Genomic DNA, 48,510 nt, shown 5'->3' with positions numbered 1-48,510 from the left:
TGTTTATCTCAGTTAGCGATTTATTTTGAAGGGCGTTTAGATAGCGTGCTTGATATTTAACTTTTTAAGCTGACACAGAATTTTGAACGCCCTCGCATTAGAAAAAAGCGTCCATAACACGGATATTACATTCTTTTTATGGTGAACCCCTTGGTCTTTAAGAGCGTGATTAAGCCATGTTCTAGCGGCAAATGTAATGCCCCAACAGCAATAAAATGTGGCTCTTTGGTCATTGCAGGAGCAAGGCTTTCAACCCACGCATGATTGCGCTCAATTAACAAGATTTGCTCTGCAAGTTGGGCGTACTTTGTATCATCAAAACTCAAGTGATAATAACTATTTAAACGTGCTTCATCGCCTGTTTTCCATGCCGTGATCATGTCATGGATAAAGGTGTTTGCATCTTCCATTTGCGATAAAGTCTGTTCCATCATTTCATCACTCATTTTGGCGGTTTCGTTAAACATAGTTAGCTGTTGTTCGAATGTTTCAAGTGGCTTGATTACTTTATTGAGTCGTTGTGCATGGGCAATAACCTGTTTATCAATACCAAACTGCTCGCTGTAACCTGCTTTTTGATACTCAAGCTGAATAATCGTGAGCATAACCATCCAAACAGGCTGACCTCGAAACAATTCAATGTTGATCCCTCGCTTAGCAAAGTAACTTTTAAGCTGCTTGTATACTGGTTGGGAAAGCGCTTCTTGGAACGGTTTGACCTCTGTGCTAGCAACAAAGCTGGCAAGTTTACGTTGTATGTCTAACGGGGATAAGGTGCTCATATCCAGTTCAACGACTGTGTATTTTGAACGATTAATCGCACTTTTCACGTTTTTTGGTAGGCCATTCATACTTGCATCACCTACATGCACCGTGCCGAATAAGTAAGAGGTCACACCATTTTTTTCTGCGCTCCACAGAGCTGGTGCGGCTTGGCTTAATGTACTGAGAAAGAGTGCAATGAAGAGAAATAAACTATGCACTGTGACTATTTTTAGTTTCACACTAGGTTCCTTATTGAGTTCTGAATGAACATCATAATCACAGGAGGATGTAAATCACAAAAATTTAATAATCAAAAATGCCATGCATAAAGTTGTTTTTTATTCAGGAGCGAAGTGACCTAAGGACATACTTTTTAAATAAAATTGAAAATATATTTCTTAAAGGTTGTGTTTTTAGGTTTTTTGTTTCCTTTAGGTGGGTTCGTTGATTTGATAAAGCATAAATTTTATAGTTGACTTGGTGGCATACGCGGGTTACTAATAGAATAAAGAACGGGCACACAGGCTTTATGCCCAAAAATTGTTTAGCAGTACAAACCAAGAACTTAGGTTAAGAATTTATGTTACATACAGCAACTCTACTAGTCGTGATTATCAACGTGGTGATTATTATTACCGCGGGGGCTGATTAGTGCTGTAAGAAAATAACAGCTAAGAGCCCCCCGCACTGAAAAGTTCGGGGGGCTCTTTCGTTTTAGGGCTAAAAAACAGAGCAAAGGGTAATGAGCAAAACAATGACAGGCGCACAAATGGTAATAGACATTCTTGTAAAGCAAGGTGTTACAGACGTATTCGGATATCCCGGTGGTGCGATTATGCCGATTTACGATGCGTTGTACGGTGCGCCTCTAAAGCACTATCTGACACGCCATGAGCAAGGTGCTGGATTTGCTGCTGTCGGCTATGCACGCAGCACTGGTAAGTTGGGCGTGTGTTTTGCAACCTCTGGGCCCGGAGCTACAAATTTAGTTACTTCACTGGCCGATGCCATGATGGACTCAGTTCCCCTGTTAGCTATAACTGGACAAGTCCCTACGGCCGCTATCGGTTCTGATGCATTCCAAGAAGTGGATGTATTGGGTATGTCTCTCTCCTGTACCAAACACAGCTTTATGGTAGAGCGTGTGGAGGATTTAGCTGAGGTATTACAACAAGCGATGCATTTAGCGACATCTGGCAGACCAGGCCCAGTTCTTGTTGATATCCCCAAAGATATCCAGCAGGGGCAAGTGCCGTATACACCTTGGCTTGCAGATGCGCAAGAATGTGATTCCACCTCAATGCAAGAGTTGAAAGCTGCAAATACCCTTTTAAAAAACGCCAAAAGACCTATTGCATACGTTGGAGGGGGTGTTCAAAGTGCCGATGCGCAAGATGAGCTGATGGCATTCCTCGCTCGGACTCAAATGCCGGCGGTGTCAACGCTCAAAGCGCTTGGCAGCGTGTTACCTGAGTATGAATATGAGTTGGGTATGTTGGGAATGCATGGTACTAAGGCTGCCAATTTAGCTGTGCAAGAATGTGACTTATTGGTTTGCATCGGTGCTAGGTTTGACGACAGGGTGACGGGCAATTTAGCGAAGTTTGCCGCCAAAGCACAGGTGCTTCACCTAGATATAGATGCTGCGGAAGTAGGTAAGCGCAAACCCGCTGCGGCATCGCTTATCGCAGATCTAAAAATGTCTTTACCACAACTTGAAGGGAGCTTAACCACAGAGGAGTGGCGTGAACATGTGAGTCAAATGAAGCGCGATTATGCGTGGCGTTATGACTACCCAGGAGAAAAGGTATTTGCGCCTTACTTATTAAACAAATTAAGCCGCGATATGCCCAAGCAAACCGTTGTATGTTGTGATGTGGGCCAGCATCAGATGTGGGTCGCACAGCATATGAAGTTTGACCATCCAAGTAACCACCTAAGTAGTGGTGGTGCAGGCACTATGGGTTTTGGTTTGCCGGCAGCTATTGGTGCTCAAATTGCACGACCGCAAGATACGGTGATCACGGTCTCAGGTGATGGTTCTATCATGATGAATATCCAAGAACTGGCGACAATTCGCCGAAATAATTTACCGGTCAAAATTGTCATTTTAGACAATCAAAGATTAGGCATGGTAAGGCAGTGGCAAGAGCTCTTTTTTGCAGGGCGATATAGCGAAACAAATTTATCTGACAACCCAGACTTTGTGCAACTTGCAGCAGTTTTTGGGATTCCAGGTCAGACGATTACACACGCCTCAGAAGTCGATGAGGCAATTGATAATTTAGTATCCAGTGAAGGACCTTACATTTTACATGCCTGTATTGATGATAAAGAAAATGTTTGGCCTCTAGTCCCGCCAGGTGCGGCAAATGATGAAATGATAACGGAGAACACACAATGAAACATCAATTAACTGTGGCTGTAAAAAATCAGAGTGTCGCTGTAGAGCGTTTTCTGCGTGTGGCACGCCATAGAGGGTTTCGTCTTATGCAATTGCAACTGGAAGGGCAAGATGAATTGTTTCACGTCAAAATGACGGTGGACAGTGACAAGCCGATCTATCTATTAACATCACAATTAAATAAGCTGGTCGATGTGCACTCAGTTGATTTGCACACATTACAGCAGCAGGCAATATAACAATATTAAGGTTTTAAAATAATGACACAAACTTCAGAATTTATTTGGCACAACGGTGAAATGATCCCTTACCAACAGGCTACGACACACGTATTAAGTCATGCTTTACACTATGGTAGCTCAGTCTTTGAAGGGATCCGTGCTTATGATACGCCAAATGGACCGGCTATTTTTAGATTGGATGACCATATTCAACGACTATTCGATTCAGCCAAAATTTACCGTATGGAAATTCCTTACAGCAAAGAGGAGATTATGGCTGCGTGTAAGCAGGCCGTAAAGGAAAATGGTTTCACAAACGCTTATCTTCGTCCATTTGCATTTTTAGGTCATGTTGGACTTGGCTTAAATCCGAAATCACACCTTGCCGATGTCACTGTAGCAGCAATGGAATGGGGCGCGTATTTGGGAGATGAAAGTCTTGCACAAGGTGTTGACGTATGTGTCTCTTCTTGGAGTCGGTTAGCGCCTAACACGATGCCAACTGCTGCGAAAGCGGGTGGGAATTACTTATCTTCGCAGCTTATTTCTGGTGAAGCCAAACGCAATGGTTATGTTGAAGGGATTGCGCTTGACGTCAACGGTTACCTCAGTGAAGGGGCTGGAGAAAACTTGTTTGTTGTCAGAAAAGGTGTGTTATACACGCCACCAACAACAGCGTGTATTTTACCTGGCTTAACGCGTGACACAATTATTCATCTAGCCAAAGAGCGTGGCTATGAAGTGCGTGAAGAGCCAATCGCGCGAGAAGCACTGTACCTAGCTGATGAGTTCTTTATGGTAGGTACGGCTGCTGAAGTTGTGCCAGTACGCAGTGTTGACCAAATCCAAGTTGGTGAAGGTCAGCGAGGGCCAATTACAGCAGAGCTTCAGCAAGCTTATTTTGATTTAGTTAAGGGTCAAGCTGATGATCCTAATGGCTGGTTAGCTTTCGTCAACGAATAATCAGCACACAAAGTATCGATATTTTTGGGAATGAGGTAATGCCGGTTAGCGGCTAAAAACAGGTTAAGGGGTCAACATGGCTAAGTTACGCAGTAAAACTACAACAGAAGGTCGTCAACGTGCTGGAGCGCGTGCATTATGGCGTGCAACAGGGATGACAGATGAAGACTTTCATAAGCCGATTATTGCGGTCGTGAATTCATACACACAGTTTGTACCTGGTCATGTCCACCTTAACCAACTAAGCGAGCTGATGGCAGAGGCTATCAGTGAAGCCGGCGGTGTGCCACGAGAGTTTAACACGATTGCTATCGATGATGGGATAGCAATGGGTCATGGCGGCATGCTGTACTCTTTGCCTTCTCGCGATCTGATTGCTGACTCTGTGGAGTACATGGTTAATGCACACTGTGCAGATGCTATGGTATGTATTTCGAATTGTGACAAGATCACGCCGGGCATGTTGTTAGCTGCGCTGCGACTTAATATACCGGTTATTTTTGTTTCGGGTGGCCCCATGGAAGCGGGTAAAACTCGCCTTGCGGACATTGAGCTTAAATTAGACTTGGTTGACGCTATGGTAAAAGGCGCGGATCCTTCTGTGAGTGATGAGGACTCTGATCAAGTGGAGCGTTCGGCGTGTCCAACATGTGGCTCTTGTTCAGGTATGTTTACTGCGAATTCAATGAACTGCTTGTTAGAGTCACTTGGTTTGGCACTGCCTGGAAATGGCACAACTTTGGCGACGCACAAAGACCGTCGTCAGCTTTATGATGGTGCAGCTAAACGTATCATGGCATTGTGCGATGATTACTATCGCCAAGACAACGACGCGGTATTGCCGCGCAATATAGCTAATAAAGCCGCGTTTACTAACGCTATGACGCTAGATATTGCGATGGGTGGTTCATCTAATACGGTGCTACATATTCTTGCAGCGGCCCAAGAGGCGGGTGTTGATTTTGATATGGATGATATCGACCAGCTGTCTCGTCAAACGCCTTTCTTATGCAAGGTGGCCCCCGCTACCCAACAGTACCATATAGAAGATGTACACCGTGCAGGTGGCATCATGGCGATTCTTAATGAACTGGGCAAGGCCGATAAACTAGATTTGAGTGTAGGTCATGTCGCTGGTGGCACATTGGGTGAGGTGATCAATAGATGGGATGCGTCTGATAGCAATAACCAGCGCGCACAGACTTTTTATCGTGCAGGTCCTGCCGGTATTCGAACAACCCAAGCAATGAGCCAAGAATGCCGCTGGGATGAATTAGATTTGGACCGTGAAGGAGGGTGTATTCGCAGTGTAAAACACGCCTTCCGTCAGGACGGTGGATTGGCAGTACTAACAGGTAATTTGGCACCAGATGGTTGTATCGTAAAGAGTGCTGGGGTGGTAGATGACATGCTGCAATTCACTGGTCCTGCGGTGGTTTATGAATCACAGGATGATGCCGTGGAAGGCGTCTTAGGCGGCGAAGTCAAAAAAGGAGATGTTGTTATCATCCGCTATGAGGGGCCTAAAGGCGGGCCCGGTATGCAAGAGATGCTCTATCCGACCAGCTACCTAAAATCTATGGGGCTAGACAAAGATTGTGCATTATTGACTGATGGGCGTTTTTCGGGTGGTACGTCAGGCTTGTCAATCGGTCATGCTTCTCCAGAGGCTGCAAGTGGCGGCACTTTAGCATTGATTGAAAATGGTGATTTGGTTGCGATAGATATTCATGCGCGTTCAATTGATGTGCTGTTAGATGAAACAGAATTAAATCTGCGTAAAGAAAAGCAATTGGCAAGAGGAAAAGACGCGTTTAAGCCACGTGATCGTGAGCGTGTCGTTTCTTCTGCTTTGAAAGCCTACGCACTTCTTGCAACGAGTGCAGACAAAGGTGCTGTTCGCGATCTCGCAAAATTAGAGGAGCTCAGTTAGCTATGGTGGCACAGGAGCTAGACTATTTTAGAGCCATAATCCAAGCGAATATGGCACCTTTGGTAAGACATACGGAAGTAAGTAGTTTAACTGGACTGTCTAAAAAATTAGCAAATCAGATTTGGCTTAAGCGAGAAGATCAGCAACCGGTTTACTCGTTTAAACTGCGTGGCGCATTCAACAAACTGAGCAAATTGCCAGAGCACTCTCATGTTGTGACTGCCTCAGCAGGTAACCATGCACAAGGTGTTGCGCTGAGTGCCGCGCATCTTGGCCACAAAGCCACGATCGTGATGCCGGTGACTACGCCAGAAATTAAAGTGAATGCAGTGCGTAATTTGGGTGGGCATGTTGTTTTACATGGCCATCACTTTGATGCCGCAAATAGTCATGCAAAAGAATTGTGTGAGCGTGAAAATGGGGTATTTGTTCCGCCTTTTGATGACAAAGATGTAATTGTGGGGCAGGGGACTGTGGCACGGGAAATGATGCAGCAGCTCGATAAGCTTGATGCCGTATTCATTCCTGTTGGCGGCGGCGGCTTATTGGCTGGAATGGCAGTTTACATCAAATCACTGCGTCCAGATATCCGAATCATAGGGGTAGAAGCGACAGAAAGCGCCTGCTTACATGCTGCGATGGAAAAAGGGAGACCAGTAGAGTTGGAGCAGGTTGGTAGCTTTGCAGATGGTATTGCAGTAAAAAAAATAGGTGAAGAGACCTTTCGCTTAGCGCAAACATACTGTGATGAGGTTGTGGTGGTCTCTACCGATGAGATCTGCGCAGCAGTGCAAGACATCTTTGTAGAGACACGCGCAATAGCCGAACCATCTGGTGCGGTTGCCTTGGCAGGCCTGAAGCGATGGTGTGATACTAATACTGTTCAAGGTTTGTCATTGGCAGCGATTTTGTCTGGTGCAAACCTAAACTTTGATAGGTTGCGCTATATTGCTGAGCGAACTGCACTGGGGGCAAAAAGTGAAGCGCTATTTGGGGTGACGATTGATGAGCAAAAAGGCAGTTTTAAACAGTTTTGCCAAACTTTAGGTGGCCGCTCCATTACGGAATTTAATTATCGCTATGCGGGTGGTAGAGAAGCACAAATATTTGTTGGAGTCGGGTTGCGCGATGGAGAAGAAGAATTGCGCGAATTACAGAACAACCTTTCTGAAAATGGCTATATGTTTACCGATTTATCCGATAATGAACTCGCCAAGCTTCATATACGCTATATGGTTGGAGGTAAGCCACCAGTTGCGATTGAAGAGCGCTTGTTGCGCTTTGAATTTCCAGAGTATCCTGGTGCCTTATTGAGGTTCCTTGAAACCTTAGGCTGCGAGTGGAATATTACTTTGTTCCATTATCGCAATCATGGGGCGGCAAAAGGTCAGGTTTTGGCGGGGTTTGAGCTTGGACCACAAGAATCCCCTAAATTTGAGGAGCACCTCGAGCGGTTAGGGTATTATTACCAAGATGAGACAAGCAATCCCTGTTTCTCTCAGTATTTACAGTCTAATGAGGAATATACTCGTAAAGTAGGATAAGCCTGCTTTTCAATCGGTGTTTCGACTTCTATAGTGTGGTTATATATTCAAGGGACTGCCTATGAAACACCGTTTCCTTCCATTTGTTGTTTTCATTTTTCTAAGTGCGAATGTCCATGCGCTTGAACCTGTTACCTTACAATTAAAGTGGGTACACCAGTTTCAATTCGTGGGGTATTACCTTGCAAAACATAAAGGCTTTTATCAAGAAGCTGGGTTAGATGTTAATATTGTACCAGCACAAAAGTATAATCCTGATGAGCAGTTTAAAGTGCTCTCAGGGCAAGCACAATTTGGTGTTACTCATTCAGGTCTTTTAGAACAGCGCCTACTGGGTAAGCCTTTAGTGGCCTTGGCGGCCATATTTCAATCTTCTCCCTATTGTTGGATGGTGCATGCTGACAGTGACATTTATCTGCCAAAAGACTTCCAAAACAAACGAATTAGCCACCTTGGACGTAGCGAGGGGGCCGAATTGGTACTGATGCTAGAGCGCGCGGGCATTGATATTGAAAAGCTGCCTATTTACTCGGGGCTTGAACCCTTGGCTGATTTTAAGGCAGGTAAATTTGATGCTTTGCAGGTGTATGTTTCTAACGAACCTTACAAAATGTCTCAACAAGGGGTGGCAACAAGGCTGATCTGTCCAAAGCATTATGGCATCAATGTTTATGCGGACATTTTATTTACGTCAGAGGATGTCTATAAATATCGCCCAGAGATGGTGGCAAAGTTTCGCAGTGCCAGTTTAAGGGGGTGGCGCTATGCGTTGGCTAACCTAGATGAAGCGCTACAAGTAACCAAATACTACGCAACAGAAAAAAGCTTTGAAGAGTTGGCCAATGAAGCTGACAAACTGTTGCCCTTTATTAAGGCGCCAGGTATTCCTCTAGGTAATATGTCTGTGGCGCGGTGGCAGTGGATTGCTCAGCTATATCACCTAGATGTGATGGGCTTTCATGAGCATAAAAACGTCTTCCTATACTCTGATGATAGTGAGGGAGAGTTGAGCTGGTCTTGGATGCTTTCTTTGGCTGTTGCACTCAGCCTGCTGTGTATTCCAATGTATATTCACCTTGTCTTGTTCAAGAAAAAGCGCTTTATGATCAACTAGAGTAGAGGCAATAGTGGTAAAGGCAAGAGTGAAGTTTTCCAAGACCAAATGAATGGATTACAATGTGTGTCTAACTGTAGTAACGCTTCTGACTTATGACTTCTAATTTTGTTTCTCACTTTAAGGCCTTAGACCAATTACTTTATGAAACTCGCCAATATTGGCAGCTGTTAGCCTTTGATCATCTCAGTACACCGTGGCCAGAATTAGACCATTACTTATCCCAGTTGAGCGACTTAAATTTAAGTGCGTTAGATATGGATCAAAGTGCACTTCAGCGAACACTCGCAAACTACATTCCACAGCTGAGTGAAATAGCGAAATTGGTCGAAGTGGATGAATTAAAGTCTCAAAGGCCAGTATTACCTTTTTGGTTAAGTAATGGTATTAAAGGTCGAAAGGTAAACCAGCTGCAAGATTTTGTTGGCGCACTAGACGAACGCCACTTACCGGTATTGGAGTGGTGTGCTGGTAAGGGGCATTTAGGGCGTATTATGGCATTTACAGGAGTACCTCATGTCGATAGCGTAGAGTTACAAGCGCATCTATGTACGCAGGGGGTTAAGAGTGCCCAGCAACAAGATTTGGCAATGACCTTTCACTGCGCGGATGTATTACAAGATCCCGTTGCCCATTATTTTAAGCCACAGCAACATGCTGTTGCTCTGCATGCATGTGGCAAGTTGCATCAAAATTTCATGAATGAAGCGTCAAAAGCTGGGTGTGAAAAAATTAGTTTGTCCCCTTGTTGCTATCATTTGTTCACGCCTGCACAGTATGAGCCGATGAGTGATGTAGCGAAACAAAGCTTAATAACTCTCACTCATAACGATATGAAATTAGCGCTACAAGAAACAGTAACGGCACCTTCACGTGTCGCAAAGGTGCGTAAGAAAGAAGTACTATGGCGTTTAGCATTTGATGCTTTGCGTCGCGATATTACCCACAGTAATGAATATATTAGTGTTCCTTCAGTCAACAAGGCGATATTTTCTGGAGAGTTTGAAGAGTTTTGCCAATGGGCCGCACAGCAAAAAGGGATTACCTTAGCGGAGCGCATTGACTATGCGGCATACTTAGATTCAGCGGGGAAAAGACAACAAATCACAGAACGCATTGAGCTTGTGCGCCATGCATTTAGACGTGCAATTGAAATGTGGTTAGTGTTAGACAGGGTTTTATATTTGCAGGCTGCTGGTTATGATGTGACTCTTAAGCAGTTCTGTGAAAAATCTCTAACACCAAGGAACTTATTGATCCAGGCAGTAAAGCGCTAACACATTATGGGAGAGAGAAATGTGCCAACAGGAAAAAAGTCACTTAGAACACCTGCTCAATAATAATCGACAATGGGCACAACGCACGCAAGCTCGTGATCCTGAGTTTTTTAAAACCTTATCTATGCAACAAAATCCAGATTATTTATGGATTGGTTGCTCTGACTCCCGAGTGCCAGCCAATGAGATCGTAGACTTGCTTCCCGGTGAGCTATTTGTGCATCGAAATGTTGCTAATGTGGTAGTTCACACCGATCACAACTGTTTGTCAGTGATGCAATATGCGGTTGAGGTACTCAAGGTCAAGCATATTATGGTTGTGGGCCATTACGGGTGTGGCGGCGTTAAGGCTGCGCTGGATGGTGCAAAGTTTGGTTTAATCGACAACTGGCTGAGGCATGTGGTTGATATTAAAGAAAAACACCAAGCGGTTCTACGTGAAGTCATGGAATCACAGCGCAATGATGTATTGTGTGAGTTAAATGTAATTGAACAAGTTCGTAATGTTTGTAGAACTGCAATCGTCCAAGATGCTTGGGACAGAGGGCAAACGCTGCAAGTACATGGATGGGTGTATGGATTGGCGGATGGCTTACTACATGAATTGATTCAAGCTGTTGGTTCTGAAGACGGGTTATCTTCAAAGTATGAACAAGCTATGCTGTCTTTACTAACGCGTAGTGAACAACGTATTGGGCAAGAGCCATAAAATAGTGAGCAAGCTGAGCGACTAGGATTTAGCTTGCTCGTTGTAATGAGATTAGTCTCGTCAGGAAACGTTACTCGCCAGAATCGCTTTGCTTTGCTAACTTTGCTTCCAACTCAGCGACTTTTGCTTCAAGCTCCGTCATTTTTTCGCGTGTTCTGATCAATACTTTACTTTGGATATCAAACTCTTCACGACTTACAAAATCCATTTCCGTCAGCTTTGCTTGAATAGCTTGCTTGGTTCTTGTTTCGAACGTTTCTGCTAAATTGCGCACGCCTTGTGGCATATTGCTTGAGATTTGTTTCGCAATCTCTTCTATTTTTGCAGGGTTTATCATGAGTGGGCCTCGTAGCTAGTTGATAGTTTGTATCTTACCGCAAAGTCTTTAACCATTAAACGCCTTTTCATAGAACTATAGGTCGCAATTTTGCAATGTTACAACGATAATAAAAGGCCCCTTCGTCGCAATTGGTATTACGGACTTTATACGATAAACTAAGTGGCTCAGTTAGTCAGAGTGCACACCTTTTTATGAAACTTAATCCCAAGCAAGATGAAGCGGTTAAATATATTAGCGGCCCTTGCCTCGTATTGGCAGGCGCAGGCTCAGGTAAAACGCGTGTAATCACAAACAAGATAGCTTATCTTGTCCAGCACTGTGAATACAAGGCACGTAATATCGCGGCCGTGACCTTCACCAACAAAGCAGCAAAAGAAATGCGCGAACGTGTTTCACAGACCCTTAGTAAACAAGATGCGAAGGGGTTATGGATCTCAACATTCCACACGCTGGGTTTAAACATCATAAAAAAAGAGGTGAAAACATTAGGCTACAAACCTGGATTTTCGCTGTTTGATGATCAAGACACTGGTCAGTTGTTGGCTGAACTGACAGAAAAAGAGCTAGAACGAGACAAAGATTTACTCAACCTGTTAAAAATGCAGATCGGCAATTGGAAAAATGAACTGATCTTGCCAGAGCGTGCGATCAGAGAAGCTAGAGAGCCTCAAAAAGCACTTTTTGCGCAGCTATACGCGCGTTATCAAACCCAGCTCAGAGCATACAATGCATTGGACTTTGACGACTTAATAATGATCCCAACTCTATTGTTGGGTAGCTCAGCAGATGTACGAGAGCGTTGGCAGAATCAGTTTAGATATTTACTGGTGGATGAGTATCAAGATACCAATACCAGCCAATATCAGCTCGTGAAGTTATTAGTGGGAGAGCGAGCACGCTTTACAGTCGTAGGTGACGATGATCAGTCTATCTATTCTTGGCGTGGTGCAAAACCTCAAAACCTTGTGCTGTTGAGTAAGGACTTTCCGGGTCTTAGGTTAATCAAACTAGAGCAGAATTACCGAAGTGCGGGTCGAATTCTAAAATCGGCCAATATATTGATTGCGAATAACCCTCATGAATTTGATAAGAAGTTATTCAGTGAACTGGGTTATGGTGACCCGCTGAGAGTCATTGTAACCCGAGACGAAGAACATGAGTCGGAACGCGTGGTTGCGGAGATCATCTCTCATAAGTTTATGAAACGCACTAGCTATAAAGATTATGCGATCCTATATCGCGGTAATCACCAAGCGCGCGTGTTTGAAAAAGCGCTGATGGCGAACCGTATTCCCTATAAAATTAGCGGTGGCATGTCGTTTTTTGCTCGAAGCGAAATTAAGGACATCATGGCTTATTTGAGGTTGTTGGTTAACCAAGATGATGATAATGCGTTTATTCGTATTGTGAATACACCGAGACGAGAAATTGGTCCGGTAACACTTGAAAAGTTGGGCAGTCTCGCGAATGACAAGCATATTAGTTTATTTGAAGCTTGTTTTGACCCTGATTTAACACAGCGATTAACTGGCAAAGGGTTTAATGCACTGGCCGGTTTTGGCCGTTGGGTGGTAGAACTGAGTGATAGAACGACACGCGGTGACACATTAGAAGCGGTGAAGGATATGATTAGGGAGATCAATTACGAGACCTATCTTTACGAGTCATCTACCAGTGCCAAAGCTGCGGAAATGAGGATGAAGAATGTCTCAGAACTATATCGCTGGATCAGCGATATGTTGACTGGTGATGCGGATAATCCACCGATGACTTTGGCAGAGGTAGTCACCAAATTAACACTCAGGGACATGATGGAGCGCAACGAAGAAGAAGATGAAAGCGATGCAGTGCAGCTAATGACACTACATGCTTCAAAAGGCTTGGAGTACCCTCATGTGTTTATGGTGGGCATGGAAGAGGGGTTATTGCCTCACCAAACTAGTATTGATGAAGACAATGTAGAAGAGGAGCGACGCCTTGCTTATGTAGGGATCACTCGCGCTCAACAGACGCTGACTTTGACCTATGCGAAAAGTCGCCGTCAATTTGGTGAGCAAATTACACCAGAGCTAAGTCGCTTTGTGCAAGAACTTCCCCAAGACGACCTAGAATTTGAAGGTAAAAAAGCTGTTGTTTCACAATCTGAACGAATGGAAAAAGGTCAGGCAAGAGTAGCCAACCTTCGCGCAATGCTAAAACGTTAATGTTTCTTGAGTAGTGTCAGCCTTGCTGTCACTTTTTAGTGTGCCTTTCAAGTTTTGCTGCTTACCAAAAAACAGCTGTAGCCCATGTTTCTCAAGCAAGCTTCTGAAGTTCAGAATAGCGGGACCTTTGGCGATCACTTGAATGGACTTTAATTGAGTGATAGCCAAGATGCCTTGTAGCTGAATGTCGTAACTATTTTGCTGCAAAACACGTTTACTGAATACCGAGCTTAACAACACGTATTTGAAGTCGATACTACTTAAAAAAGCCAAATCACAACGATCTTTTGCAAAGTCATTTAGACCTATATTCACGCCTAGCTGCGCCAGCTCTTTTAGGTTTTCAATTTGAACGCTGGATGCGTAGCGCACCTCATTTTCGTCAAAGACCAAACATAGCTTCGAATTGCGTTGGCTAAGGCGTTGTTTGAGCATATTAAATGCGGAGGACTCGAGTATGATAGTCGAACAGGCGAAAAGTACATCTTGCTGATAATTTGCGGCAATTTCTTGTGCTTTGCTTAATAGATCAAGCTCAATGTCTAAGTGCTCGTCCTGTGCGGCAGCAAACTTCTTCAAAATATCAAAGCTGGTGCTGCCTAATACTGGGTGTTCACCAAAAGCTTCAAGAGTGACTATTTGTTGACAGTGATTACTAAAATTGACAATTTCTGTACTTCTAAAATGTGTTGGCAAAGCGGTTAAATGATGACGTTCGGCCTGTTTACTTGCACTGCTTGTTGATGCTGTGAGTAATGGGTGGTAAAACTCATAGCGTCCACGGCCTGCATTTTTGGCGTAATACATTGCGGCATCTGCATCGCGAATAATTTCATCGGTGTTTTTATAATTTTTATTGCTGTAGGTGATACCAATACTGGCACCGCTTTGCATGCACACGCCTTTCATACAAAAAGGTTGTTGCATGACTCTAATAAGTCGCTTAGCGACATCTTCAGCTTGCTGTTTATCTGTTAAATGATCTAACAAGATCACAAATTCATCACCTGCCAAACGCGCAAGTAAATCATGTTCGCGAATACACTCAGAAAATGCTTTGCTCACCCAAATTAAAAATTGGTCTCCAGCTTGGTGCCCTAATTCGTCATTGATGACTTTAAACTTATCTAAATCGATAAATAATACGGCAAAGTTATGCTCTGGATAGCGTTGGTACTTTTGCAGTGTTTTTTCGAGCTGAGTCAGAAACAAACTGCGGTTCGGCAAGCTGGTTAAAGGATCATGGTGTGCATCGTGATAAAGCTGTTGCTCAATTTTTTTCCGCTCTTCAATCTGCATTTGTAAATGCAAATTGGTTTGTCTCAGCGCTTTGGTTTTTTCGGCAACACGATGCTCTAATTCTTGGTTACTGGCTTTTAACGCTTGGTTTGCGAGGTGAGTCTGTAATACAGATGCGATTTGATTCGAGACAAATGAAATTAATTCCACGTCTTCATGGTTATATTCATACTCATGATTGTATGCTTGGCAAGCAATTAAACCAATCACACCTTGAGCAGTTTTTAATGGGGCACCAAGCCAGCTGGTGGCCGTTTCTAAATAATCATAGTCTGGCGGTCGTTTAACGACGCCACCTTCTATTAACACGCCTGCTCTTTTTGTATCTATGAGCTGACTGCGCTCAGTAGTAATAACAAGCTCACTATATCCCTTAGCAAAAGGCCTTGGCCGGTATTCTGTCACTTCATCAACACAATAAGGAAAACTTAGCCAGTTTGAGCTTTTGTCATGGAGTGCAATATAAAGGTTGTTGGAAAAAGTGATCGAGCGAATAATTTTGTGTACTTGCTTATACACGTCATCAATGTCACTAAATTGCGTTGCCAACTCGGAGATTTTGAAGAGGATTTGCTGCCTCTCGAGCGCGCGTTTGCGCTGCTCAATCTCTTTATTTAATGCATCATTACTTTGCATTAGCGCGCGCGTACGGATCTTTACTTCTGACTCGAGTAATTCACGTTTTTTCACGCGTTCAATTGCTGTTGCCAAATAGAGCGACATCACCTCAAGTAGCTCTATTTGATGTTCGCTGTATGCTTGCTCTGCTTGATAGCTTTGTGACACCATGACGCCAATGATGTTATCATCTCTGAAGATTGGTACGCCGACCCAGTGCTCAGCGGGACTTCCCAGCGCTTTAAATTTTTCTTCATTAATCATTTGTTGCATTTGTTTTTTTGTTAAATACAACACTTTTTTATTTTCAAAAACGTAGCCAGTAACCCCTTGATCAAAATGGTGAGATTCGTGCAAAGGAACTGATATACCATCTTTCTCATCGACAAAATAAGAAAGCTCTAGAGTTTGTGTAAATTGATTTTGCAGTACCACATAAAAGCTTTTACTGGGTAAATGTTGTTCTAAAATGCTGTGAATTGCTGGGTATAGGAGGGTTAGCTCGGCAACAGTACTCGCCTGTTCAGAGAGCTGGATCAGCGCATGTTGCAAGTGATAGTTTTGTTTGTATTTTTTCAACAAGGACTCTAAGCGGCGATTCTTTCGAGTCAACTTGCGAATTGCAACGTTGTTTTGATCTTCCAATGATTAAACCAAAGGCTATTATTGTTTATTTATTAAACTTTATATTTTCATTTTTGACATTAAGGGTCAAGTGTAAAATATTAATAAAGTTTCGAGTCCAATATTTTGCCTGATCTAAAAGAAATAAGCGAGCACCTGTCTCGCTTATCTATACAAAACTTATTTGATCATAAACTCAATTGCGGCAGCAATTTCTTCATCACTACAGTCCATGCAGGTGCCTTTTGGTGGCATCGCATTAAAGCCATTGATTGCGTGATCAAGTAATACATCAGAACCTTTTGTCAGTCGTGCAGCCCAATCATCAGCTGTTTTTGGTGCACCCAGCGCCCCGGTATCATGACATGCAAAACAAGAAGCTTGATATACTTGCTCACCAGAACGTGGTCCCGTAGGTGCGACAGCTGCTGTATCTTCCGCGCCAGCTAAATACACAGAACCAATTGGTTCCAAACGCTTTTTAATGGCTTCTTCGGTTAGAGAATTAGCATACGGCTGTGCGACGGCGGCCGTGGATAGCATTAAGAGTGCTGCTGACAGTTTCTTCATTTACCTTGCTCACTTCAAATTTAATGTCTTCGATCACGAAGCACGACGGATGACGGTTCCAAATTGAGTATAACGTCACCAACTAATTTATCAAAAATGTAACCTTGATCTTAAGCGTATAAAAAACAACTTTTATTGCGTTAGGGCAAAGATTTGGCATTTTGTGCTTAAAACCAAGTAATTTTTAATCGAAGTTAGTTTATAAATTTGGCCAAGCGTGCAATTGCTTTTTCGATGCCAGCTGATGCTTCGCTGATATTTTCCGCGAGCATGTATGCCGGTGTGCTAATCACTTGTTGTTGTTCATCCACGACAATGTCAGTCACTTCACAATTCACATGTTCAGCACCAATCGCAGTTATAGCAGCAGCCGTATCTGGATCTGTCCCAATCGTTGCCAATGTACCTTGTTGATGGATATGGCCTATCAGCGCCGGTGCAATACATAGATATGCGATTGGTTTTTGTTGCTGATTAAATTGCTGGCAAGTATTTTTAAGGGCTTCCATTACCTGTGAGTCAGCACCTTTGAAAGCAAAGTCGGATAGGTTTTTAGCGACGCCAAACCCACCAGGAATGACTAAAGCTGAGAAGTCTTCAGGGTTTAACTGCGTTAAATCTTTGATATCACCGCGAGCAATTCTTGCAGCTTCAGTAAGCACATTGCGGGTTTCATTTTGTTCTTCACCAGTAAGGTGATTGATAACGTGATGTTGCTCTATATTTGGCGCAAAACACTTATACGTGATGCCATGGCGTTCTAAATGCAACATCGTCAGCACAGATTCGTGAATTTCAGCGCCATCAAAAACGCCACAACCACTAAAAATGATCGCAACTTGTTTCATGTTTTATCTCCTGAGGCTTGTTATGCCTGCTATATTCAACGTAATAATGTTGAGTGTGAAAAAAAATATAAAGGATCTGCTTTGATCTCTGATCGTTTGTGTTAGTATACGCCTCCGCCTGAAAAAATCAGGTTGTTTTCTCGCCACTGTAATTGTGAGAAAAATACATTAGGAACGACATTTCCACAAATGTCTAATTAAAAATAAAAAATATTTATCTTTAGTTTTTTATTATTTATCAATAGGTTGCTGTAAATTCTTAGGGGCTTTCCATATTTGGCTCACGGTACCCTTATGTTTATCTACAGAGTTATCCACAGTTTTTCCTCGATAAGTAACATTGCGCTCCTCTCGTTTTATGCTAAGCCTTGTGGCATTCTTAGCGAGTTTTTAAATATTTATAATTAGGATCCCAAATATTATGCCTCAGATCCCAGAAAACCCCTTAATTTTGGTGGACGGTTCTTCCTATTTGTTTCGTGCATACCATGCGCCACCGCATTTAACTAATTCCCAAGGTGAGGCGACTGGCGCGATATATGGCGTCATTAACATGCTGAAAAGCTTGTTAAAGCAATTTGATCCTAGCCACATGGTTGTTGTCTTTGACGCGAAAGGGCCGACATTCAGAAATGATATGTACTCTGAGTATAAGGCGAACAGACCACCAATGCCTGATGATTTAAGGACTCAAATTGAGCCTATACATAATATTATCAAGGCGATGGGACTGCCTTTGGTGAGTATTAGTGGTGTTGAAGCGGATGATGTCATCGGTACTTTTTCACGTATTGCGGCCCAGCAACAACGACATGTTTTGATCAGCACTGGTGATAAAGATATGGCACAGTTGGTCAATGAGCATGTCACACTGATTAATACTATGACAGACACCGTGCTGGATCCCGCTGGTGTAGTTGAAAAATTTGGGGTTGTGCCAGAGCTGATCATTGACTTCTTAGCTCTGATGGGTGACAAGGTGGACAATATCCCCGGTGTGCCTGGCGTTGGAGAAAAAACAGCACTAGCAATGCTGCAAGGTCTAGGCTCGATAGAATCACTATATGAAAACTTAGATCAAATTGCGCCGCTTGGGTTTAGAGGCTCAAAGGGTATGGCGAAAAAGCTTGAAGAGCATAAAGAACAGTTAACGCTTTCATATGAGCTAGCGACGATCAAGCTTGATTGTGAAGTAGAGCAAGATCTTGAAACCTTTAAGATCCAACCAGTGGACAAAGATCGCCTAGTTGAACTTTATGGCCAGTGTGAGTTTAAGCGTTGGTTAGCTGAGCTATTAGGTGGCAAGGCTTCGAGCACTGAAAAACAAAGTGCAATAGAAACGAGTGTACCGGCTGCCGTGGAAGGTAACTATGAAACGATTCTAACAGAAGCACAATTAATAGCTTGGGTAGAAAAACTGAAAACGGCAAATGTCATTGCGTTTGACACTGAAACTACGAGCCTTGATTATATGCAGGCTGATTTAGTGGGTATGAGCTTCGCTGTTGAGGCGGGAGAAGCGGCATATGTGCCACTGACTCATGACTATGTTGGTGTGCCCGAGCAGCTAAGTAAAGCGCTAGTCTTCTCATATATGAAGCCCATCCTTGAGGATGAAACCGTTAAGAAGGTAGGCCAAAACCTTAAGTATGACAAAAGCGTGCTAGCACGTGCTGGTATCACGCTAAACGGTATTGCTTTTGACACCATGCTGGAGTCCTACGTATTTAACAGCGTGGGCACTCGCCATGATATGGATTCATTGGCACTGAAATACCTTGGACATAAAGCGATTAGCTTTGAAGAAATCGCTGGTAAAGGTAAAAAGCAGCTTACTTTTAACCAAATTGAGTTGGATAAGGCTGCGCCTTATGCTGCCGAAGATGCAGATATTACCTTACGTCTTCACCAGCACTTATGGCCACTACTTGAAAAAGAGCCTTCATTGCTGAATGTGTTTAATGAAATTGAGTTGCCATTGGTCAATGTGTTATCAGCCGTTGAGCGAACAGGTGTCAAAATAGATGGCGGGATGCTCGCAGAGCAGAGCCTTGAAATTGAAAAGCGCTTGGCCGAACTTGAGCAAGAAGCTTTTGACTTAGCGGGAGAAGAATTTAACCTGAGTTCTACTAAGCAACTCCAAGCTATCTTGTTTGAAAAACTGGAATTGCCGATATTGAAAAAAACGCCAAAAGGAGCACCGTCCACAGCGGAAGAGGTGCTGCAAGAGCTTGCGCATGATTATCCGTTACCTAAGCTGATCATTGAACACCGAGGTTTAGCAAAGCTAAAATCAACCTATACGGATAAATTACCTAAATTGGTAAACGAAGATACACAGCGTGTTCATACTTCCTATCATCAAGCAGTCACGGCAACTGGGCGCTTGAGCTCGAGCGATCCTAATTTACAGAATATTCCAATTCGTAATGAAGCGGGGCGTCGCATTCGTCAAGCTTTTGTGGCAGATACAGATCATGTGATCTTAGCCGCGGATTACAGTCAAATCGAATTGCGTATTATGGCACACCTTTCTCAAGACAGAGGGTTGCTGAGTGCCTTTGCCGAAGGTAAAGACGTACACAGTGCCACTGCATCAGAAGTATTTTCTGTGCCACTGGATGAAGTGACCTCAGATATGCGCCGTAAAGCAAAAGCGGTCAACTTTGGGTTAATTTATGGTATGAGTGCATTTGGTCTGTCACGTCAGTTAGACATCCCTAGAAACGAAGCCCAGCACTATATGGATAAATACTTTGAGCGTTTTCCAGGTGTTTTAGAGTATATGGAAAACACACGAGAGAAGGCTGCTGAGCAAGGGTATGTAGAAACTCTATTCGGACGTCGTTTATATCTACCTGATATTAAAGCGCGTAACGGTGCTCGTCGTAAAGCTGCTGAGCGTGCTGCGATCAATGCGCCGATGCAAGGGACCGCTGCTGATATAATCAAAAAAGCGATGCTCAAAGTGCATCAATGGCTAATACAGCAAAGCACGGATGATGTGAAATTGCTCATGCAAGTACACGATGAATTGGTGTTTGAAGTGAAAGCTGATAAAGCACAGGCCTTCAGTGAGCATATTTGCACGCTGATGAGTGAAGCGGCAGAGCTTGATGTGCCGTTACTTGTCGAAGCTGATTACGGCGAAAATTGGGAACAAGCGCACTAAAAGTGTATTGCCACAACCTGAAAAGCGAGTTGCGGAAGCTTTTCAGGTTTCCCCATGGGCCTAGCTTGTTGGCCCAATTCACCGCGCACTCTGTAAATCTATGGTAAAAACATCAATCTTTTTGTGTATAAAATATCAAATTGGCGCATTATTTGCTTTGCGCTGTTTATTTCTAGATGGCTATTTGGTACAGTGCGCGCCGTCCTCATCCTGTAGGACATCCTGTTGATGATGTATCTCTCGTAAGAGGATACTGTGTATTGATAGCTTCTCCCCAGATTGCTATAACGGCTCGTAAAAGGTTTATACGAGCCGATTTTTCTCTCCCAACATATCTCGTGTTTCTTTGATTACTCTGTCATTGCGGTTTGATTATAACGCTTTCATGAACTCATGTTTATACCTAGCTCATAGGCTGACTTTAGCGCCGCTTTTTTGTTAAGATGACAGAAATATTTAAAAAGGAATACGTCATGCTTAAGCCCCTACTATTAGGTACTTTATGTTTCACGTCTCAGTTTGTTTCAGCTTGGCAGCTAGATAATGATTTGAGTGATTTAAGCTTCACTTCAGTCAAGCTAAATAGCATCGCAGAGAATCATCATTTTGAAAAACTTTCTGGTGAGATCTCAAAATCTGGCCAGTTACTTCTGGAGCTAGATTTAACGAGCATTGAGTCACTTATTCCAATCCGTAATGAGCGCATGAAGAAGATGTTGTTCAATGTTGAAAAATACGGTACTGCCACTGTAACCGCAGATTTGAAACCATGGCTAGGTCAGCTAAGCGAGGGTGTGCAACTCGTTAAAGCGCTGCCTGTGACGCTGAACCTGCACGGCAAAAGTGTTGTGCTAAATTTAGACCTAGTTGTTAATAAAGTGGGTAAGGTATTGCAGGTTACAACGCAGCGTGCGGTATTGATTAATAGCCGTGACTTTGGCATGCAAGATGGTATTGAGTCACTGAGAAAAATAGCAGGGCTAGGTAGTATTTCTCAGAGTGTACCTGTTACTTTTAATTTAGTATTCAATGACTGATAAATTATCCCTATTATTACAGGAATACCTCTCGCATCATGCGCCAACGGAGTATTGGCAAGCAGGTGAATGTGGTGTGGGTGATTTTTGCATTGATAGCAATGGGCGCTGGTTTCATCAAGGTGATGAAATCAAGCGCTTGCCACTGGCGCGCTTGTTTGTCAGCGTTTTGAGCTATGATGGCGAACGGTATCTCCTCAAAACGCCAGATGAAACCTGCACTGTTTCTGTCGAAGCGACACCTTTAGTGATTGTTGCGTGGCATGCATGTCCAAATGCAATGCAATACGGGTTTGATAAAGTGATTATTTGTGAAGACAATTTGGGCCGATATTGGCCCATTTGTGCGCAGTTTCCACTTTACATGGCAATGTATAAAGGCCAGAACATACCCCACTTAAAGCTGAATTATGGCTTATGTGCACGTATAGAGCGCAATGTATTTTACCAGTGGGTGGAACTGGCAGAGTACAGTGACAGTGAAGAAGTAATGTTACTACACTCTGCAGATGAGGTTTTTATCTTGAATTAACCTTCTTCAGACTCGGCTTCTTCTTTCACATAAGGGCCTAAAAACCAATCATCTAACTGCCACGCAAGCTCTTTTAATCCAAGCCCTTTTAGCGAAGAAAACGCGTGCACCGTGATGTCACCATCAAGCTCAGATAAAGCTTTACGCACTTGTAAAACTTCAGCTTTACGCTTGCCTTGTTTTAATTTATCCGCTTTTGTAAGTAACGCTAATACAGGAATATTACTCCCTACAGCCCAATTGATCAGATCCATATCTAGATCTTTCATCGGGTGGCGGATGTCCATTAAAACAACAATCCCCTTTAAGCTTTTACGTTTTTGTAAATACTCACCCAGAGATTTTTGCCACTTTTTCTTCATTTCAATCGGCACTTTCGCAAAGCCGTAACCCGGTAGATCGATAAGCCTCTTATCGTCATCCAATGCAAAAGTATTGATCAACTGTGTACGGCCTGGTGTTTTACTGGTTCGTGCAAGTTTTTGATCTGTAAGTGCATTTAAAGCACTCGATTTGCCGGCGTTAGAGCGCCCAGCAAAAGCCACCTCTATGCCACTGTCTGCGGGAAGGCGGGAAATATCAGGTGCGCTGGTAACGAAGGTTGCGCGGTTATATGGCATACGAGATTTTAACACTCTTACTCCTAAGCGGATTGTATGATTCCGAAATCTGATTCTTTGGTTTTATCGTATTTTATTACATCTGGCCCGCTTTGCAAAAGCAAAGAAAGTCTACAAATTTTAGCTGCGTCAAAAGAATTTCTGGACTAAGTTTAATCTATGTCAAAGCCATATAAATTATAGGTTTAATCTGAGTAGAAAACATATCGCAGAATTTTTTATCGTGTACTATGTAAAAATTGCAGCGTAAAGCGTGGGTATATTGAGCGTCACTTAAGAAATTAAGTCAATATGCATATGATTAGTCTCTACCCAGTATTGCGAAATTTAGCGTATTTCGTTTGGGTTGAGAGTTACAGGGTCGAAACAGAGAATTTACCATGAAAAAAATAGCATTATCTTTAACTATGCTGCTAGGTACGTTGTCAATTAACAACGTTGCAGCATTCGATGGCGACGCAGAGGCTGGTAAGGCAAAAGCGGCAACTTGTGCTGCATGTCATGGGCCAAGTGGCAATGCCCCTGTGACTATGTACCCCAAAATAGCTGGGCAGCATGCAGACTATATCTATAAGCAATTAAAAGAATTTAAACTGGGGATGACCTCAGGTGGTAAAGAGGGTCGTATGGACCCTGTGATGAGTGGTATGGCAATGCCACTTTCTGATCAAGATATGAAAGACTTATCTGCGTATTTCGCTGATATGCCAATGAGTGCGGGTACAACACCAGAAGATGTGGTCGCTGCGGGACAGAAAATGTATCGTGCAGGTGACGCCGAACGTGGAATACCCTCATGCATGGCGTGCCACGGCCCGCGAGGTAATGGTACATCCCTGGCTAAATTTCCTAAGATCTCGTTCCAACACCCAGAGTATATCAAGGCGCAGCTCGAAAAGTTTCGTGACGGCTCACGTGGGAACGATGCAAACGGTATGATGAGAGACATTGCTACTAAATTAACGGACAAAGACATCGAAATATTGTCAAAGTATTTAGGTGGATTACATTAAAGTCGTATGTAACTGATACCGACTTAAATTAAACCCAAAATATATAAAAAGGCAGCTTGATAGTTGCTTTTTTTTGATCTGTTTCCTGTGAGATATATCTCAAATTGTTTGTGAGATTATAGCTAAATAAAAATGTAGGCATTAACGCAAAATGAATTTTATTAAATTTATAAGTTTATGTATTTATTTGTATTTTGTTTTTTTCTCTGTTGCTGAGGTAATAATTTTGTTATTGATTAGTTGTAACTGTTTAAAATCAGCGTAGATTAATCCGTGTCGTCAAGACAATACAAAAACAGGGACAATGCGGTAGGAAGCTGAGACGACAGGTTCTAGGTGTTCATTTGGATGCCACATAAATGGATGAATAATAAAGCGTTAGGAAGACCGAAAATAAAAAAAGCAATGGAAGTTTGATAACAATAACAATATGGAAAGACTCACGGAAGTAAAATAAAAACAAAACGGAAGATAAATAAGAAAAATAATAAAAGACTAAAAAGTCGAAGGGAGAAGTGTCCGAATTGTGACGCTCAGATTAGCAGGCGGTAGAGAGTAATCTCTGCCGTCTTTTTATTTGTACACTTTTTAATTGCTGGTACAATACTCCTTTTCAGCACGCTTGGTTCATCATCTTTGCAAAATCCTCAAACACTTCAGTGTGGCCTCTGTGGTGGAGAGCAACTCGAGCATTACCATCAAGATAAATTTCGTGACTATTGGCAGTGCCAGTGTTGCAAGTTGGTAAGTGTGGAAAAGTTGCATAGACTTTCACCACAAGCAGAAAAAGCCATTTACGACAGTCATGATAATGATCTCAATGATCAAGGTTACAGGCGCTTTTTATCGCGCGTATTTGAACCTGTGACTGCGCGTTTAGATGGAGTCAAGAGTGGTTTAGACTTTGGCTGTGGGCCAGGACCTTTACTCGCAAAAATGTTTTCTGAGGTTGGGCATAACATGGCGATCTATGATCTATATTATGCTAATGATACTTCAGTGCTTGATCGCGAGTATGATTTCATTACGTGCACAGAAGTAATTGAACATTTGGCGCAGCCAGGCGAGATATTAAATCAATTAATGACATTGTTAAAGCCAGGATCGCCATTGGCGATGATGACGAAGCTGGTAATAGATAAAGCGCGTTTTGCGTCTTGGCATTATAAAAATGATCAAACACATATTTCATTTTTTAGTCGCGAAACATTTGAATATATAGCAGAGCAATTCAACACCGACATTGAGTTTATTGGCAATGATGTAATCATTCTCACTAAACGTTGATTCGGCATAGTAAGTGGTAGAGAAACATGACGAGAAAGAAGAAATCACGCAAGCTTGGTGAAAACGGTTCACCTCGATTGAGCAAAGAGAAGTTGAGAGAGTTGCGCGCGATGAAAGAGCAGCGCGTGAAAAAGCAAAAGGGCAATAAAGCAGGTACTCGTAATGCTCAGGAAGCTAAAGTGGAGCTTTCAACAAACTCGGGGACAAAAATTGACCCTCGTGCTGGCAGCAAGAAAAAAATTGCTTTGACGTCAGAGCAAAACCTACAGCCTAAGACACCACAAATGAATCGCCATTTGAAACCTCAGGCCAACTTAACGAAAGCGCATGAGCCGGAGTTAACATTAGAAGAAGAACTTCAACAACTAGAAAACGATGAGCGTTTAATGAAGTTGCTTGAATTACATGAGCGTGGCGAGTTATTGACTGGTAAGGACGCGAAATTCTTTAACCGCGCCATTGCCCGTCATCAGGAGCTCTGTGAATTGCTCGGTATCGACGATGAGTTTGAAGAAGAAGACATGATTGAAGCTGATCCATTGGCTGATTTTGTCAGTAATGACTTGGCAGACGAATGGTTAAGTGATGACGAGGATGATAAATGAGTACGTTGTGGATCATTGCGCTTATAGTGGGTGCGTTGATAGTTGCAGGTCTCGCTTTTTATGCTGGTAAGTTGTTATGGCAGCTTAAAGTGCAAAAAGAAACCATTGCAAAGTTGCAGGCTGAGCAAACTGAAAAGTTAGAAAAGTCGAGACAAGAGCGCAATGGAAAACTGGCGGATAGCATTAACTTAATTGCAAAGGCGATGAGGCAAAAGCAGTGTGAATACTCAGAGGGGTGCTTGCGAGTTTGGGTGCTAATTTCTCAGTATAGCTTTGATGAGGAAGTGTCTCTCGAAGCGGCTTATCCAGGTGTTTATGAGATGTATGATGAAGTCAAAGAGATGCCTACGCATGATGCGCGTAAAAAGTATTCAAAGAAAGAAATTTTCAAAATGGATACGAAACGTTGGCGTGCTGAAGAACGTTTGGAGTCGCAGATATTACAGGACTGTGACAAGCTACTAAACGAATTTAAAGCGTTACCCGGCAGCGAAAACGTCGTATTTCAATAGTTGTCGAAAGTGATACTGTGTAGGGGGCATAGAAACTATGACCCCTAAAGCTTTTCAGCAGGGCTTTACATGTTAATAGGCCACCTGGGAGGGATAACAGTGTATCAAGTCTCGTCCCAGCAGCGACTGGAATAGTTTTGTCATTGGCACGGGGATGAGTTGCAGAGAAGGTTTTGGTGCTTTCCGGTTTACCTCTAGGTTCAATTGGTTCATATTTTCCTTAATGTTTATTGATAGTGTCGTGTTTGGCTTTACCTTTATTTTGTACGTATGTTACTCATTGTCTGTAAGAATATATTTCCAACGTTAAGTGCACTGACAAGTCGTGTACTTTTTGGTGCTGATGTTAGTTCAAGGGGTAATTGTGGTAGTATGCCGCGTCCAGCCATGTTCAACGAATTACTCGGTAGGCGAGTTACGAATGTGAAGGTTTTTGGTTTTGTGCTGTGGTAGTAAGTATGGCAAGTCGTAATAGTTTTGAGGTAAAGATTGAATGTTATTAATGATCGATAATTACGATTCTTTCACGTTTAACCTCGTCCAGTATTTTCAAAAATTAGACAAAGAGGTCTTGGTCAAACGCAATGACGAACTTTCCATCGCGCAAATCAAACAACTTAACCCTGAACATATTGTCATCTCTCCAGGTCCTTGTACGCCAAACGAGGCGGGTATTTCTTTGCAAGTAGTGGAACAATTGCAAGGCAACTTTCCAATACTGGGGGTTTGTCTTGGGCATCAAACAATTGCGCAAGTTTTAGGGGCGCGTGTGGTGCGGGCTAAGCAAGTTATGCATGGCAAAGTTTCAAAATTGCATCATAATAATAAGGGCGTATTTAATGGATTGCCCAGTAGCTTTAACGTGTGCAGATATCATTCTTTAGCAGTAGATATTACGACGCTCCCCCCTGAATTAATGCTTACAGCTTGGACTGAGAGTGAGCCAGGGGAGCTAGATGAAGTGATGGGTTTATGTCATACTGAGCGCGCGTTAGAAGGGGTACAATTCCATCCTGAGGCTGTCTTAACGGAGTATGGGTTAAGACTACTTGATAACTTTATTGCTCGCTTCTAACCTTTAAAGAGCAATTTCTAATATACCAAAAAAGATTATAATTGATGACACAAGACATTAGGCAGTCACATATTGCGCAGGCAATTGCACAACGTGCACATGACGTTCTAATTAGCCACAACTTTGCACAGCAGCAAATTGGTTACATTCAAACATTTGATATGAACTTTGGCGAGTCGGTTCCGCAGAGAACGATGCTAGAAGTAGAGTTAGCCGCAGCTGCCAAACGACAAGAAAAAAGTACGAGTCATCATAAGTATATTGCTAAGGCCAGCAACCACTTACACCAAGTGATTGAATCAGGCATTGAAATGCAATTAAGCGATTTGGATTCTATCTACTCTGAGGTCGTCGGTGTTCAGGATGCTGTACCAACTATTCTGGATATTCTTGCTGTAAAGTCTGCTTCAGTGGGTCGATTGGAACCTCTCGTAAATGATCTATCTTGGCTTGGTCGCGACTTAGTATCATTGGTTAACTTGCCCCAATACCGCAAAGTAAATAGTAAAGGCACTTCAGTGAAGGTGGATACACCAGCACTGGCATTGCGTTACCTTGGGCTTGAAAACTTACAAATGGTCATTCCTACTTTTGCTGTGCGTCACTGGATGCCGCACTCGACTGAACCATTTCCATTACTAAAAAGAAAGTTGCGTGATATCAGCATGGCGACAGCCATAGCTGCCAAAGCTATCGCTTCTTTGTATGACGTTAAAGAACAACACGCGTTCACGCTGGGCATGCTCGTTGATATTGGCAAGATTGCACTTACGCGCCTTTATTTAAGAACTTTTGACCGTGTATGGCAGGGCAAAATTAAAATAGCCCGAGATAAAAACCAAAAAGATCTGCATACTGCTTTGCTAGAATTAGGACCGGACCCGTTATTTTTACGAAACCTACTTTTAGAACATGCACCAACCGTTTCTCAACGCTTGGTAGAGCAAATGGCATTTAAGTATCTACCGTTCAATGCAGCCGTAACGGAGGTTGCGCAAAGTTATTTGCCAAACATGAATAAAAATCTAGAAGATTTATTGCCTGTAACTCAGGTGATAAAAAAAGCATATGGTTACGCTCAATATCAATTGTTAAAAGACAGTCATCTAATAGAAGACGAAGAGGCAAAGTATTGGTTTGCTCACCTTGAATTGACAAAACAAGAGCAAGATTTATTGTCAAAAACTTCGCTACAGAGCCTGCAACTGACAATTTTGTAAAAAAACTGGAAATTTTTTCTCGCTTATTCATTCATTCGCCCCACCGCCAGAGATCGACTAAAATCCTTATATGGTGGGGGCGTATCCAATCCAATCGCTGATAGTTATTCACTGTTCTTGAAAAATTATACTAAAGCCTTGAATATTAAGGGCTGCAGGAATGCTTTCTATGAGACATTAAGGTAATTTTTTGGAATAATGTGCGTATGAAATTTGCACCGATTTGGGTAAATTCGGATCTTTTATATGACGGTTGAAGGTAATTGTTGTTAAAGCCGAGCGCTCAATTTTCAGTGCTGAACTCGCTAAAATGAGGATTTAAAATGACTATTAATCGTGAATTATTCGATCAAGTAATGGTACCTAACTATTCACCTTCTGCTGTTATTCCTGTTAAAGGTGAAGGTTCTCGAATTTGGGACCAAGAGGGTCGTGAATACATCGATTTTGCTGGTGGTATCGCTGTAAATTGTTTGGGTCATTGTCACCCTGCACTCGTGTCTGCTTTAAAAGAACAAGGCGAAAAAATCTGGCACTTATCCAATGTCATGACTAATGAACCAGCACTTAGACTAGCTAAGAAGCTTACTGATGCCACGTTTGCTGATAAAGTTTATTTTGCTAACTCAGGTGCAGAAGCGAATGAAGCAGCATTGAAGCTAGCACGTCGTTGGGCACTTGATAAATTCGGTGCTGAAAAGTCTCAGATCATCGCATTCAATAAAGGCTTCCATGGCCGTACATTCTTCACGGTAACAGTAGGCGGTCAAGCTGCTTACTCTGATGGCTTTGGTCCAAAACCTGGTGATATCGTTCATTGTGATTACAATGATCTGGCTGCATTTGAAGCACTTATCTCTGATAACACGTGTGCAGTTATGATGGAGCCACTTCAAGGTGAAGGTGGAATTGTATCTCCTGAAGCTGATTTTGTTAAAGGTGTACGCGAACTATGTGATAAACACAATGCGCTACTTATATTTGATGAAGTGCAAACAGGTGTAGGCCGAACAGGTGAGCTATATGCATATCAAGGTCTAGATGTAACACCAGACATCCTAACTACGGCAAAAGCACTTGGCGGTGGTTTCCCAATTGGCGGTATGATCACAACAACTGAAATTGCTCAGCATTTAAAGATTGGTACTCACGGTTCAACATACGGTGGTAACCCGTTAGCGTGTGCGGTTGCAGAAGCTGCATTCGATACAGTGAACACGACAGAAGTACTTTCAGGTGTAAAAGAAAAAGAAGCACTATTCCGCGAGTTATTAGCAGCAATTAATAACAAATACCAAGTATTCACTGAGATCCGTGGTAAAGGTCTACTTCTTGGTGGTGTGGTAAGTGAGAAATATGCAGGTAAAGCAAAAGAATTCTTAGTTGAAGGTGTTAAAGAAGGCGTTATGTCACTGGTTGCCGGTGCAAATGTGGTTCGTTTTACACCATCATTGGTGATTCCTGAAGCGGATATCCGTGAAGGTCTAGCACGCTTTGAAAAAGCGGTTGCGCGCGTTGTTGAAAACAACGCTTAAGTTATTGCACTAATTTAAGTGTTATAACCAATGCGGTGCGCTTTATGGGCACCGCCTGTCTAAAGGTTTATTGAGGAGTAAGCGGGCTCATGATGATCCTTCGCCCAATCCAAAAAAGCGATTATCCAGCGCTTTTGAACATTGCCCAAGAGTCGGGGCATGGTTTTACTTCATTGCCTCTAAATGAAGAGTTGTTACAAAACAAGATTGAACGTTCTATGACGTCTTTTGGCAAAGAAACGGATGTCCCATTCGATGAAGGGTATTTGTTTGTGCTAGAGGATACTGAGACGGGAGAAGTTGTTGGAACCAGCGCAATTGAAGCAGCTGTTGGACTTGACGACGCGTTTTATCACTATCATTTGAGTAAAGTTATCCATTCATCTCGTACTCTGAATGTTTACAAAGCAGTGGATATTCTTACGCTATGTAATGATTACACCGGTGCAACAGAGCTTTGTACTCTGTTCTTAAAAGATAAGTACCGCAAAGGCCTAAACGGCAAGTTATTGTCAAAATCTCGTTTCATGTTTATTAACCAACATCGAACGCGTTTTGCAGAGACGGTGATTGCCGAAATGCGCGGTGTATCAGACGAGAATGGCAGCAGCCCATTTTGGAAGTGGCTAGAAGAGCACTTTTTCTCAATGGACTTTCCTACGGCCGATTACCTAACTGGCATTGGTCAAAAAGTATTTATTGCTGAACTTATGCCGAAATACCCAATTTATGTCAATTTATTGAGTGAAGAAGCGCAAGCTGTTGTTGGTGAAGTGCACGATAATACACGTCCTGCTATAGAATTGCTGAAAAGTGAAGGCTTTACTTTCAATGGTTACGTCGATATTTTCGATGCAGGCCCGACAGTTGAAGCTAAAGTGGACAATATCCGCACAATTCGCGCGACAGAGTTTTTTAAAGTGCGTATTGATGAAACAGCGAAGTCGCAAACTGGTGGTTCCCCAGTACTTATTGCAAATGATAAACTAGCAGGTTATCGTGCGACGGCAATTGAGCTAGAGATGCCTCAAGGCGATGAAATCGCTATTTCGGCAGAACTTGCAAGCGCGCTTCAAGTAACTGATGGCGACACCGTTAGTATCGCAACTCTTTAATTGGGAAAGAATTATGACAACACATGCAGCACAATTTATCAATGGTAAATGGTTAGCTGGTGAAGGTGCAGAATTTACGTCTGTGAACCCAGCAAATAATGAACAAATCTGGTCGGCAAATGCTGCGACCGCAGAACAAGTAGACAGTGCAGTAAAATCTGCGCGTGAAGCATACTATCTGTGGAGTGACCTAACTTTTGAAGCGCGCTTAGACATAGTCAAGCGCTTTGCAGAAGTGTTAAAAGAGCACGGCGAAGAGCTTGCAATTGCAATCGCAAAAGAAACGGGTAAGCCACTTTGGGAAACTCGCACTGAAGCCGGTGCAATGGTGGGTAAAATTGCTATCTCTGAAAAAGCATACCACGAGCGTACCGGTGTGGTTGAAAATGCGATGCCAGTAGGTCGCGCTGTGATCCGCCACAAAGCTCATGGCGTGGTTGCGGTATTTGGTCCTTACAATTTCCCAGGTCACCTGCCAAATGGTCACATTGTTCCAGCACTTCTTGCTGGCAACACTGTTGTATTTAAGCCGTCTGAAATGACGCCATATGTTGCAGAGTTAACTTTACAACTTTGGGAAAAAGCTGGTTTACCAGCTAGTGTGATCAACCTAGTTCAAGGTGAAGTAGAGACTGGTAAGGCACTAGCTTCACACAAAGGCATTGATGGTTTATTCTTCACGGGCTCTTCTCGTACAGGTCACTTTCTACATGAGCAGTTTGCGGGTCAGCCTGGCAAAATATTGGCACTAGAGATGGGTGGTAACAACCCACTTATCGTTAAAGATGTAACAGATACGAAAGCGGTCGTGCATGACATCATCCAGTCTGCATTTATCTCAAGTGGTCAGCGCTGTACTTGTGCGCGTAAGCTATTCTTACCGCAAGGTGAGCAGGGTGATGCCATCCTTGCACAATTATTGCGTGCGACTAAAGCTATCAAGATTGGTAACTTTGATGATGAAGACCAACCATTCATGGGTTCTATGATCTCAGAAGCTGCGGCGGCGGGTATGGTTGCTGCACAGCGACAGCTTGTTGAATTAGGCGGTGAGAGTCTGTTAGCGCTGACTCATACTCAGGGTACTGGCTTTGTAACACCAGGTATTATCGAGTGTACTAACGTAACAGACTTCCCTGATGATGAACATTTCGGTCCTCTATTAAAAGTGTTCCGTTACACAGACTTTGATGCGGCAATTGAACTTGCAAACGACACTAGTTTTGGTCTATCTGCAGGTCTACTGAGTGACAACGAAGCAGATTACGACCACTTCCTGCGTCGCATCCGTGCGGGTATTGTTAACTGGAACCGTCCAATCACAGGTGCTTCAAGTGCTGCACCATTTGGTGGTATCGGTGCATCAGGCAACCACCGCGCGAGCGCTTACTACGCTGCGGATTATTGTGCATACCCAGTGGCATCTGTTGAACTTGAAAAAGTTACATTACCAGGAAGCTTGAGTCCGGGCCTATCATTAGATTAAAATTACCTCCAATAGGTAATTTATAATAACGCGTGTCGCAATATTATTTTGCACTGAATTTATCTCACGCTTTATTCTTAAAAAAGCAGCATTCGCTGCTTTTTTATTTTTCTGGGGCGCTGAAAAGTAGCAATCAGATCAAGTTTCTGCTTAAATCAATAGGAGATGTCGTTGGTAAACTCAGGTGGGCAATATATGGTTTTAGATAAACAAGGATATGATGAGTTAGTCATGTATCTGACACAAAATTTAGCCTTGTTTGAAAAGCCGGGTGTAGTAAAGCCTAATGCACCTAAGGTTGTTGAATTAATTGAAGATGTCATTGCTGAGCATGTGATCCGTTTGTGTGAGCAGCATACTGGGTTGTCGACTGAACAACGTAGCTTGATTGTTAGAGAAGTCGATGGCATTGTGTATGACCTACAGGAAGTGTTGTCCAGCGTTGTTGATCAGCGTGTAACTGAAGAACAACAAGAGTTTATCGAAGAGTTTGCTGGTTTAGTTAAAAACTTATTTGATTCAGCTATTCAGTGATCAGAGATAAAGATTTAAAGAAGCTAACACCGCCTAATGGCGGTGTTATTCGTTTTGAGAAGGTAAAATATGCAAGCGAGTGTAAAGTGGGTTGAAGGTGATACGTTTTTAGGGCGTTCGAACTCGGGCCATAATGTGGTGTTTGATGCCGGCAGCGATAGTGCTGCGCCAAGTCCTATGGAAATGGTATTAATGTCTGCTGGTGCTTGTGCGTCTGTTGATGTTGTGAGTATTTTGAAAAAGGCCAAACAAGTTGTGCATAATGTAGAAGTAAAGCTTTCTGCTGAGCGTGCGGAGTCTGCGCCTAGAGTATTTACGAAAATCAATCTACACTTTGTAGTTACTGGTGATAAGGTGTCTGAAAAGCACCTTGCTCGAGCTGTTAATTTGTCTGCGGAAAAGTATTGCTCAGTGGCCTTAATGCTTGAAAAAGCAGTGGAAATTACACATACCCACGAGGTTGTACAAAGCGAAGAAAAATAACGCTTTTTAAGCGACTATTTTTCGTATAAAATCCGCGAACTTTTAGTTCTGCAGCGCAGATTTTCTTGTTTTAAGGTGGGTCTATCGTGAACAAGCCCTTTAATAAAATTAAACTCCATGGCTTTAACAACTTAACAAAGAGTTTAAGCTTTAGTATCTACGATATTTGCTACGCTAAAACTGAGCAACAGCGAAAAGAGTACATTGAATATATTGATGAGCAGTACAGTGCAGATCGTCTAACTGATATTTTAAAAGAAGTGGTCGATATCATCGGTGCAAATGTCTTGAACATCGCTCGCCAGGATTATGATCCGCAAGGTGCCAGTGTAACGATTTTGGTGTCTGAAGAACCCGTTGAAGGCACAGTGCCGCACAGCCAAGAAACACCGGGCCCGTTACCTGATTCAGTGGTTGCGCATTTAGATAAAAGCCATATTTGTGTTCATACATATCCTGAAGCGCACCCGCATGATGGTATCTGTACTTTCCGTGCTGATATTGAAGTGTCAACGTGTGGTATCATTTCACCACTCAAAGCGCTGAACTTTTTAATTCACTCTCTAGAGTCTGATGTGGTGACAATCGATTATCGTGTGCGTGGATTTACACGTGATGTGAATGGCGTAAAACACTATATTGATCATCCAATCCACTCTATCCAAAACTTTATGACAGACGATACTAAAGACGCCTATCAAATGGTGGATGTGAATGTTTATCAAGAAAACTTGTTTCACACAAAGATGATGTTGAAGGAAACCGATTTAAATACATATCTATTTGGCATTACAACGGATGAGCTGACTGACGAAGAAGAAGAAGAGATCCGCAATAAGTTAAATCGTGAAATCCAAGAAGTGTTTTACGGTAGGAATTTACCAGATCCTGAATAAGGTTGTTGGTAGAACTAAAAAACGGCGCTTAAAGCGCCGTTTTTACTTACAGTGTATAGTTAAATGTTAAACCGTATACTCTAGGCTCTGCATATTGCACATATGTGTCGGTTTCCCAGCCACTTCTTGGGTCATTACCGAATTGGAAGCCACGCACTGGCACATCTGTATCAGCTAAGTTTCTGCCCCATACAGTTAGGCTCCAGCTGTCACTGAAGTATGAAATACTGGCATTGATGAGATTCTGACTCGGAGCTTGAGCGTTATGGCTATCAGAGAAGAAATGGTCATCTTTGCCTTCGAATCCTAATTGCGCACTGATGTTGTCAGTGACGTCGTAGACAAATGTAAATGCATATTGATATTTAGGTGATTGTGCTTGTTCACGACCATCGAAATCATCACCATTGACGGTAACAAAGTCCTCAATCTTAGTATCTAGGTACCCTAAACTGTATTGCAATGAGAGTGCATTGAGTATTTGGCTGGTACCCTCTATTTCAAGGCCATAATTTCTTCCTTTACCCGCATTGCTAATAAAGCCGGCAAATTGCACGCCTTCTAATTGCCATTGCTTTAATTGCATGTCTTCTCTGTGCATATAAAATGCAGTGAGGTGTAAAGTATGACGCTTATCTCTCGATTGGCCTTTGACACCAAACTCAAGGTTCCAAAGGTACTCAGGGTCGAATGTGAAGCCTGATTGCGGAATGGTAATACCATCATCTTTGGCTTTTGCCAGTGCTTCGCCGTTGACACCACCCACTTTGTAACCACGATTTAAGCTTGTGTAAATCATCGTCTGGGGCACTACTTGGTATTCAAGCGCTATTTTACCACCCACCATAGTGTCATCAGTGTCTAGGTCAAATGCATTACTATCTAAGTAGTCACTTGAATAGGACTCAACACGTATACCAGTGATTAATTTAACGTCTTCTTTTACCTGAGTGACTTTATGTGCAAATAGCGCATGGTTTTGTGTTTCAAAGTTGGATTTGAACTGAGCTGGCAGGTCGCCATGCTTACCTCTTTGGCGGTCTAGGATGACATCGTGTCTGCGGCTAAAAGCGCCAATGACCCAAGACTTATCTTTACTTTTAACTCTTACTTCAGCTGAGCCCCTTTCATGGTCTCGTACGTAGGCATCAAAGTATTGTCCATAATAAGCGATATGATCTGGGTGTAGACCTGCCTCACATAGCACTGGTTGGGCAGTATCGGCACAGACCCAGTCTTCGTCATAGCTGTACTCGGTATCTGCCTGCAGGCCACTTGCGAGTATTTCAATATCGACAGACGACATACCTGTGTAGTCTGCTGTCAGGGAGAATGCGTCACTTTCTTGAGTGTCTTTACCCGGTTGGCTGGCAACACTTTGGCGGGTATTGTCTAAGGTAAAACCATCATAGCCATTATCAATATTAATGTGGTGATATACAAAGCCAAGATTTAAGTCGTCGTTAGCGGCATAGCTAACTTTAAACCTTGCAACACTTTCATCTAAGTCCTGAGTATCGTCATTTAAATAGACGTTATCGACAAAACTATCAGATTGCTTTTGGTAAATACTGGCGCGCGCAGCAATAGCATCTGTTAATCCGGTTCCAATGGCAACTCCTGCTTCATGCGTTCCATAATTTGCAGCACCCAGCTTGAGATTAACACTAGGCGCTTGAGTTGGTGAATTTGAGTGAATGTCTATGATCCCACCCATGGCGTCTGCACCAAATTTAGTGCCTTGAGGGCCACGATAAATGGCCACTTGGTCCGCATCAAATAACAATGCACTACCGCCCAAGCCAGAATAGTTAATATTGTCTATTAAAACCCCCACACTCGGTGTTATAGGGTCGACAAACTGGGAGCGCAATCCGACTCCACGGATCTGAACGAAACGACCGCGTGACGCACCAGCCGTAAAGTTAACATTGGCTGCGCTGTTTAATATTTCATCTAAATAGCTGGCACCACGAGTTTGAATGTCTGACTCATCAAAAACGGATGCACTAGCACTTAACGTGAGTATTGACTCTTGCTGAAAGTCTCCTGTCACTTGAATCGTTTCGATGTCTTGGTTTGAAGGTGCTTGTTCAGCAATCGCTGTATTTGAAAATGCTACTGATAAACTGGTAGCGAGCAATGAGAGTTTTAGCTTCATTTGTGATTTATAGTCCCGTGTAAGTTGCGCTCTAGTTTAGCAAAAGCCCGACCACATAACTGAATATTTATGATATAAACTTTCGCATTCTAATCAGAGGACGAACTATGACGTTTAAAGTTGACTTTAAAGTAAGAGATTATGAGTGCGATTTACAGGGGATCGTTAACAATAGTGTGTACTTTAATTATTTAGAACATGCACGGCACGAGTTTTTAGCTTACAAGGGGATTGATTTTGCCGCTTTGGCCGAACAAAAAGTCAATCTGGTGGTGATCCGTTCAGAAATGAACTATAAAAACTCATTAAAACCGGCTGACGAGTTTTATGTTGAGGTAGAAGCGCAAAAAGTCAGTAAGTTAAAATTTGCTTTCCACCAAAAGGTAATAAGAAAGCATGATCAAAAATTGATGTTAGATGCAATTGTGACTGGGACTTCGGTAAATGAACGTGGCCGCCCGTTCCTACCTCAGGAAATTGAGCTGCTATTCTCTTAATTTTCGTACAAAAAGGTAATTTATTACACATTTTTACTGCCTATTCTGTGCGACCAAGCGTTATAATTAAATTTGATTTTTAAACGTTTGGTTTACCAATGAAAAAGACCTTTTTATTTTGTCTAATGAGCTTGGTGCTTATTGGCTGTAAAAGTACAGGGACGGTAAACGCTCATTCGCTCAAATATTCCAGCTGGCAATTAAAAACACCAGTTGAAGTAGCAGCGCAGGACGCCATTACAATCGAGTTTTTAGATGCATTCAGAGTAAATGGATACGCTGGATGTAATCGCTTTTTTGGTCAAGGTGAGATCAGAGATGGGCAGCTATTTGTGTCTAATATTGGCATGACACGCAAACTCTGTGGACCAGAGGCGAATGCGAAGGAGCAGGCATTTTTGAACATGCTACAAATCGGAGCTCCGATAGAACAGAGCGCAGATGAATTAGTTTTGCGTGGTGATGCAAATTGGCATTTCGGACCAGTTGAAAGGCGCTTTGACTAATTCGCTGACATTCAGTAGACTTTGTCTCAATTCGTTACTTGTCGGAGTGCCCTTTTGGGCTGAGATCGCTGTATTGCGGGATCCGTGGACCTGATCAGGTTAATGCCTGCGTAGGGAACAAGCTGCTTAGTATGCATCACCAAATGGATACCTAAGCTGCAATTTATTAGCGTCGTGCTAATAAATTATCCACCAAAATCTGCACTTAATATCGTTATTGGTTTAATTAATAGCGAGAACGTGTATGAACCCAATCTCTTCCTTTTCGGAATTCTGACAAGACACCTTAACTAAAAATGAGGCACGTCATGTCAAATAACAGTAGCAAGTTGTCACGTCGCGAGTCACGCGAAGCGGCTTCGGAATTTATCTATAACCTAAAGGGTCAACCATTCCCTAACTCTAAAAAGATTTATGTAGATGGTGAGCAAGAAGGTGTTCGTGTGGGAATGAGAGAGATCTCATTGAGCGACTCTTTCGTGGGTGGAACAGAAGAAGATCCAATCCTTGAAAAGAACGAGCCGGTTAGAGTGTATGACACATCAGGCCCTTATACTGATCCTGAATTCACGTTAAACGTACGTGAGGGCTTACCTAAATATAGAGAAAACTGGATTGTTAATCGTGATGACACAGAATTATTAACCTCTGTAACCTCTCAGTTCTCTCAACAGCGTATGGCTGATGAAGGCTTGGACCACATTCGTTTTGAGAACTTACCTAAAATTCGCCGCGCGAAACCGGGAAAAAATGTCACGCAAATGCACTATGCGCGCCAAGGTATCATAACGCCCGAAATGGAATTTGTAGCGATCCGTGAAAATATGGGGCGTGCAAAGATCCGCGAAGAGTTGTTAGCGCAGCAACACGAAGGCCAATCTTTTGGTGCTGAAATTCCAGATTTCATTACTCCTGAGTTTGTCCGCTCAGAGGTTGCTCGTGGTCGTGCAATCATTCCAAATAACATCAACCACTCAGAATCGGAGCCTATGATTGTTGGCCGTAATTTCTTAGTGAAAGTGAATGCAAACATCGGTAATTCATCGGTCACGTCTTCTATCGAGGAAGAGGTTGAAAAGTTAGTATGGTCTACTCGTTGGGGTGCGGATACCGTAATGGATTTATCTACGGGCCGTTATATCCATGAAACGCGTGAATGGGTTGTACGTAACTCTCCGGTACCAATCGGTACAGTGCCAATTTACCAAGCACTTGAAAAAGTAAATGGTGTCGCAGAAGACCTCACTTGGGAAATCTTTCGCGACACGCTCATTGAACAAGCAGAGCAAGGTGTGGACTACTTTACAATCCACGCGGGTGTACTGTTAAGATATGTACCTATGACAGCTAAGCGTGTAACAGGTATTGTATCTCGTGGTGGCTCGATCATGGCAAAGTGGTGTCTTGCGCATCATAAAGAAAACTTCCTTTACACACACTTTGAAGACATCTGTGAGATCATGAAGCAATATGATGTCTGTTTCTCTCTAGGTGATGGTCTACGTCCAGGTTCAATTGCAGACGCGAATGATGACGCGCAATTATCAGAACTTCGTACTTTAGGTGAGCTCACTAAGATTGCGTGGGAACATGATGTTCAGGTCTTTATTGAAGGTCCTGGTCACGTCCCAATGCATATGATCAAAGAAAACATGGACGAGCAACTTAAGCATTGTCATGAAGCTCCTTTCTATACACTGGGTCCATTAACAACCGATATTGCACCTGGCTATGACCACTTCACATCGGGCATTGGTGCTGCGCAAATCGCTTGGTATGGAACGGCCATGTTATGTTATGTGACACCAAAAGAACACTTAGGTCTGCCAAACAAAGAAGACGTTAAAGAAGGTTTAATTACTTACAAGATTGCAGCCCATGCAGCAGACCTTGCAAAGGGTCACCGCGGCGCGCAGATCCGAGACAACGCTTTATCTAAGGCGCGTTTTGAATTCCGCTGGCACGATCAGTTCAACTTGAGCCTAGATCCTGAAAGAGCACTTTCTTACCATGATGAGACGCTACCACAGGAGTCAGGTAAAGTGGCACACTTCTGTTCTATGTGTGGTCCTAAGTTCTGCTCAATGAAAATCACTCAAGACGTTAGGGATTATGCTAAAGAGCTTGAAGCACGAGGTATTGACCCGAATAATGTGGGTGACGCCATCGAAATTAAGATGGTCGATGTTGAAGCTGAAATGAAAGCAAAGTCAGAAGAGTTCAAAAGTAGTGGCTCAGAAATTTATCACAAAGCTATCTAATCCAGTTCACACCATTTGCTAACGCAAATGGTGTTTTTTTAGGGTATCTCATGTCAGAACTTGGTAAAAAGCCTTGCGTGGCTATTGTCGGATTTGGCCTAATTGGTCGGATCGCCGCGTTAGAGTTAATGGAGCGCTATGACATCACGGTCTTTGAAAAAGACCGACAAGATGCACAAACAGGTGCTGGGACGCTCGCAGCTGCTATGTTGGCACCATTGGCTGAGTCTGTGATTTGTTCAAAAGCTTTGGCAGAGCAAGGGCTAGAATCCATTGCTATGTGGCCAAAAATATTGGCAAAACTTGACTCTGAGGTGTTCTTTCAACAAGCTGGTAGCCTCATTGTTGCACATCAACAAGACAGAGGAGACTTACAAAGCTTTTCCCAACGATTGATACCGCTTGATGGTCATCATCCGTTATCTGTAGATCGGCGCATGATAACCGAGCTAGAGCCAGAGCTTGGAGGACGTTTTACCAATGGTTTGTTTTTACCTTGTGAAGGACAGCTTGATAATTTAGGCTTTTTTAAAGCCAGCTATAACACGTTGAAACGCTGCGGTGTGCAGTTTAACTATGGTAGTGAGGCGGTTATTGCTAGAGGGTGTGTTAATGAGCATGCCTATGATTGGATTATTGATTGCAGAGGCGTAGGGGCTAAAGTTGATAACCATCAATTGCGTGGCGTGCGAGGTGAAGTGGCACGTATCTATGCACCAGAAGTTGCTTTACAGCGCCCTGTTAGATTGATGCATCCTCGATACCCTATCTATATTGCACCTAAACCAAATCACCAATTTGTCATCGGTGCGACTGAAATTGAATCTCAAGACGATGCTGATATTACTGTACGTTCTACATTAGAGTTACTGTCAGCAGCTTACACGGTACATAGCGGGTTTGCGGAAGGGCGGGTATTGTCCTTGAATGCAGGGCTGCGTCCCGCTTTTGTTGATAACCATCCGCGCATTGAGAGAAAAGACAACGTGATTGCAATCAATGGATTATATAGGCATGGCTATTTACTAGCGCCAGTTTTAGTCCGGCAAGCACTTTGTGAGGGTCTATTATGAATTTAATTTACAATGGTGAAGACATCCAAGTGGGTGCCCATTTATCATTACAGCAAATCATTGTTAGCAAAGGGGCCGTTCCACCGTTTGCAGTTGCCCTTAATGGGCAATTTGTGCCAGCGGGGCTATTGCCTGAAACTAAACCAGAAAATGGGGATAGCGTCGAAGTTTTGTCTCCTATCCAAGGGGGTTAAATGGATAAGCTGGCAATTTACGGCGAGTGTTTTGACAGTCGGCTACTCATTGGTTCTGCTCTGTATCCATCACCACAGATCATGCAAGACGCAATTAACAGCGCTGGTGCTGATATTGTGACCGTATCATTGCGTCGCCAAAATTCAGTTGCAGCTGGTGAAGATTTTTGGCAATTGATCAAAGACACGGGCTTAAGAGTTCTGCCAAATACAGCGGGATGTCACAGTGTGAAGGAAGTTGTAACACTGGCACAAATGTGCCGTGAAGTTTTTCAAACAGACTGGATAAAGCTGGAGTTGATCGGAGATGAATATAATTTACAGCCTGATCCTATTGGCCTGTTAGAAGCAACAGACATTTTATTGAAAGACGGTTTTAAAGTACTCCCGTATTGCACTGATGATCTTGTGTTATGTCAGCGATTAGCTGACTTAGGTTGTGAAGTGTTAATGCCTTGGGGGGCACCAATTGGGACTGGGAAAGGTCTCATCAATCCATACAATTTAAAAACGATTCGAGAGCGTTTACCCGAACAAACCTTGATAGTCGATGCTGGGCTGGGGTTACCTTCTCATGCTTGTCAGGCTCTGGAGTTAGGTTATGATGCCGTTCTGCTAAATAGTGCAGTAGCAGGTGCTGGCGACCCTGTTGCGATGGCAAGTGCATTTGCACACGCAGTGACTGCTGGGCGAATGAGTTATAAAGCACAAGCGATGCCAGAAAAAGACGTCGCAGCACCATCTACCCCAACCATGGGGATGCCTTTTTGGCATCAAAATTAAAGAATGTTTAGGAGTCAATGTGTCTAATGTTGTATGGAGTATTGCCGGTTCCGATTCAGGTGGCGGCGCGGGTATACAGGCAGATTTAAAAGCGATGCAAAGTTTTAATGTACATGCTTGTACGGCAATTACAGCTTTAACCGCGCAAAATAGCTTGGGTGTAGAGGCAATCAATGCTGTGTCGACTGAGGTGATCGAATCTCAACTTCTGGCTTTAGAAGCGGACATGAAAGCATCGGTAATAAAAATTGGTATGCTTGCAAATGTGCAGCAGATCCAAATGGTAGCGGAGCATATCGAGCGATACAAAAGTCATTGGGATACGCCGCCCCAAGTAGTGTACGACCCAGTTGCAATTGCAACCAGTGGCGATGCTTTGACAGAAGAAGATACAGTTGATGCGATAAAGACACATTTGCTGCCGCTGGTGGATGTGATTACGCCCAACACACACGAAACGCAAATTCTTACGGGTGTATATTTAATTGGCCCAGACGCGGTGAAAGAAGCTGGACAAAAATTGCGCTCATTTGGTGCCAAGTCGGTTGTTATAAAAGGGGGTCATTGGGATTATCCGAAAGGCTATTGCATTGACTATTGCTGGCATGAAGATGAAGAGTATTGGCTTGGTAATGAAGCCATCAATACCCCGCACTCCCACGGTACTGGTTGTAGTCTATCTTCTGTTATTGCAGCTTGTTTGTCTAAAGGCTACCCATTAAAAGATGCCTTTATTTTGGGCAAAGCATACATCAACAAGGGGCTAAAAGCTGCGGTTCGGTTTGGTGAAGGGATTGGCCCAGTTGCTCATACTGCATTTCCTCATCAGCTAGAAGACTACCCACAAGTGATTGAGGCTGGTAGCTGGTTGGGTGATGAACTCGATTTAATGGTACTTGACGAATACAACTACACAGCTGGGTTTGCGCCTATTGAAGAGGACTTAGGCCTATATGCCGTTGTCGACACTATAGAGTGGTTGGAGCAATGTCTAAAAAATGGTGTTAAGACTGTGCAACTTAGGGTTAAGGACGCTCAATCACCTACGTTAGAGCAAGATATTGAAATAGCGATTTTACTAGGTAAAAAATTTGAAGGTCGAGTATTTATCAATGACCACTGGGCATTAGCTATTAAGCATGGTGCGTATGGTGTGCATTTGGGTCAAGAAGATTTGAATGTGGCTGATTTGAACGCCATTCAAAAAGCAGGCCTTCGCTTAGGTTTATCTACACATGGCTTTTATGAAATGCTGCGAGCCCATAACTATCGCCCTAGTTATCTTGCATTTGGCGCTATCTACCCGACAACGACAAAAGATATGACAGGACAAATTCAGGGGCTAGAAAAATTGAGACTCTTTGTGCCTCTGATGAATGCACATTATCCAACTGTTGCCATAGGTGGAATTGATTTGTCACGAGCTGGTGAAGCGGCGCAAACTGGTGTAGGGAGTGTTGCGGTCGTTCGCGCGATTACTGAAGCCGCATCTCCTGAGCAAGCCATCATTGAACTAAAACAGGCTATCAATGAACAATGAATTAAGTGATAGAGAGCGGTTGAGATACAGTCGTCACCTATTGTTGGATAAAGTTTCAGAAACCGGTCAAAAACAACTTAAATCCGCCCATGTTGCTGTAATAGGCTGCGGTGGTTTGGGCAGCCCCGTACTATTTTACTTAGCAGCAAGTGGGGTAGGTAAGTTATCATTTTTTGATGATGATAAAGTCGAGCTTTCTAATCTACAGCGGCAGATCTTGTATAAAGTGAATCACTTAGGACAAGAAAAAAGTAATGCTGCGAAAAAGGTACTCGCGAGTCTTAATAACGATATCGAGCTAGTGCCAAATAACGTGAGATTGAGTGTCGATAATATCGGTATCATGCTGTCTGACGTGCACTGGGTTGTCGATTGCAGCGACAATTTCACAACCCGTTATCTGCTCAATGAGTATTGCTACCGCAATCAAAAGGTCTTGATATCTGGCGCGGCACAAGGCACGAATGGTCAGTTTGGCTTTTTTGATTATCGTGAGACAAGCGCGTGTTACGCTTGTTTGTTCCCAGAAAACTTGCAAAGTAGCTCTGTACTGAATTGTCAAAATGCTGGGGTTATGAGTCCGCTGCTTGGTATTGTTGGCTCAATGCAGGCTCAGGCTGTATGTAATGGCATTTTGGGGTTACAACAAGGGGAGAGCTATTTTGTAACGATTGACGCTCTGTCGCTGGCACAGAGACGTTTTCAGTTGACTAAAGATCCAACCTGTTCGGTGTGCTGTGAATAGAATTAAACAGGGCCCCTAAGGGCCAATGCGGTTCACTTAAGGTGAGCGGTATCTCTTTTTGTAGGGTAGCGACTTGGTCGCTTCTTTACCCATCTAGGGAATGTCCTTTGCCATCTAGGAGCCAGAATCAAGCTTTCTGTTATTTCATAAAAGTTTTTGAGCTGCCTTGGTAAAGTACCAGATGAAGAAGATGAAGAATACGGTAGCCCAATTATTAAGCTCATTATATGGCCAAGCGCACCATTAAAACTCAGCTGATACGGTAAATAATCTCCCTTTAACATCATGCACATTTGTGTCATCTGATAGCGAATGAGATTATATGTCAGTAGTATCCCCCAGAGTTGTTGCTTGACCAATTTTGACAAACCATTCAAACTTGGGGGGACTGAGTTTCTAACCCTCTATTACTCTTTGGCTTCATGAACGATTGATTGTTTTCATCTGTATTTTCTGTACGCCACACTACGCCATCAACACCAAGCAAGGTTAATCCATTCCAAGCTGTTAAATTAGCTTGCTCTTGCCTGTGTCTCTGAGTACATTGAAATAACGCTTTTGCTGCGGCTTCCCCTAGCGTTTGTCGTCGTTGTGTTAATGCGCTTGGCGCTACAAATGGTTTGCCTTCTCTATCTACAATATCCAATAGGTTAACGATATCAGCCATGGATTTATCGTTGTAGATTGCCGTGCCTATCAACAACCAAGCCATAGACTCCAACGTCAACTTTCGCTTTCTAAGCGTGACAGTATTGGTAAGGGAGTAAGCTTCTTCAATCAACTCTAAAGGGAGTCAATCAGCAAGCGTTTATACCTGATTAGGTTCCCAACTATTTATAACATCTAAGGCCTTAAACACGAGCATAAAAAAATCCGATAAGCATAGTTTATCGGATTCTGACATACTCAAAAGATCATTAAATTGAACGAGCAAATAAGGCCTAAACTGATCGTCATTAGCCCCTAGGGCCCTTTTTAATTGGTAATATTATTTTGCGATAGTCGCAAAAGGTGTTCCCATTCTTGTAACTGTTTCAGGCTGTTGGTCTGCTAAAAAGTCGGCTTTATCAGCTCCCCAAGCCAAGATGACCGTTGAACCTAGTTTAAAGCGGCCCATTTCGTCGCCTTTTTTCAGCTTGATGGCATTGTCACCGCCTGCTGGATAGTTCCAGGTAAAGATGTCCTTACCTGCTGGTGGCGTCACTGTACCTGCCCAGATGGTTTCGATGCTTGCTACGATTGTTGCACCCACTAGGACCATAGAGAGAGGGCCAATGTCAGTATCAAAGATAGCAACTACACGCTCATTACGAGCAAAAAGGTTAGGTACGTTTTGTGCTGTGAGTGGGTTAACTGAAAATAAGTCACCAGGTACATAGATCATTTTTCTCAGTACACCGTCTACAGGCATATGGATGCGATGATAGTCTTTCGGTGCCAGATAGATGGTAGCAAATTTACCACCAAGATAAGGCGATACATCTTGTTCGCTGCCGCCAAGTAGAGTTTGTAAGCTGTAGTCATGCCCTTTAGCTTGGATGATTTGTCCATCAACAACAGCACCAAGTTGGCTGATTGCACCATCTACGGGATGAGCTAATATATGCTTTTCGCTTGCTAATGGGCGGATCTCTGGTTTTAGTGGGCGAGTGAAGAACTCATTAAAGGTTTTGTAATGCGCGGGATCTTCATACAGTGCTTCGCTCATATCAATCTTATATTGCTTGATAAACAGCTTAATCAACTGCGTGGTTAGGGCACCCGCTTGTGCAGCTGCCAACTTACCAACCAAACGTGAAACAGCATGTTTTGGGAGCGCATATTGCAATGCAATTTTGATTTTATCCAAGTTCACATTATTTTCCTGAGTTATGTGTGCCGAACATTGAAATGACAATGTTTGGCTTATTTAAATCGTAATTATCTAAAACCGGTAAAGAATAGTATCAAACTCTCGGTGCCCGTGCACCTGCACGGCCATCGGCCATCGACTCTAGAATGCGATGATAGCTATCAAAGCGCAACTCGCTTACCTTACCTTCTTCAACCGCTTCTAGAATCAGGCAGCCAGGATCATTTAGATGTTTACAGTCTCTGAAGCGACAGCCACCAATAAACTCTCTAAACTCTTTAAAGCACCAAGTTACGCGTTCTACTTCAAGGTGCCATAACCCAAATTCACGGATCCCTGGGCTATCAATAAGGTTGCCTCCAGTGGGCAAATGGTGGAGCTTAGAAACCGTTGTGGTGTGTTGCCCGAGGCCGCTATTTTCAGACACTTCCTGCGTTAATATGCCTGCATCAGGCAAAACTGTATTCACAAGGGTTGATTTACCGACCCCTGATTGGCCAACAAAGATATTGTTTTTATCGACCAACAGGGATTTTAGCTCTTCAATACCTTCTCCTGACTTATTACTGACAAGTAAGACTTGATAACCGAGGTCTCGATAAATATCGAGGACTTCATTAACGTACTCTAAGCCTTCTTCATCCAATAAATCTATTTTGTTAAGGATAAGAATCGGTTCGATACCCATGTCCTCGCAAGCGACAAGGTATCTGTCAATGATTTGCGGAGTGAAATCGGGTACTACCGCAGAAACCATTAGGATCTGGTCTATATTGGCAGCGACAACTTTGACACCGTCGTAAAAATCTGGACGGGTTAGCTGCGAGCGACGCTCTTCTACTGCTTCAATTACGCCAGCAAGATCGCCTTCACTTACCTTGGCACGACGAAATATTACATTATCGCCACATACTAAGCTGCTGACGGTACGTCTAATATTACAGCGTAAGACTTCGCCATCTTGGGTTTCGACGTCTGCATGTTGACCAAAGCGACTGACAACAGTCGCATTTTCAGTAGGGCCTAAGTTATCTGATTGCCATTGCAATTCAGGGCTTTCGTTGTGTTTGGCTTTCGCCAAACGCTTTTGTTGGTTGGCCTTAATCCTACGGGATTGGCCATGACTGAGTTTTTTACGTTTTGCCATATCAATAAACTCACGAGACGAATTATTGCGAATGATTGGTGTATAAGCCATTCATAGGCTATAACTCAATAAAATTGCCCCGCTTTGTAAAAAAAAGCTTTTGGTCGAGTGATGAAGCTAATATGATATATCTAATTGCATTGGATCTAAAGGAAAGTACCGCTAAGGTAGTGTATGTCTTTTCATGAATCAAACTTGGTATGGCTCGACCTAGAGATGACAGGGCTAGAACCTAAAACAGATAAAATACTCGAAATCGCGACTGTGATCACCGATGTTGATCTCAATGTGTTGGCGGAAGGCCCTGTAATAGCTATCCATCAGAGTGATGAGCTGCTAGACAATATGGACGAGTGGTGTACAAACCAACATGGTCGTTCTGGTCTAACTGCGCGATGTAAGGCAAGCTCTTTTGATGAAGAGTATGCTGTTAAAGAAACGCTCGACTTCTTAAAACAATGGGTTCCACCGGGTAAATCACCTATGTGTGGTAACTCGATTGGCCAAGACCGCCGCTTTTTACACAAGTATATGCCTGAATTAGAAGCCTACTTTCATTACCGCAACTTAGATGTAAGTACGATAAAAGAATTGGCGCGACGTTGGAGACCTGAGCTGTTGAATGATATTCAAAAGAAAAGCTCACATTTGGCGTTGGATGATATCAAAGATTCCATTATGGAATTGAAGGTGTATCAGCAAAAATTCTTCAAAATTTAAAAAAAATACTTGCAAAGCTTTTCGTATCTTGTAGAATCCTGCCCCGCTTGAAAGGACAAGCTCAGTTGCTATTGAGCTGTTTTTGAAGCGGGTATGAAGCAGTATGTGCTCGGCTGCTAAATCGTTAGACGCGACCCGTCGCGCTCCAGCGGAAAATTAGAGCAAAACTATGAAGCGGCCCTAGCTCAGCTGCTAAAACGTTAGACGCGACCTGTCGCGCTCCAGCGGAAAATTAGAGCAAAACTATGAAGCGGCACTAGCTCAGCTGGTAGAGCGCGACCTTGCCAAGGTCGAGGTCACGAGTTCGAACCTCGTGTGCCGCTCCAAATTTTCAGGCTTGTTCATTGATAAAATGTTGAATAAACCTATTAAGCAGCCCTAGCTCAGCTGCTAAAACGTTAGATGCGGCCTGTCGCGCTCCAGCGGAAAAATTAGAGCAAAACTATGAAGCGGCCCTAGCTCAGCTGCTAAAACGT

Annotated in this window: 42 protein-coding genes, 1 tRNA gene, 1 pseudogene and 1 riboswitch; of the genes and pseudogenes, 34 read left to right on the top strand and 10 right to left on the bottom strand. The window is 43.1% G+C overall.

Annotated elements, in window-relative coordinates; genetic code table 11:
* Positions 1 to 125 precede the first annotated feature (125 nt).
* A complete protein-coding gene (locus N482_RS23905; RefSeq protein ID WP_081228234.1) occupies positions 126 to 1,004 on the bottom strand; it encodes a TraB/GumN family protein in 879 nt (292 codons plus the stop codon).
* Positions 1,005 to 1,519: 515 nt separating this feature from the next.
* Between N482_RS23905 and ilvG the strand changes: the two genes are divergently transcribed.
* The 8 genes from ilvG to can all read left to right on the top strand — a co-directional run bounded on the left by ilvG (position 1,520) and on the right by can (position 10,930).
* On the top strand, positions 1,520 to 3,169 hold the full coding sequence (gene ilvG / locus N482_RS23900) for an acetolactate synthase 2 catalytic subunit (RefSeq protein ID WP_063379430.1): 1,650 nt from the start codon (positions 1,520 to 1,522) through the stop codon (positions 3,167 to 3,169).
* Positions 3,166 to 3,408 (top strand): acetolactate synthase 2 small subunit, encoded by a 243-nt coding sequence (ilvM, locus tag N482_RS23895; protein WP_063379429.1) that lies wholly within the window; start codon positions 3,166 to 3,168, stop codon positions 3,406 to 3,408. The genes ilvG and ilvM overlap by 4 nt, the downstream gene beginning before the upstream one ends.
* Before the next feature lie 21 nt (positions 3,409 to 3,429).
* A complete protein-coding gene (locus N482_RS23890; RefSeq protein WP_063379428.1) occupies positions 3,430 to 4,353 on the top strand; it encodes a branched-chain amino acid transaminase in 924 nt (307 codons plus the stop codon).
* 76 nt (positions 4,354 to 4,429) lie between these two features.
* On the top strand, positions 4,430 to 6,286 hold the full coding sequence (gene ilvD / locus N482_RS23885; RefSeq protein WP_063379427.1) for a dihydroxy-acid dehydratase: 1,857 nt from the start codon (positions 4,430 to 4,432) through the stop codon (positions 6,284 to 6,286).
* Between the two features lie 2 nt (positions 6,287 to 6,288).
* On the top strand, positions 6,289 to 7,830 hold the full coding sequence (gene ilvA / locus N482_RS23880) for a threonine ammonia-lyase, biosynthetic (RefSeq protein WP_063379426.1): 1,542 nt from the start codon (positions 6,289 to 6,291) through the stop codon (positions 7,828 to 7,830).
* 61 nt (positions 7,831 to 7,891) lie between these two features.
* Positions 7,892 to 8,944 (top strand): ABC transporter substrate-binding protein, encoded by a 1,053-nt coding sequence (locus N482_RS23875; protein WP_063379425.1) that lies wholly within the window; start codon positions 7,892 to 7,894, stop codon positions 8,942 to 8,944.
* Between the two features lie 95 nt (positions 8,945 to 9,039).
* On the top strand, positions 9,040 to 10,221 hold the full coding sequence (locus tag N482_RS23870; RefSeq protein ID WP_063379424.1) for a methyltransferase: 1,182 nt from the start codon (positions 9,040 to 9,042) through the stop codon (positions 10,219 to 10,221).
* A gap of 19 nt (positions 10,222 to 10,240) precedes the next feature.
* A complete protein-coding gene (gene can / locus N482_RS23865) occupies positions 10,241 to 10,930 on the top strand; it encodes a carbonate dehydratase (protein WP_063379423.1) in 690 nt (229 codons plus the stop codon).
* Positions 10,931 to 11,000: 70 nt separating this feature from the next.
* Here the strand turns inward: can and ubiK are convergent, their stop codons facing one another.
* Complete coding sequence (ubiK, locus tag N482_RS23860; protein WP_063379422.1) at positions 11,001 to 11,267, bottom strand: ubiquinone biosynthesis accessory factor UbiK; 267 nt, start codon at positions 11,265 to 11,267, stop codon at positions 11,001 to 11,003.
* Between the two features lie 194 nt (positions 11,268 to 11,461).
* Between ubiK and rep the strand changes: the two genes are divergently transcribed.
* Positions 11,462 to 13,474 carry a DNA helicase Rep gene (gene rep, locus N482_RS23855; protein WP_063379421.1) on the top strand — a complete coding sequence of 671 codons (2,013 nt, stop codon included), beginning with the start codon at positions 11,462 to 11,464 and terminating at the stop codon, positions 13,472 to 13,474.
* Here the strand turns inward: rep and N482_RS23850 are convergent.
* The 3 genes from N482_RS23850 to elbB all read right to left on the bottom strand — a co-directional run bounded on the left by N482_RS23850 (position 13,463) and on the right by elbB (position 17,433).
* Positions 13,463 to 16,036, bottom strand: coding sequence for a diguanylate cyclase domain-containing protein (locus N482_RS23850; RefSeq protein WP_063379420.1), 2,574 nt, complete (start codon positions 16,034 to 16,036; stop codon positions 13,463 to 13,465). The two genes, rep and N482_RS23850, sit on opposite strands and share 12 nt — an antisense overlap.
* A 159-nt stretch (positions 16,037 to 16,195) precedes the next feature.
* A complete protein-coding gene (locus tag N482_RS23845; protein ID WP_063379419.1) occupies positions 16,196 to 16,585 on the bottom strand; it encodes a c-type cytochrome in 390 nt (129 codons plus the stop codon).
* A 194-nt stretch (positions 16,586 to 16,779) separates the two neighbouring features.
* The gene (gene elbB, locus N482_RS23840; protein WP_063379418.1) at positions 16,780 to 17,433 is read right to left on the bottom strand and encodes an isoprenoid biosynthesis glyoxalase ElbB; all 654 of its coding nucleotides are present in this window, start codon (positions 17,431 to 17,433) and stop codon (positions 16,780 to 16,782) included.
* 421 nt (positions 17,434 to 17,854) lie between these two features.
* Here elbB and polA point away from each other — a divergent pair, with 421 nt between their 5' ends.
* From polA to N482_RS23825, 3 genes are all read left to right on the top strand, one after another.
* Positions 17,855 to 20,605 (top strand): DNA polymerase I, encoded by a 2,751-nt coding sequence (polA, locus tag N482_RS23835; RefSeq protein ID WP_063379417.1) that lies wholly within the window; start codon positions 17,855 to 17,857, stop codon positions 20,603 to 20,605.
* Between the two features lie 473 nt (positions 20,606 to 21,078).
* Complete coding sequence (locus tag N482_RS23830) at positions 21,079 to 21,642, top strand: YceI family protein (RefSeq protein ID WP_063379416.1); 564 nt, start codon at positions 21,079 to 21,081, stop codon at positions 21,640 to 21,642.
* Positions 21,635 to 22,174 carry a DUF1285 domain-containing protein gene (locus tag N482_RS23825; RefSeq protein ID WP_063379415.1) on the top strand — a complete coding sequence of 180 codons (540 nt, stop codon included), beginning with the start codon at positions 21,635 to 21,637 and terminating at the stop codon, positions 22,172 to 22,174. Before N482_RS23830 ends, N482_RS23825 begins: the two co-directional genes overlap by 8 nt.
* On the opposite strand, the gene yihA is transcribed toward N482_RS23825, so the two are convergent.
* Positions 22,171 to 22,809 (bottom strand): ribosome biogenesis GTP-binding protein YihA/YsxC, encoded by a 639-nt coding sequence (yihA, locus tag N482_RS23820; protein ID WP_063379414.1) that lies wholly within the window; start codon positions 22,807 to 22,809, stop codon positions 22,171 to 22,173. The two genes, N482_RS23825 and yihA, sit on opposite strands and share 4 nt — an antisense overlap.
* Before the next feature lie 365 nt (positions 22,810 to 23,174).
* Between yihA and N482_RS23815 the strand changes: the two genes are divergently transcribed.
* The 12 genes from N482_RS23815 (at position 23,175) to speD (ending at position 34,555) form a co-directional block, all read left to right on the top strand.
* Entirely contained in the window at positions 23,175 to 23,807 is a 633-nt protein-coding gene (locus N482_RS23815) for a c-type cytochrome (protein WP_063379413.1), read from the top strand.
* A gap of 636 nt (positions 23,808 to 24,443) precedes the next feature.
* Positions 24,444 to 25,094 (top strand): class I SAM-dependent methyltransferase, encoded by a 651-nt coding sequence (locus N482_RS23810; RefSeq protein WP_063379412.1) that lies wholly within the window; start codon positions 24,444 to 24,446, stop codon positions 25,092 to 25,094.
* A 26-nt stretch (positions 25,095 to 25,120) separates the two neighbouring features.
* Complete coding sequence (gene yihI, locus N482_RS23805; RefSeq protein WP_063379411.1) at positions 25,121 to 25,699, top strand: Der GTPase-activating protein YihI; 579 nt, start codon at positions 25,121 to 25,123, stop codon at positions 25,697 to 25,699.
* Positions 25,696 to 26,211, top strand: coding sequence for a DUF2489 domain-containing protein (locus tag N482_RS23800; RefSeq protein WP_063379410.1), 516 nt, complete (start codon positions 25,696 to 25,698; stop codon positions 26,209 to 26,211). The genes yihI and N482_RS23800 overlap by 4 nt, the downstream gene beginning before the upstream one ends.
* A gap of 493 nt (positions 26,212 to 26,704) precedes the next feature.
* On the top strand, positions 26,705 to 27,286 hold the full coding sequence (locus tag N482_RS23795) for an anthranilate synthase component II (RefSeq protein WP_063379409.1): 582 nt from the start codon (positions 26,705 to 26,707) through the stop codon (positions 27,284 to 27,286).
* Between the two features lie 44 nt (positions 27,287 to 27,330).
* Complete coding sequence (locus tag N482_RS23790) at positions 27,331 to 28,506, top strand: HDOD domain-containing protein (RefSeq protein ID WP_063379408.1); 1,176 nt, start codon at positions 27,331 to 27,333, stop codon at positions 28,504 to 28,506.
* 323 nt (positions 28,507 to 28,829) lie between these two features.
* Positions 28,830 to 30,041, top strand: a complete 1,212-nt coding sequence (locus tag N482_RS23785; protein WP_063379407.1) for an aspartate aminotransferase family protein — start codon at positions 28,830 to 28,832, stop codon at positions 30,039 to 30,041.
* An 89-nt stretch (positions 30,042 to 30,130) separates the two neighbouring features.
* Entirely contained in the window at positions 30,131 to 31,156 is a 1,026-nt protein-coding gene (gene astA, locus N482_RS23780; protein WP_063379406.1) for an arginine N-succinyltransferase, read from the top strand.
* A gap of 13 nt (positions 31,157 to 31,169) precedes the next feature.
* Positions 31,170 to 32,642 carry a succinylglutamate-semialdehyde dehydrogenase gene (gene astD / locus N482_RS23775; RefSeq protein WP_063379405.1) on the top strand — a complete coding sequence of 491 codons (1,473 nt, stop codon included), beginning with the start codon at positions 31,170 to 31,172 and terminating at the stop codon, positions 32,640 to 32,642.
* Positions 32,643 to 32,837: 195 nt separating this feature from the next.
* On the top strand, positions 32,838 to 33,176 hold the full coding sequence (locus tag N482_RS23770; protein ID WP_172642397.1) for a DUF3802 family protein: 339 nt from the start codon (positions 32,838 to 32,840) through the stop codon (positions 33,174 to 33,176).
* A gap of 69 nt (positions 33,177 to 33,245) precedes the next feature.
* Positions 33,246 to 33,659, top strand: a complete 414-nt coding sequence (locus N482_RS23765) for an OsmC family protein (protein WP_063379404.1) — start codon at positions 33,246 to 33,248, stop codon at positions 33,657 to 33,659.
* Positions 33,660 to 33,745: 86 nt separating this feature from the next.
* The gene (speD, locus tag N482_RS23760; protein ID WP_063356831.1) at positions 33,746 to 34,555 is read left to right on the top strand and encodes an adenosylmethionine decarboxylase; all 810 of its coding nucleotides are present in this window, start codon (positions 33,746 to 33,748) and stop codon (positions 34,553 to 34,555) included.
* 46 nt (positions 34,556 to 34,601) lie between these two features.
* Here the strand turns inward: speD and N482_RS23755 are convergent, their stop codons facing one another.
* Positions 34,602 to 36,716: a TonB-dependent receptor gene (locus N482_RS23755; RefSeq protein ID WP_063379403.1), complete on the bottom strand. Its 2,115-nt coding sequence runs from the start codon at positions 36,714 to 36,716 to the stop codon at positions 34,602 to 34,604.
* 107 nt (positions 36,717 to 36,823) lie between these two features.
* Here N482_RS23755 and N482_RS23750 point away from each other — a divergent pair, with 107 nt between their 5' ends.
* The 8 genes from N482_RS23750 to N482_RS23715 all read left to right on the top strand — a co-directional run bounded on the left by N482_RS23750 (position 36,824) and on the right by N482_RS23715 (position 44,315).
* Positions 36,824 to 37,213, top strand: coding sequence for an acyl-CoA thioesterase (locus N482_RS23750; protein ID WP_063379402.1), 390 nt, complete (start codon positions 36,824 to 36,826; stop codon positions 37,211 to 37,213).
* A gap of 98 nt (positions 37,214 to 37,311) precedes the next feature.
* Positions 37,312 to 37,719 carry an META domain-containing protein gene (locus N482_RS23745; protein ID WP_063379401.1) on the top strand — a complete coding sequence of 136 codons (408 nt, stop codon included), beginning with the start codon at positions 37,312 to 37,314 and terminating at the stop codon, positions 37,717 to 37,719.
* A 32-nt stretch (positions 37,720 to 37,751) separates the two neighbouring features.
* A riboswitch (TPP riboswitch) is annotated at positions 37,752 to 37,853 on the top strand.
* Positions 37,854 to 38,027: 174 nt separating this feature from the next.
* A complete protein-coding gene (thiC, locus tag N482_RS23740) occupies positions 38,028 to 39,980 on the top strand; it encodes a phosphomethylpyrimidine synthase ThiC (RefSeq protein WP_063379400.1) in 1,953 nt (650 codons plus the stop codon).
* Between the two features lie 50 nt (positions 39,981 to 40,030).
* Complete coding sequence (locus tag N482_RS23735) at positions 40,031 to 41,053, top strand: FAD-dependent oxidoreductase (RefSeq protein ID WP_063379399.1); 1,023 nt, start codon at positions 40,031 to 40,033, stop codon at positions 41,051 to 41,053.
* Positions 41,050 to 41,247, top strand: a complete 198-nt coding sequence (gene thiS, locus N482_RS23730; protein WP_063379398.1) for a sulfur carrier protein ThiS — start codon at positions 41,050 to 41,052, stop codon at positions 41,245 to 41,247. Before N482_RS23735 ends, thiS begins: the two co-directional genes overlap by 4 nt.
* Positions 41,248 to 42,030, top strand: coding sequence for a thiazole synthase (locus N482_RS23725; RefSeq protein WP_063379397.1), 783 nt, complete (start codon positions 41,248 to 41,250; stop codon positions 42,028 to 42,030).
* Positions 42,031 to 42,049: 19 nt separating this feature from the next.
* A complete protein-coding gene (gene thiD / locus N482_RS23720; RefSeq protein ID WP_063379396.1) occupies positions 42,050 to 43,570 on the top strand; it encodes a bifunctional hydroxymethylpyrimidine kinase/phosphomethylpyrimidine kinase in 1,521 nt (506 codons plus the stop codon).
* A complete protein-coding gene (locus tag N482_RS23715; protein ID WP_063379395.1) occupies positions 43,560 to 44,315 on the top strand; it encodes a HesA/MoeB/ThiF family protein in 756 nt (251 codons plus the stop codon). Before thiD ends, N482_RS23715 begins: the two co-directional genes overlap by 11 nt.
* A 32-nt stretch (positions 44,316 to 44,347) precedes the next feature.
* Here N482_RS23715 and N482_RS23710 read toward each other — a convergent pair.
* The 3 genes and pseudogenes from N482_RS23710 to rsgA all read right to left on the bottom strand — a co-directional run bounded on the left by N482_RS23710 (position 44,348) and on the right by rsgA (position 47,314).
* Positions 44,348 to 45,180: pseudogene (locus N482_RS23710) on the bottom strand (transposase domain-containing protein).
* 123 nt (positions 45,181 to 45,303) lie between these two features.
* Positions 45,304 to 46,170, bottom strand: coding sequence for an archaetidylserine decarboxylase (gene asd / locus N482_RS23705; protein ID WP_063379394.1), 867 nt, complete (start codon positions 46,168 to 46,170; stop codon positions 45,304 to 45,306).
* A 91-nt stretch (positions 46,171 to 46,261) separates the two neighbouring features.
* Positions 46,262 to 47,314 (bottom strand): small ribosomal subunit biogenesis GTPase RsgA, encoded by a 1,053-nt coding sequence (gene rsgA / locus N482_RS23700; protein ID WP_063379431.1) that lies wholly within the window; start codon positions 47,312 to 47,314, stop codon positions 46,262 to 46,264.
* 174 nt (positions 47,315 to 47,488) lie between these two features.
* Between rsgA and orn the strand changes: the two genes are divergently transcribed.
* Together orn and N482_RS23690 are read left to right on the top strand one after the other, a co-directional pair.
* Positions 47,489 to 48,034 carry an oligoribonuclease gene (orn, locus tag N482_RS23695; protein ID WP_063379393.1) on the top strand — a complete coding sequence of 182 codons (546 nt, stop codon included), beginning with the start codon at positions 47,489 to 47,491 and terminating at the stop codon, positions 48,032 to 48,034.
* A gap of 250 nt (positions 48,035 to 48,284) precedes the next feature.
* Positions 48,285 to 48,360, top strand: a tRNA-Gly gene (locus N482_RS23690).
* The last annotated feature ends 150 nt before the right edge of the window (positions 48,361 to 48,510 follow it).

Origin of the sequence: Pseudoalteromonas luteoviolacea NCIMB 1942 (assembly GCF_001625595.1) — a bacterium.
GTDB classification, from domain to species: Bacteria; Pseudomonadota; Gammaproteobacteria; order Enterobacterales; family Alteromonadaceae; genus Pseudoalteromonas; species Pseudoalteromonas luteoviolacea_A.
Note: the sequence above shows the minus strand (reverse complement) of the source record. Positions and strands in the feature narration are given on the sequence as shown.

Excerpts from the sequence above, each read along its gene's own strand:
- ilvG (WP_063379430.1), top strand. The coding sequence starts at position 1,520 with ATGACAGGCGCACAAATGGTAATAGACATTCTTGTAAAGCAAGGTGTT.
- ilvM (WP_063379429.1), top strand. The coding sequence starts at position 3,166 with ATGAAACATCAATTAACTGTGGCTGTAAAAAATCAGAGTGTCGCTGTA.
- N482_RS23890 (WP_063379428.1), top strand. The coding sequence starts at position 3,430 with ATGACACAAACTTCAGAATTTATTTGGCACAACGGTGAAATGATCCCT.
- ilvD (WP_063379427.1), top strand. The coding sequence starts at position 4,430 with ATGGCTAAGTTACGCAGTAAAACTACAACAGAAGGTCGTCAACGTGCT.
- ilvA (WP_063379426.1), top strand. The coding sequence starts at position 6,289 with ATGGTGGCACAGGAGCTAGACTATTTTAGAGCCATAATCCAAGCGAAT.
- N482_RS23875 (WP_063379425.1), top strand. The coding sequence starts at position 7,892 with ATGAAACACCGTTTCCTTCCATTTGTTGTTTTCATTTTTCTAAGTGCG.
- N482_RS23870 (WP_063379424.1), top strand. The coding sequence starts at position 9,040 with ATGACTTCTAATTTTGTTTCTCACTTTAAGGCCTTAGACCAATTACTT.
- can (WP_063379423.1), top strand. The coding sequence starts at position 10,241 with ATGTGCCAACAGGAAAAAAGTCACTTAGAACACCTGCTCAATAATAAT.
- ubiK (WP_063379422.1), bottom strand. The coding sequence starts at position 11,267 with ATGATAAACCCTGCAAAAATAGAAGAGATTGCGAAACAAATCTCAAGC.
- rep (WP_063379421.1), top strand. The coding sequence starts at position 11,462 with ATGAAACTTAATCCCAAGCAAGATGAAGCGGTTAAATATATTAGCGGC.
- N482_RS23845 (WP_063379419.1), bottom strand. The coding sequence starts at position 16,585 with ATGAAGAAACTGTCAGCAGCACTCTTAATGCTATCCACGGCCGCCGTC.
- elbB (WP_063379418.1), bottom strand. The coding sequence starts at position 17,433 with ATGAAACAAGTTGCGATCATTTTTAGTGGTTGTGGCGTTTTTGATGGC.
- polA (WP_063379417.1), top strand. The coding sequence starts at position 17,855 with ATGCCTCAGATCCCAGAAAACCCCTTAATTTTGGTGGACGGTTCTTCC.
- N482_RS23830 (WP_063379416.1), top strand. The coding sequence starts at position 21,079 with ATGCTTAAGCCCCTACTATTAGGTACTTTATGTTTCACGTCTCAGTTT.
- N482_RS23825 (WP_063379415.1), top strand. The coding sequence starts at position 21,635 with ATGACTGATAAATTATCCCTATTATTACAGGAATACCTCTCGCATCAT.
- N482_RS23815 (WP_063379413.1), top strand. The coding sequence starts at position 23,175 with ATGAAAAAAATAGCATTATCTTTAACTATGCTGCTAGGTACGTTGTCA.
- yihI (WP_063379411.1), top strand. The coding sequence starts at position 25,121 with ATGACGAGAAAGAAGAAATCACGCAAGCTTGGTGAAAACGGTTCACCT.
- N482_RS23800 (WP_063379410.1), top strand. The coding sequence starts at position 25,696 with ATGAGTACGTTGTGGATCATTGCGCTTATAGTGGGTGCGTTGATAGTT.
- N482_RS23795 (WP_063379409.1), top strand. The coding sequence starts at position 26,705 with ATGTTATTAATGATCGATAATTACGATTCTTTCACGTTTAACCTCGTC.
- N482_RS23790 (WP_063379408.1), top strand. The coding sequence starts at position 27,331 with ATGACACAAGACATTAGGCAGTCACATATTGCGCAGGCAATTGCACAA.
- N482_RS23785 (WP_063379407.1), top strand. The coding sequence starts at position 28,830 with ATGACTATTAATCGTGAATTATTCGATCAAGTAATGGTACCTAACTAT.
- astA (WP_063379406.1), top strand. The coding sequence starts at position 30,131 with ATGATGATCCTTCGCCCAATCCAAAAAAGCGATTATCCAGCGCTTTTG.
- astD (WP_063379405.1), top strand. The coding sequence starts at position 31,170 with ATGACAACACATGCAGCACAATTTATCAATGGTAAATGGTTAGCTGGT.
- N482_RS23770 (WP_172642397.1), top strand. The coding sequence starts at position 32,838 with ATGGTTTTAGATAAACAAGGATATGATGAGTTAGTCATGTATCTGACA.
- N482_RS23765 (WP_063379404.1), top strand. The coding sequence starts at position 33,246 with ATGCAAGCGAGTGTAAAGTGGGTTGAAGGTGATACGTTTTTAGGGCGT.
- N482_RS23755 (WP_063379403.1), bottom strand. The coding sequence starts at position 36,716 with ATGAAGCTAAAACTCTCATTGCTCGCTACCAGTTTATCAGTAGCATTT.
- N482_RS23750 (WP_063379402.1), top strand. The coding sequence starts at position 36,824 with ATGACGTTTAAAGTTGACTTTAAAGTAAGAGATTATGAGTGCGATTTA.
- N482_RS23745 (WP_063379401.1), top strand. The coding sequence starts at position 37,312 with ATGAAAAAGACCTTTTTATTTTGTCTAATGAGCTTGGTGCTTATTGGC.
- thiC (WP_063379400.1), top strand. The coding sequence starts at position 38,028 with ATGTCAAATAACAGTAGCAAGTTGTCACGTCGCGAGTCACGCGAAGCG.
- N482_RS23735 (WP_063379399.1), top strand. The coding sequence starts at position 40,031 with ATGTCAGAACTTGGTAAAAAGCCTTGCGTGGCTATTGTCGGATTTGGC.
- thiS (WP_063379398.1), top strand. The coding sequence starts at position 41,050 with ATGAATTTAATTTACAATGGTGAAGACATCCAAGTGGGTGCCCATTTA.
- N482_RS23725 (WP_063379397.1), top strand. The coding sequence starts at position 41,248 with ATGGATAAGCTGGCAATTTACGGCGAGTGTTTTGACAGTCGGCTACTC.
- N482_RS23715 (WP_063379395.1), top strand. The coding sequence starts at position 43,560 with ATGAACAATGAATTAAGTGATAGAGAGCGGTTGAGATACAGTCGTCAC.
- rsgA (WP_063379431.1), bottom strand. The coding sequence starts at position 47,314 with ATGGCAAAACGTAAAAAACTCAGTCATGGCCAATCCCGTAGGATTAAG.
- orn (WP_063379393.1), top strand. The coding sequence starts at position 47,489 with ATGTCTTTTCATGAATCAAACTTGGTATGGCTCGACCTAGAGATGACA.